Consider the following 55,514-nt stretch of genomic DNA (forward strand, 5'->3'; position numbering starts at 1 on the left):
GGACGGCGGCTGGAGAATCGCGTCGATGACGTAGATGGTGGCGTTCGCGGCCTTGATGTTGCCGCAGACGATGTTCGCCTTGCCGTTGACCTTGAACTCGGTGCCCGAGCCCGACGTGGTCAGCTTGCTGCCCTCCACGGTCGTGAACGAGCCGTGGGAGAGCTCGGCCGGGGTGATCTGCCGGTCCACCACGTGGTACGTCAGCACCTTCTTCAGCTTCCCCTGGTCGGCGAGGAGCGAGGCGAGCTGCGACACGGTCATCGCCTGGAAGGCCTGGTCGTCGGGGGCGAAGACGGTGATGCCGGGCTTCCCGTCGAGGGTGCCGTTCACATGGGCCCTGACCGCGGCGGAGACCAGGTGGCTGAGTTGCGGATACGCGGCCGCGGCCTCCACGACCTTGTCCTTGACCGTGCCGGTCTTCTGGGAGAGGGCCGCACAGCCGGGGCCGAACGTACCCGACGGGCCGGGAGACGCGTCCTGTGCGTGGCCCTGCGACGCCGTACCTGCCAGCGCCAGCGGGACGGCCACCAGGGCTGCCGCCGTGACATGTGCCGTGCGCCTGCGCATGCGAGTGAACCTCATCGCAACCTTCCTCCCGTGGAGGCGTGAACACTGCAGAGGTCTGGACTGCGGAATTCTTCGTTTCCGGGGATGGGACGGGGCGGCTGCTGCGCCATGGCCTCGGGGCATCGTCACCCGGCCACTCAGCGAGGGTAACCAGCGGCGGCCGATGACCGCATCTCGAAGCATCCCGTGACTAGGGGCGCTGGACCGTCCCGTCCTCCGAGATACGGGCGGCGTCCGGGCCGAAGTCCTCCTCCGACACACCGGAGACGAGGTCGATCGCCTCGCCGCCCGGCTCCGGCGTGCCGGGCGCCACGATCCGGGTCGGGCGCAGGTGCCCGGACACGTAGGTGCCGTCGGCGCCGAGGGTGACCTGCAGTACTCCGCTGGTCGAGAGGGCGCCGCCGAGTCCGAGCACTTTGTAGCCGGAGAAGTTCCCCAGGCTGTACGCGATCAGGCGGCCCTTGTAGAACTCCATGCCCCGCATCACGTGCGGGCCGCTGCCCACCACGAGGTCGGCGCCGGCGTCGATCACCGCACGGCCGAAGCGGTAGCTGTCGCCGCGGTCCTCACCGAGGAAGTACTCGGTGCCGGGTTCCACGTGGGTACGGTCCGAACCCTCCGCACCGGCGTGCATGGTGACGATCACGATGTCCGCCATCGCCGCGGCGCGGGCGGTGAGTCGCTTCGCCGCGGGGATGTCCGTGAGGTCGTTCGCCCCCCGGTCGGGAGCGAACCCGATCACCGCGACCCTGATGCCGTGCACCCGCTGGACGGTGATCTGGCCCAGGCGGCCGGTGAAGGGCAGGTCCGCGGAGCGCAGGGCGGCGAACGTGTCGCGCCGCCCCTCGGCCCCGAAGTCGTCGATGTGGTTGTTCGCCGTGTTCAGGACCGTGAACCCGGCCTTCCTGAGCAGGCGGGCGTAGGACGGCGGGGCGTGGAACGCGAAGCAGTTCGGGCCCTCGATGCGGTCGCACTTGCTGGAACCGCCGGTGGTGAGCGTGCCCTCCAGGTTCCCGAGCACCACGTCGCCGGTGAGCAGGTCCTCGACGGGGTCGAAGAACGAGGCGCCGTCATCCGGTGGCAGGTCGTCCGGCAGCGAGCCCATGACGATGTCTCCCACGGCGGAGATCCGCACGTCGCCGACGGGGTGCGGTGGCGCGGGCCGCCCGGACACGGTGGTCCCGGCCGTCCGCAGGGGGCTTTGGACGAGGCCGGCGGAGGCCGTCCCTCCGGAGCCGCCGTGCGATGCGAACGCCGCGACGACCACCAGGCCGGTCCCGACCACACCGAGGGCGAACAGGCGGTGACGGCGCACCGGCCGCCGCCGCTCGCGCCGCTGCCGGGGTCGCCGTTCGGCGGACCTGATCATTGGCTCATCGTACGAAGCGGACCCCCTTCCGGAACGGAGGTCACCGGTCGGCGTGTTCCGCACGCCCCGACGTTCCCGTTCGGCCGAGGGGGAACGTCCGAACGCCCTGGGAGGCAGCTCTCCGCGTTTCTCCCGTGTCCACGGCGCTTCCCGGCCCGGTGCGCGGGGCGCTTCCCGGCTTCGTGCGCGGGGCGCTTCCCGGCCCGGTGCCTGGGGAGCTTTCCGCCTGGTGCGCGGGGCCCGGACGGGCGCGCGGGTGTGGAAGGATCGGCCCTGTGAACGCGCATCCCCCGTCCGACGCGGGCACGGCAGGCGGCGAACTGCGGCGTGTTCTGGAGCGCTTCGACGTCGGCGTCGTGGTGCGCCGGATGGAGGACGGGTTCGGCCGGTTGCCGGCCTACACCGGGTTCGAATGGCCGGTGGACCGGACGGCCGTGGTGCGCTGGAACGTCGAACTCGTACTGCGCTGGATGGTCAACGGGATACCGCCGGACAGCTATCTCCGGTCCGAACTGCATGAGTTCCTGCGCGCCCGCGCGGCCGCCGGCCAGCCGATCGAGGACAGCATCCTGGTCTACCGCCGTGGTGCGCGGATGTTCTGGGAGGCACTGCTCGACCTGGCGGACGACGAGGACCGGGCGGTGCTCGTCGCGGAGTGGGGCACGGTCTGGGGCTGTCTGGAGGACTACCTCGACATGGTCGTGGACGTGTTCGCGCGAGCCTACGCCGACCAGCAGGACGCGCCGTCCACGGCCGGGGACCGGCGTGCCCGAGCCCTGTTCGACCGGTTGTGCGCGCGGCTGCCGGTCACCATCGAGGACCGCGACCGGGCCGCCCGGCTCGGGTTCGAGCTGGCGGAACCGTACCACCCCTTCACCGCCCGGCTGGCCGGGGCCACGGTCGCCGGACACGCCGAACTCGCGTCGCGGCTGCGCACGGCGGGGGCGCTCGCGTTCACCGAGGGGGTCCGGGTGACCGGGCTGACCCCGCCCGGGTTCGGCTGGGCGGCGTTCCTGGAAGACGGGCGGCTGATCCTGGCCCAGGACCCGCCGGTCGCCCGCGACCGGCTCGGCGCGGCGGCCGACGGCCTGCGCGCGCTGGTCGCGATCGCGGCCCGGTCCGGACGCCGGGGCCGGATCCGCGCCGACGACTACCTGCCCGAACTGCTGCTGGCCGACTCGCCGGAAGCCTCCGACCGGATCGTCCGGCGGGTCTTCGGCCCGCTGGAACGGGCCGAAGCCGTGGACCTGGCGGACACCCTGCGGTGTCTCGCCGTCCACGGCTTCGACAGCACGACGGCCGCGGCCGCGCTGCCGGTGCACCGCAACACGCTGCTGTACCGGGTGGGCCGGATCGAGAAGCTGACCGGTCTCTCGCTCAAGGACCAGCGGGACCGCACCCTCGTGCTGCTCGCCGTCACCTGGGAGAGCGTCGCCCCGGCCGTACGATCGGCCCCGGGGCGGCCGGACACGACCTAGGCAGCTCGGGCGATGCCGTGGATCCGGCGTGCCAGGCCGAGCTGCATGGCGCCGAGCATGATCAGCCACAGCCCGGCCAGGAAGGACAGCGTCAGCAGCGACAGCCCCGGCCAGACCAGCAGCGTCAGGCCGGCCAGGACGCCGAGCAGCCCGATGAAGATGTTCCACCCTCGTCCGGGCAGGCTCGGGCGGTCGACCGCCGCGAACACGGCGGTGAAACCGTCCACGATCCAGTAGACGCCGAGCAGCAGCCCCAGCGCGAGCACCGTGATCAGGACGTGCCGGATCGCGTACAGCCCGAGCAGCAGGCTCACCACGCCGAGGACCGCGGTGAGGGTGCGGGCGGTACCCGTCTCCGCCAGGCTCGCCGATCCCACCAGTCGGAAGACCCCGGTGGCGATCAGCTGGGCGCCGAGGACCACCGCGAGCACGACGAGGGTCGGACCGGGCCATGCCACGGCCGTGACGCCGATGACGATCGAGACCAGCCCGTAGAGCAGATGCCAGGTCCAGGAGGCGCCCAGGCGGGCGACGGGGCTCTTGTTCATGCCGCGAAGCTATCGGCGCTCCCGTTGGGCGATCTCCCAAAACCCCGCCGCCTCTTCGTGCCCTCGCACAGGACGGAAGGGGGTTGAATGGAGCGGACAGAACGCGCGTTCGGAGGGGAGCCCGTCGGAAGTCGCCGCCGGAGTACTGCCCGAGCGTCGCGTCAACTGTCCCGAAGACCTGTTGCAGTTGCCGATGCGGAGAGTGCGAGGACATGGCCGGTCCCGTCGACTGGGAAAGCTTCGCCGTGATGACCGGAGGCGCCAGCGGTGCCCTCACCGGCCTGTTGTTCGTCGCGGTGTCCCTCAACGCCAACCGGATCGCCAGGCATCCGGTCCTGCGCGCGATCGCGGCACAGACCCTCGTGCTGTTCCTGGCGCCGCTGGTCATGGCGACGCTTCTGCTGGCGCCCCGCCAGACCGACTGGGCCCTGGGCGCGGAGCTCATGACCGCCGGGCTGGCGGGGGGCCTGAGCCTGCTGGCCATCGGGCGTCGCCGACGCGGTCCGGCCACCGCCGACCAGCGGCTGACCGGCCTCTTCGACCGCCGTGACACCAGCATCGTCGTCATGCTGCTGTTCGTGGCCGCCGGAGCCGTCCAGGCGTCCGGCACGTCCGCCGGGCTCTACCTGCTGCTGCCGGCCTCGCTCGTGGCGTTCGTCAGCGGGGTGCTCAGCGCATGGAACTTCCTGCTCCCACCGCCGGACCTGTTGTAACGGCGCCACGCCGACGGCCCGGTTCCGGCACGCGCCGACAGCACCGGGACCGAAGGCGACCACGGCGCCGGCCACCCGCGTCCGCCGGTCGCCATCGGCGACACCGATGTACCGGCCGCGACGCACGTCCCTGCGCGCCGACGGCAACAGACGTGCCGTGGGCGTTCCTCGACATCGCCCTGACGACGGTCACGCGGGCGTTCGCCGACCATCGGGACCTTCCGTCCGCCGACGGCGACTCCCGGGCGGCGACACTGTTCGCCCGGATCTGCGCCCGGTCGGCGACGACCATCGAGGGCCTCGACCGGGCCGAACGGCTGGGCTTCGAACTCGTCGGCCCGCACTGCCCGTTCGTCGGGGCGATCGACGGCGGTTCGGCCGCCGCGCACGCGGGTCTGGCGGCGCGCATCCGGTCCGCGGGCGGGCTCGCCTGTACGGAAGGGCATCGCGTCGCCGGTCTGACCAGGCCGGACTTCGACTGGGCCGGCTTCCTCGCCGACAGCACGCTGATCCTCGCCGCCGAGCCGGCCACCGGCGACGCGGGACTCGCGGACGCGGTCGGCAACCTGCACGACCTGGTCGCCCTGGCGGGCCGGGCCGGACGCCGGGGGCGGATCCGCCCGGACGACTTCCTGACGGAGCTCATGCTCGCGAGCTCTCCGCGGCTGGCCGAGGACATCGTGCGGCGGGTACTCGGCCGGCTGGACGCCGAGGACCCCTCCGGGACGTTGTCGCTGACGCTGCGGTGCCTGGCCGCGCACGGCTTCAACCGGACGTCGGCAGCGGCAGCGCTCCCGGCCCACCGCAACACCCTGCTCTACCGCATCAACCGGATCGAGAAGCTGACCGGCCTCGACCTCGACCGTCACGCACATCGGGAGCTGGCCCGACTGGCCGTCGTCTGGAGGGACACGACGGGCGGCGACGCCCTGGCCCGGCCCGAGTGAGAGCCGGCGGTGGGGCGGGTGCGCCGAAGGGCCCGGTCCTCTGGACGGGTTCCGGTCGGCCGGTGTCGGCCGAACGCGACGCGCCTGGCGCCGCATGTGTCCGGCGCCGCCCGCACCCGGCGTTCTCGACCCCTCCTCCTCCGCACCCGCGGGGTTGGTGCCGTGCACAACAGCCGGTCCGATCCTTGGCCCCGTGCACAGCGCGAGCGGTGTGACGCTGGCGGCGGCAGGACAGAGCCGGCCGGGCGTCCGCCCGGACGGCCGCCGTAACGACGGAGGGATGCGGGCATGACTTCTGCACCGGACACGATCGTCTTGATCCACGGCCTGTGGATGACCCCCCTCGCCTGGGAGCACTGGGCGGCCCGGTACGAGGAGCGGGGCTTCACCGTGCTCACGCCCGGATACCCCGGGATCGAGGCGGGGGAGGCCGGGCTGGCGGCGCTCCGCCAGGACGCCTCGGCGATCGCCCGCGTCGGGGTACGCGAGGTGCTGGACCATCTCACCGAGGTCATCGAGGAGCTCGACGCCCCGCCGATCATCATGGGGCACTCGTTCGGCGGGACGTTCGCCCAGTTGCTGGTGGGCGCCGGGCTCGGGGCGGCCGGGGTGTCGATCGACGGCGCCGCGGTCAAGGGCGTGAACGCGATGCCGTTCTCGGAGCTCCGCTCGGTCCTGCCGGTCCTCAAGGACCCGGCGAACGCGCACCGGGCCGTTTCCCTGACGGCCGAGCAGTTCCACTACGCCTTCACCAACACCCTGGACGAGGACGCCTCCCGGCGGGCCTACGACCGCTACGCGGCGCCGACGCCGGCCCGCATCCTGTTCCAGGGCGGCCTCGCGGCCGTCACCCCGCATGCGACCACGACCTTCGACTTCGCCGACGGCGACCGGGCGCCGCTGCTGTTCGTCTCCGGCGGCAGCGACCACATCCTGCCCCCGGCCGTACAGCGGCAGAACTACGAGAAGAACGCCAAACACTCGACGGCGGTCACCGCCCACACCGTCTTCGCGGGCCGCGACCACTTCACCTGCGGCGAGCCCGGCTGGGAGGCCGTCGCCGACTTCGCCCTCGACTGGGCACTGGACCCGCGCGCCGGAGTCCTCGACGCCACGACCGACGCGACCCACTGACCGGACCCGACGACGACCCACTGACCGAATCCAACGACCCGCTGACCGGATCCGAAGAGACCGGCTGAGAACGGAGACACCCGACATGGCGAGAACGGTGGCCGACGGCCTGTGGGAGATGCTGGTCAGCGCCGGTGTGCGGCGCTGCTACGGGATCGTGGGCGACGCGCTGAACCCGGTGGTCGACGCGATGCGCCGCAACGGCCAGGTCGACTTCGTGCACGTGCGCAACGAGGAGTTCGGTGTCTTCGCCGCGGTCGCCGAGGCGAAACTGACGGGTCATCCGGTCGCCGTGTGCGGGACGGCCGGCCCCGGGGTGGCGCACCTGATCAACGGCATGCTGGACGCCCTCAAGGAGCAGGTGCCCGTCATCGTCCTGGCCGGCGACACCGAAACCGCCCTGATGGACAGCGAGACCATCGAGGAGCTGAACCCGTACCGGTTCTTCGCCTCCGCGTCGGTCTACGTGGGCCGGCTGGTCAACCCCGACCAGCTCCGCACCGTGGTGACCTCGGCGGTGACGGCCGCGGTGACCCGGGGCGGCCCCGCGGTCGTCGCACTGCCCGGTGACATCGCGGCGGCGCACGCGCCCAAGGACCGCTACGAGATCCGGCTGCCCCGCCCGGTCCAGGCCCCGGCCGGAGCACAGGACCTCACCGCCATGGCCGAGATGATCGACGAGGCGGACACGGTGGCGGTCTTCGGAGGCCAGGGCTGCGCCGGGGCCCACACCGAGGTGACGGCGCTGGCCGGAAAGCTGGGCGCGCCGGTCGGCTACTCCCTCAAGGGCAAGCAGTTCCTCGAACACGACAACGCCAACGCGGTCGGGATGACCGGCCTCCTCGGCTACGGCGGCTGCCACCACGCGCTCCAGCACGCGGACGTGCTCCTGATGCTCGGCACCGACTTCCCGTTCAGCGGTTTCCTGCCGCACGGCAGGACCCGTGTCATCCAGGTGGACCGGAACCCGGAACGGCTCGGCCGGCGAGTACCGGTGGACCTGGCCGTGACCGGCGACGTACAGGCCACCGTCGCCGCGCTGCTGCCACTGGTCGAGCCGAAACCCGACGGCGAGTTCCTCGCCCGCTGTGTGGAGGAGACCGAGCGGTTCCACCGCAGGATGCGGCACTTCGCGGAGAAGGGGCCGCGGATCAGGCCCATCAGGCCGGAGTACCTCGCCACCGTCCTCAGCGACCTCGCCGCCGACGACGCGCTGTTCTTCGCGGACACCGGCACCCCCGTCATCTGGGCGGCCCGGCACATCCGGTACGGACCGAGGCGGCGGCTGTTCGGATCGTTCTCCTGGGCGTCGATGGCGACCGCCTCGCCCGGCGCGTTCGGGGCCCAACTGGCCTTCCCCGGACGGCAGACGATCGCGCTCTGCGGCGACGGCGGGTTCACCATGCTCGCGCTCGGCGACCTGCTCACGGAGGTACAGCGCCGGCTGCCCGTCGTGCACATCGTGCTGAACAACAGCGGCCTGGACTTCGTCAAGATCGAGCAACAGGAGGCCGGTTTCGTCCCGTTCGGGACGGACTTCGCCAACCCGGACTTCGCCGCCGTCGCCGAGGCCATGGGCGCCAAGGGCATCCGCATCGAGGACCCCGGTGACGTGGCGGACGGCCTCGCGGCCGCGCTGGCCCACACCGGCGGCCCGGTCGTCGTAGACGTCCTCGTCGACCCCTACGCGCTCGCGGTCCCGGCCCACGTACCGGCCAGGACCGCCGCGGGGTTCACACTGAGCGCGGCGCGACAGATCCTCGCCGGCCGCCTGGACGACGTCATCGACACCGCCACGCACAACGCCCGGCTCATCTGACCGGCCGCCCCCCCCCGCAGACGGAGAAAGACACACAATGCCAGAAAGCCACAACTCCCCGCCAAATCCACCGAACTCGCCAAATCAACCGAACCCGCCGAACTCGCCGAACTCGGCGAACCCGCCGAACTCAGCGAACCCACCGGGTGCGGCGCCCACCTGGCGCGAGATCCACCACGGCGGCTCACCGGAGGCCGAAGAGGCTCACTTCCGCGAGCTGGCGGACGTCGTCGTCGGAATCCAGCGGACGAACAAGCGGAAATCCGGCTCACAGGTCTCCCGCCGCACGTTCCACGCGAAGATCGTCGTAGGAGTGGACAACGCCGAACTCGCCTTCCGTTCCGACCTGCCCGCCGACCTCTGTGCCGGGGACTTCACGGCCGGTGCCCGGCTGCCGGCCGTCGTCCGGCTGTCCAACGCCAGCGGCACCGTCCGGCCCGACGGCAGCCCCGACCTCCGCGGCGCGGCACTGAAGATCACCCTCCCCGGCGGCGGCGTGCACGACCTGCTCATGACCAGCTACCCGGTCTCCCACGCCCGTGACGCCACCCAGTTCGTCGAGATCGCCAGGATCGGGGCCGGCCCCAGACTCCTGGTCCTGCCCCGCATGCTGGCGAGACTCGGACCTTCGGAGACCGCACGCGTCCTGGGCAACCTCAGACGGGCCAACCGCCCCTCGCCCGGCCTGGCCCTGGAGTCCTACTGGAGCCGCGGCGCCATCCTGTGGGGCGAGACCGGCCCCGTCAGATTCCGCCTGAGCCCACTCGGTCCACTCGACGCTTCCGCCCCGGCCTCCGCCCCGCCGGTGGACTCGGCCGACGGCCTCCAGACCGACTTCGCCGACCGGCTGAGCGGCTCGGCGGTCCGGTTCGCCCTGCACATCCAGAAGTACGTCAACGAGAGGCTGACACCGATCGAGGACGGGGCGGTCGAATGGAAGGAAAGCGACTCGCCCTGGCTCGGCGTGGCCACCCTGACGATTCCCGCCCAGAACACCCTCGGCCCGAACGGCCGGGCCACCCGCGACCACATCGACACCCTCGCCTTCAACCCCTGGCACGCCCCACCCCAGTTCCGCCCCCTCGGCAACCTCAACCGCGCCCGCCACACGGTCTACACCTCCAGCGCCAAGGAGTGGCACGCCCGCTGACGGCCACGAAGAGCCCCAACCCGACGCCTGGCAAAGCTGGTTGAGGGCATGGCCCAGCCCGGACGACCCGCAGGACGCCGGGCCCGGCCGGTGACCGCAGCCGAGCGGGCCCCCACGGCACCACCGCCGCGGGACTCGTGCCGGCCCCCGACCGGCTCTGGACAACGCCTCCATGCGCGGAACCGCCGAAAGCGCCCTGCCCGGTCGGCCGTTGGCGCCGGACACTGCCGCAGCACAGCCCCCGGCAGGATTCGAACCTGCGACACCCGCATGAGGAGTTCGATCGAGCACCTCTCATACGGCCTTCGCGCTCCTACTGCTGTGGCACGCGTGATCGCTCAAGGCCGCCTGCGTTCGCCGTCGTTGATGTCAGATGGTGATGTCAGGTTGGGTGGCCAGGTTTGGCGTATCGAGGCCGAGCCGCTCACAGATGATGGCGACGACGCCGTGGTGCGCACGCCCGGCAGACGGTTCCCCGGGGTCTTGGTACGGGGTGACTCCTTCTACGTCCTCCGCAGGTCGGTCACGGGGAGTCGGCGGCCTCGATCATCCGGCCGTGGTGCTCGGTCGATGGTTCGCCGGGGGTTCGGCACCGATCGCTGCTGTCCGGGGCTGTTGGTGTCAGAGGACGGTGTCAGCTGCCATGCGCGGACTTGACAGGTTGGCCACTCGTCCAAGCAACCGTGCGGCACGGTCATGACGCCGGGCAGATCCGGGGCCCGCCTGGACCTCGGCCGACGAAAGTCCGCCACGACGGCGGGCGCGCCGACCGGCTACGCACGCGTATGCCTCGCTGCACCTCCGCCGGCCTCGGCCACGCTACCGGTCACGTCGACCGCGGCAAGCCGCGTCGGCCGGAGCGCAATGGTGAGACCTGGTGCGATGACCGCCTGCCGCCTGCCGCCTGCCGCCTGTCCAGGGGTGGTGCAGGGCGCCGACGTGATCGCAAACGGGTGAAGTTGTGACACGCCTGTTCGGAAATCGCACGTTATGTGGAATTTATGGAGCGTACATGCATCGATGAGTCCCGCTGAGCACAGGGACTCCCCTCGACGAAGTTAAGGAGACCCTAGTGGTCAAGCGCACGGTGAGGTTCGGCCTCGTGGCAGCGGTGACGGCGACGATGCTGGTCGGCTCGACCGGGTTCGCGACGGCTAAGAGCTCGGGAACGATGAACGTCGTCTATGGCCAGATCGTCACGATTCCCGTGTCGCCCGGCAACGGCTACGCCGGCGCACAGGCGGCATCGGCCACTTGTCCGGCCGGGCAGGTCCTCACGGGCGGCGGAGCTGAGGTGAAAGCCGGGAATTCGTATGTCCAGCGCTACAACCTCGCGGCAAGCAGGCCGATCGGCAACGAGACGTGGTGGGCTTACGGCACGAACAGTGACACCAACAACCCGGGTTCGCTCCAGGCCTTCGCGATCTGCGCGAAGGTGACCAACCTGGATGTGGTCCACACCCCCTGACGTGACGTACGAACGAAGGGGCGGCACTCCTCCGAGAACGCTGCCCCTTCGTTCGTCCAGGAATTCCTTGGCGTCGCCATGCAGGCGTTTCCTCGCGACGCCGACCGCCCCAGCTGCGACGCATTCTGCCCCCATGCCCTCGTGTGCCGCCCACTCCCGCCCGGAGGAGCGGAGCGACGTCGGGTGCTTCTCCTTGCAGGCCCAGCTGCGGGGGTGTTCGGTCACAGGTGGGGCGGATCGGCAGACGTGGTGCCGCCAGGCCTCGGTGTCGGTGGCAGTCGCTGGCGTGGCCGCGTGATACCTACCGATGATCAGTTCCCGGCGGCCCTCGCCGCTGCGCTGGCGCTCCCGTTCGACTATGACGACGGCAACGGTGTTGACTTCGAGCCTTTCCCGGCCTTCCTGTCCATCGAGGAGACCGCCGCCTGGTTCCGGGCCTGGACCGGCAACGCGGAGCTGGACGGCGACGACTTTCGTGTGTTCGGCCAGCATGGCGCGGGCGGATACGCAGCGTTCTGGCTCGTCCGCCCACACCGCCCGCTCGTCGACCAGCCCGTGGTCTTCCTCGGCTCCGAGGGCGAGACCGGTGCGGTGACGCGTGACCTGGGTGCCTTCTTGTGGCTGCTGGCGGGGGATACGGCCCCTGGGAAGCGGCCGCCTCAGACGAGCCCGACTGGCCCCCCCGCCACAACCGGGACCTGGCGGCTGTCGCCGAACGGTTCGCGGACCACGGCGACCAGCAGCGACAACGGCGCCACCTGGACCACGGCGGGAACCGCCACCAACCACTACGGCGGATCCTCCGACTCCCCGGTGTGGACCCGCGAGACCGACGGCAGCGTCCCCCGCGACGTCGCCGACCCCACCGGCGGGCTCGCCGCCACCACCTCAGGCAGCGACACGACCCTGCAACTCTGCGACATCCGCGGCGACGTCGCCGTCCAACTCGACCTCGCCACCACCACGGCCACCGCCTTCCACTACGACGAGAACGGCAACACCCAGGACGCCACCGGCACCCGCTACGGCTGGCTGGGCGCCAGCCGGCGAGCCTCCGACACCCCCAGCGGCCTCACCCTCATGGGCGCCCGCCTCTACACCCCTGCCACTGGGTGCTTCCTCTCCCAGGACCCCGTGGAGGACAGGGGCGCCAACGCCTACTCCTACTGCTCGGCGAACCCCGTCGACTGCAGCGACATCGGCGGCACCTGGGACTTCGACGGCGTCGAGGGACCGTCCACCAAGGCCGAACGCGACTGGTGCTACTGGCCGTCCCGGTAGCGGGTATGTACGGTCACGGCCTCCGACGCGCAGGCGGCGAAGTCCGAGGCGATCAAGGTCTTCGGAAGCATCGCCAACCGGAGTTTCGGTGACGCCTTCCAGCACATCCTGTGGATGGCGCTCATGGCCTGGGACGTCGGCGCTTCCATGGCCCGCGGCGAGGGCAGGCGCCACGAGGACTTCTCCCAGAACACCAAGAGCGCCCGGCACATGGCACTGACCAGCAACGACATCGGCATCAATATCGGCCTGCGCATGAAGAACTGCCACTATTCACGGCACGGCGGAAAATTCGCCACCAAGATTGTCCAGCTCTCCATGGAAGCCGCCTGCGACGACGCGGTGATCCTCAAGGTCGACAGCAGGCAAGCGAAGGTGTGTTACAGGTATGTCTGGTGACCCCAAGCTCAAGCTTGAACCTGGCCGGCCGTGGGCGCGGCGCAACCTCCGCCGTCTCATGGTGGCGGTCGTCGCCTTCGGCCTGGTGGCGGTGGCGGTCGGGGGAGCGCGGGCCTGGCAGCAGGGCAAAACGGACGACAGGACCCGGGCCCGCTTCGCCCAACTGGCCAAGGATCCGCTGCTGACCGCGCTCGGCACCCGCTTCGGGCGCCGCCACAACGGGCCCGTCCTGCTGCGTTGCCGACAGACCCCGGACGACGGCCCCCTGCCCCCGCAGTTCGAGGTCGCCTTCCCGGCGCCGCAGACCCCGGCGGCCCAGACCCAGGTGACCGCCGCCGCCCGCGGCGCCGGATGGAGCGTCCGCACCTGGGAACGCGGAACGGGCCGGTCACACGCGTACTACTTCGAACTCCGCAAGTCCTTCAGTACCTGGACGAGCGACTCCGACGCGGCCCTCGACCGAACCGGCCTCAGCCTGGACATGACCGCATCCGACGCAGGCCGCTGCGCCTGACCGCGCCCTGCCCGTAACACGGAGTGCCACGCTCGGGATGTGGCTTCCAAGGAGAGAAGGGCCCGGAGACCCGGGCCCTTCTCAAGCGGCACGCCGAAGCGTCAGCACGGCCGTCCTGCGGCAGATCGAAGAGGACGAGATGATCGCCCGCCGGTTCGCGGACACCGACGCCGCGATCCCGGCCACGGCTCTGCTGCACGATCGGGTGGAACGGAACCGTAGCGATCAAGTCGAGGGGCGAGTTCCCGTCCATGCTCGGGAGCTCGCAGTCGGTCATCCAGTGTGACCGGTCGTGGCTACCCCTTGCCCCGATTCCGCACGAGCTTGGCGTTCGCGCTGTGGGGTATTGGCGAGGCGGACCCTCGACGGTCGATCACCGGTGCAGGCCTCTGAATGGCCAGTGCCAGGGCATCGCTGTCATCGAACCCCGGGCGCGGCCCGCTGGCCGACTTGCCAGCCACTCTCGCCACACTGGCAAGGCGCCCCGACACAGCCCTGGCCCGCGAGCCACCGACACTCCAGATGGTTCACGGCACTCATGCTGACCTCTGACGCGGCAAACGTCTCCGCCCTGCAGCAGGCGGCATATCGCGTAGGCAGGCACGACCCTGCGGCCGGGCCGATTCGGCCGCTGCGCATCGGTCATCCCTGACGGGCGTCAGATCTCGTTCCCGCGCCGTTCCCATTGTCCCGGGAAACCGAGTCCACCGAACTGCATCGCGGCAAAACAGCAGGTCAAGCGTGCCCCCGGCAGGATTCGAACCTGCGACACCCGCTTTAGGAGTGGGATCGGCTCCTTGCCGGGGGGTGCCTGGCGCTGCCGCGCGATGCTGTTTCCCCTGGTCAGAACCGCACGGCGAGCCACTTGATCCGGCTCATGCCGCCCTGTACCGGGCAGTCCGCTCACGCATCGCTCACGCGTCGCCGACTGCCAAGCAGAGCGTGGTCAGACCTGGCCGAGGTCGATCTCCACCGGGAAGGGGGCCGCTACCTTGAGGACGCCGGTGAACACGTCGCCGTCCCGGTAGGTCTTCGTCGCGGGGTCGAGAACGTAGGTGTACACGAGAGGAACGCCTGTCGCGGCCTGCTCGATCCGCCAGTAGAAGCCGATGCCTGCCTTGGCGTACTGGTCGACCTTCACGATCCGGTCGGTGGTCTCCGAGCCCGGCGACACCACCTCCGCGACCAGGAGCACGTGCTCGGGGCGGGTCGGGGTGATGTCGATCGTGTCTGCGCGGTACACGACGACGTCCGTCCGGCGATTGGTGAGCGGGAGGTCCTGAAGCCGGACGTCGAAGTCGGTGTCGGCGTTCCACTCCGGGCCCGCGGCGGCATCCAGGGCGTTCGCCAGAATCCGCGCCAGTCGGTTGTGCCGCTTGGACGCGCTCGGACTCACGACGACCATCCCGTCCACGATCTCGATACCGGCGCACTGCTCCTCGGACCAGGACTCGTACACTTCCGCCGTGATCTGCTCATGCATCCACGCCGGGGCCACCATCTCGGCCGTCATGAAGCACCTCCCGGACGCTGTGCCGCGGGCCCGATCCCGCTGGACTCAGCGTACTGTCCGCCACCCGTCCGGCACGCTGCTCTCGCTCTGACAAACAAGAGCGGGGCGACCCGGCCTGGCTTCGGCCTGTTGCTGAAGTTCTTCGAGCTGAAGCCTCGTTTTCCTGGCCTGCTCGAAGAGGTCACGCCGGCCGCGGTGAAGTACGTCGCCGATCTGGTCAAGGTCCCGGCGACGGACTTTGAGAAGTACACGCTGGTCGGCCGGACTGCCGAATACCACCGCAAGCAGATCCGCAAGACGCTGAAGTTCCGGCCGTCGACGGTCGCGGACGAGAAGGCGCTGGCCGAGTGGCTGGCTGCGGAGGTCTGTCCGGTCGTGCTGATAGAGGACCGGCAGCGCAAGGCCCTGCTGGTGGAGTGCCGGGCGCGGAAGATCGAGCCGCCAGGTGGTTGCCTACTCGGGCCGAGGGCCGCCGGGCACGATCGGCGGCCCTCGGTTTCAAGGTGTTGTCCTGGCCGAATGACGGCCGGTGCGGTCAGGCGCCGCCGGTGTCGGTCGGTGTCGCCTCACCGAGCATGGCCAGGGTAAGCACATTGCCAGCGATGCCCCAGCCGCCGTCGGCGACCTCTTCGACCAGAACCATGGTGTTGTCCCGGGCGCGCTCGCCGTAGATCTCGACGTACAGCTCGGTGGTGCGGGTGACGATCTCCTCCTTCTGCTTCGGGGTGAGGGTCTTCTCGGGGACCTTGAAGTTCGCGAAAGGCACGGTTGGTTGTTCCTTCTCTCAGTGGGGCGCTACAAGGGGAGGTACAGGGAGCTGCCTGCGGTGAGCAGGCTGTCCAGTCCGATGCGGCGGAAGAAGTCGACGCGGACGCGGTGGGCGACCGCGGAGACGACTTCGCTGCCGTCTCGGCTGGGGTCTATGTGGCCACGCAGCGGCTGAGTGCCATGCGGCATCGCGACCAGTCGCGCGACGGCTTCAGCGACCTCGGCCCCATCGGCGTCCGGCAGGATGAGCGCCGCCAGACGCTTTCCCAGATCGTCCATCAGGGGCCGGTGACGGTTGGCCGTAGGCTCGGCACCATCACGGTCCGCCGGGGGCGTCGGCGTTGGTGAAGTGGTTGGTGCCCGGCGGTGAACGCGCCGGACACCACGATCGCGGTGTCGATGCCGAGCGGGAGCACCTCGGCGGTGTAGCTGACGGCCAGGGCGTCCATCGCTGCCTTGGCGGCGAAGTACGGGGCGGCGGGCAGCAGCCGCGGGAGCCGGAGCTGGAGCTGCCGATCCACACCCGCAGCCCCGAGCCCTGCTCGCATAGCTGCGGTAGGGCGGCGCGGTTGACGCGCCGCGCGCCGAGGACGTTCACGTCGTACACGTCCGCGAGTTGCTCGGCGGTGAACGCCTCGGCGGCGCCCGGGACCATGTGTCCGGCGTTGTGTACGACCGCGTCCAGCCGACCGCGCTCGGTGAGGATCCGGTCGACTGCGGCGTCGACGGAGTCCTGGGAGGTGACGTCCAGCTCGGCGGCGTGCACGGCGACCTGGTGGTCGATGCCGTAGCGCGCCAGTTCGGCCACCGCGGTCGCGTTACGGGTCGCGGTTGGCGGATGCCCGCGTACACGGTGTGACCGGCGAGGGCCAGAGCACGCATGGACCGCACACCCGATGCCGCTGAAGGCCCCGGTGACCGGGATGCCCTTCCCGGTGTCGTCGTTCCTCATGACGGGTCTTTCGTCATGACAGGGTCTTTCGTTGATCGATGGGGAGCTGCGGGCGGTTCAGATGATTCCGCCGTTGGCGCGGACGACCTGTCCGTTGATCCAGTGGCCGGCCGGGGAGGCCAGGAACGCGACGACCTCGGCGATGTCGGCCGGGGTACCGAGTCGCTCCAGCGGGGCCTGGGCGGCCAGACGGGCGATGGTCTGCTCGTCCTTGCCGTCCAGGAACAGGTCGGTGGCCGTGGGGCCGGGCGCGACGGCGTTGGCGGTGACGTCCCGGCCCCGCAGCTCCCGGGCCAGGATCAGCGTCAGGGCCTCGACCGCACCCTTGCTGGCGGAGTACGCGCCGTAGTTCGGGAAGGCCAGCCCCACCACGGAGGTGGAGAACGTCACAATCGCACCGCCGCGGCGCACCCGACGGGCGGCCTGCTGGGCGACGACGAGCGTGCCGCGAATGTTGGTGCGGTGGAGGTCGTCCAGGACGGCCAGGTCCAGCTCGGCGATCGGCGCCATGTGTGCCCGCCCGGCCGCGTGCACGACGACGTCGACACCGCCGAGCTCTGCCTCGGCCGCGTCGAACAGAGCCTCGACGGCGTGCTCGTCGGCGACGTCGGCGCGCACCGCGATCGCCCGGACACCACCGGTGACGGCCTCCTGCACGGCGGCTTCGGCCTCGTCCTGGTTGCCGGCATAGCCGACCACGACGGCGTACCCGTCGGCGGCCAACCGGCGGATGGCCTGGCGGCCGATGCCGCGCGAGCCACCGGTGACGACCGCGACACGGGGTGAGGCGGCGGGCTGGGCCGATGCAGCGGTCCCGTCGAGGGAAGTGGGATTGGGCATTACTGACTCCTGTGGTGGATGCGATCAGGCTGCGGTCTCGCCGACGCCCTGCTGCGTCCTCCACGATCGGCCGGGCCCCCACCCCTAGCCAGGGCTGCGTTTACCCAGGGGATGCCACCCCCTGGCTACGGCTCGGCGCGCGAGCGACCATGAAGCGGTGAACCTTCCAGAACTCGGCGCCTTCCTCAGGACACGCCGCGACCGCATCCGCCCCGCCGAGGTCGGTCTTCTCCAAGGCCCGCGCCGGCGCGTCCCCGGGCTGCGCCGAGAGGAGGTCGCCCAGTTGGCAGGGCTGTCGGCCGACTACTACACCGAGTTGGAACGCGGCAGCGCAAAGAACGGCGTGCAGCCCTCGGCCCAGACCCTGGCCGCCCTCGCCCGAGCCCTGCGCCTGAACGGCGACGAGCGCGACCACTTGTTTCACCTGGCCGAACGGCCGGTCCCCCCATCAGTACACGGACCGTCGGCACACGTACAGCCCGCGCTTCTCGGACTGTTGGACCGGCTGTCCAACACCCCCGCGCGCGTCATCACCGACCTGCACGAAACCCTGGTGGAAAACGACCTGGCCCGGAACCTGCTCGGCAAGTCCCCGGCACACCACGGCCCGACGGCAAGCTTCGTGTACCGCTGGTTCACCGATCCGCAGGCGCGCGAGAGGTACCCGTCCGAGGATCACCCGCACCACTCGCGGGTGTTCGTGGCCGACCTCCAGGCAGCGGCTGCCCGTCGCGACCGGGACGCGGAGGTCACCAAGATGGTCGTCGTACTGCGCCGCCGTAGTCAGGAGTTCGCAGCCCTCTGGGACACCCACGACGTCGCGGTGCGCCGCAAGGACCATAAGAAGATCGTCCACCCCACGCTCGGCATCATCGAACTCGACTGCTACAACCTGCTCAGTGAGGACGGACGCCAACGCCTGCTGTGGTTCACCGCGCCGCCCGGAAGCCGGGGAGCCGAGCAGTTGGAACTGTTGGCCGTGATAGGTACCCAGGACCTGAGCGTCACCGAGGGCACGGCACCGGAGGGGTTGTCCGTGGCGGAATCAGGAAGGCAGCGCTGACCCGCGCCTCCGAGGACGCCAGGGGCTGCCCGATCAAGACGTGGCGGCCCTCTCCCAGCACAGGTGGTTTCCGGCCCGGGACTCACGACGACGCACGTCCGCTCACGCAAACGGCCCCGGACGCGAAGCCCGAGGCCGAATAGATTCCCCTCCCTGAGGGAGAAAACCCAGGTCAGAGCGGTAACACGTTGTGCCCCCGGCAGGATTCGAACCTGCGACACCCGCTTGAGGAGTTGGGTTGCTCGCGGGACCGGCGAGTAGCCGGAGCGAGGTGCGTGCGGCAGCGTTCCGTCAGACCTTCTCGACTCGCACGGAGTGTCCCGAGAGGAGTTGATTCATGTCGTCGGTGTCGGACGTGAAGACGGTTGCCTCGGCTCCCCGCGCTGCTTCCCGCCCGGCCACAGCGGCCAGGATGGCGTCGATGGCGTACTTGTGCCCATGCAGGCCGGCTGCCTGCAGCATGTCACGCGCCATGGCGATTACTTGGTCGTCAGTGTGTACGACGCGGATCCGGGACAACGTCCAGTTCCAGAGTGCCTGTCTCGACGTTTCGCGAGGGTCCCATGCCTCCAAGGTCGTGAGCGCCGAGGTGACGATCGGGGTGTCGAGCCGCGGAGCTGTCTTGATCAGCGCAGCCATCTCCCGATCGCCCCGGACCGTCTTGGAGAGAGCCTCGGAGTCGAATACGAAGACGCGCTGTCGCGGCCGGTGCAGCTTTGCCTGGGCGGTGCGGCTCACGCAGCCTCGTCCGAATGCGATAGGTGCTCGTCATGCCAGTCGTCGATGGCGGCGATGCGGTCCAGTGCCGCTTGCTGCTCGTCGTCCGTCACGGCGCCGTGCTCTTCTTCAAGGCGTTCGGCCAACTCGCGCAGTCGGTCCATGGCGTCCTGATGAGCGGCGGCGGCCGCGATGTAGCCGGACACCCCGCGCGCGTCGACCCGCTCCTTGATCGACTCCACCAGCTCTTCCGGCACTGTGATGGTGATCTTTCGGGTTGCCATACTTCGAGTATGTCATGTTCTGTGTGTCGAGGCTTGCTCTCTGGAGGATTCGCCCCACAGCCCAGGAGGGCGCGAGCACTGCCTTCGAAGCGAAGCCGCAGCCCGGCGGCGCAGCGAAGCCCGGCCCGGAGCCCATGCCGGATGGCGCTGATCTGATGGGTGTATTCGGGAGACTAACTTCCCGCCCGCTCACGCAAACAGCCCAGGGTAACGAGCTCCAAGGCCGAACGCAACGCTGACCTGGGGAGAAACCCCAGGTCAGCGGCATGATGCATGGTGCCCCCGGCAGGATTCGAACCTGCGACACCCGCTTTAGGAGTTCGATTCCCGCCCGCCCCTGAGGCTGTCGTCGGCTGGTCCGGCGGTCGCGCGGGGGCGCTGCTGTGTGCTGCTGTCCGACCTCGTTGATGTCAGCCGTGGATGTCAGATGTCGGCCTCTGAACCACGGCTAACGACTGATCGGGATCTCATAGACGATCTCGCAGTGAGCGGCGGGCACGACGATGTCCGCCGTCTCCACGGGACGACCCTCGTCGCTGTAGTACGTCCGCCGGATGTGCGTCACGAGCGCGGCTTTCTGGATGCCGAGTAGAGAAGCCTCCTCGGCCGTCGCCTGCCTCGGCTCCGGCTGCTCCACGGCATGGCTGACGGTGACCCCGATCGCGGCCATGCGGTTCACGACCCCGGCACCCGCGTGGGGTCCGCCTTCGGGGAGGACCACGAGAGAGCCCGCGGTGAGGTCGTACGGCTCCCAACTCGTCGACAGCTGAACCGGCCTGGCGTCCGCCAGGAACTCGTACGTCGTCCGGACGCACAGCTCACCTTCGGCGATCCCGAGCCGCGCCGCGATCTCCGCCGGAGCCGGCACTTTGGCGTCCGTCCGACTCTCCCAATCGCCCTGCCTGCCGAGTGCCTTCATGTCCGCCCGGAACGGCGAACCGCTCGGCTGTTCCCGTGCCGACGACCGGACGACCCGCACCCGCTGCCGGGGCTCGGCGACGTACGTGCCCGAACCGGCCCGGCCCTCCAACACGCCCTGGGAGATCAGCAACTCCTGTGCCCGGCGGACCACGTTCTCGCCCACGCCGCACTCCTGGCCGATCTGGGCGCGGGAGGGCAGGCGGTCTCCCGGCTCCCAGACGTGCTCCACGATCCGCCGCCGGAGTTCGTCGGCGATGCGGAGATAGGGCGGCTGCTCAGGCATATGGAAAATCTAGTCCACTAGCTCTAATCTAGTTAACTAACTTCACTCAAAGTGATCGCTGGTGACGGAGGCTGCCCTGTGCCCGCTTCGGGAGTTAGCGCGGTGGCCCTCGCCGCCCGGCTGTCCGCCCTCGGGCTGCTCACGCGAGTGGAGGAACACCCCCGACACACGTCGGTCGAAGCGGAGGTACCGGAAGTGCTCTCCGCCGAGTCATGGCGGGAGGTCCTGGACGTGGTGGCCGACGCCGACCGTTTCGGCCTCCTCGCCACCAGTCTGAACGGCCGCACCCTCTGGGCGGTCGTACGCAAAGCGGTCCCCACGACGGGCGATGTCGGGGGACCGAGCCATCAGCGATAGGAGCTGAATAGCGTGCTTAACCGTATCCGCCGTGCCGTCTCGCTCACCAGGGCGCGGTACATCCCCAAGGGCAGGCACCGCCGCCCCTTAACCCCCGTTCGGCCGTCGGCCGCTTCCCTTGCGCCTGCAGATACGTCGACCGTCGTCCTGGGGCGGACTTCCGCCAGTGCAGAGCACGAACACTCGCTCACGGGTGAGGACAACGCGCTCGTCCGCCCATACCTGCTGGCCTGGGAGACGCGCATGCGGACGCGCGCGGTGGCCGTAGCTCCCCATCCGCCGGCCGCGGCCTGGTCGAGCCTCGCGGGGGTCCGCTGATGCCTCCTCGCCAACAGCCGTACATCACGGACACCTCGGTCTTCCCCTACCGGTCTACCGCCTGCTCGATCGGTACGCACCTCGCCTGCTCGGAGTCCTCTCCGGCCTCGGCGCCGGTCGACCTGCCGGTGATCTACGAGGCGTGCAGCTGCCCGTGCCACTCGGCGCCTGCGCAGGTGCAGCGGTGAGCGACCGGACTCCCGGAGGCGCGCTGGTCTCCAACATCGAGGTCACCGTGAACACCGTGCAGCGCGGCGACATCATCCAAGTCGGTGGCCAGGCCTGCCGGGTGAGCGACCTCTTCCAACTCCCGCAAGGCGCCAAGCAGATCCTGTTCGAGTCGGGAGAGCTGCTGACCATACACACGCGGACCCGGCTCGTTGCCGTGCGATTGCTGAGAAGGCGGTGACCGGGTCCGTGCCTTCTCGCCGACACGACATCGCCGACGACCTCCGGTCCCAGATCATGACCGGCCGAATCCAGCCCGGCGAACGCCTCCCCTCTGAAGCCGGCCTGGCCGACCAGTACAAGGTCAGCACGGCGACGCTGCGGAATGCTCTCGCGGTGCTCCAGGCGGAAGGCCTCGTCGAGAAGATCCACGGCAAGGGCAACTTCGTCCGTCGCCCCCTCCGCAAGATCATGTACGTCGGAGGCTGGGGAACGCTGGACCCGTGGACCGCCGCTGAGCCAGCCCTGAGCGTCACCGTTCGCACCGCCACAGTTCGGGCCCACGGGCATCTGACGACTCTGCTGAAGGTGCCGACGGGTAGCCCCCTCGCCGAGTTCTCCTGCGTCAGCCTCGAAGGGGAGTCACCGCATGGGCTGGCACGCATCTACGTGCCGCGCGACCTGGCACCGGCCGGAATGCTCGACGATGCGTCCTCGTGCCGAGAGGCGGTCACGAGATTTGCGGTCACCGGTCCACCGCCGGCCGCTGTCCGGGAGACGGTATGCGCTCGCCCCCCGACACCGGACGAAGCGTCCTCGCTCCGGATCGGCTCCGCTGGGGCAGTTCTGGCGATCACACGCATCGCGACCGACTCCGCTGGGCGGGTCGTCGAAGCCGCGCTCTTGGTCTTCCCGGGGGATCGCGTCGACGCAGTCTTCACCACCCACCACGTGATCGATGAGAGGCAGACGCAAGGATGACGGCACGAAACGAGCTGCGACTTCTTCCGTGGTCGGGCCCTGAGGGAAAACCCTGCTACCTGAGCACCGACGACCGGACCGGCTACATGTCCCGCCTCGCGGACAACATTGAAGCGGCCCAACTCGGCACGGCGGCTGAGCTGCTGGAACAGGCCTCCGAAGCCCTCAACGACCAGGACGCGGACCCGGAGGAGGTGCAACGGTTGGCGAAGGAACTGACCGGAGCCCTGCGGGATGTCCTCCGCGTCGCCACCAGCCGCGGCCACCTCCTGGCGGTGAGCGAACCGCACTGCATCTGAAGAAGCGGCCGCGAAACGGCGCCTGCCAATGACGGCCCTTCCACGTGGGGAGGGGAGCCCGAGCACCAACCTGGGCTCCCCTCCCCGTCGCGTGATGCCGGCCCCTGCTGACAGGCCGCGCACCGACGCACCCTTCCGCGACCGTCTGGACCTCAGCCAACGACAGTCAGCCACGACGGTGGGTGCGCCAACCGACCAGGCCGCGCGTGTGCCTCGCTGCACCCCCACCGGTCTCAGCCACGCTGCCGGGTGTCGTCCTTCGCCGGATAGGCGCAGTGGCACACGGCTCCGGAGGCTGCTTGGCTCCTGGGTAACGTTGCTGGTCAGAGCTTGACTGGAGCTCGGCAGACTGAGAGTAGTCCACAGGTAGTCCACGGCGACTGGTTACGACGTGGCTGGCGTGCTCGATCGTTGACACACGCGACGACAGCCAGGCTGGCGAACGCAGACGCCACCGTGGGGTCCGCTTGCTCCACCACTGTTGGATCCTGGCAGGTCTGCGGCACACCGCATGGTGGGTCAGGAAGTACGACTCCTTGAACAGCAGTCGTGGACAACCGTCGATTTCCTCAATACGCGCTCGTTCCCCGCGCTGCAGTGGAATGCTACGTCCATGCAGAAGGTGAGTGAAGCACTGGCGGACTGGGTGCCGCCGGGCCGGCCTATCTACGATCAGAGTTTGTACCCCCATCGGTACGCGATCGATTTCCTCATCGGAGTTGGCTGCTCTGTTATTCCTGAGGAAATTCGCTACCGGATCGACCGGGAAGTCATGTCTAAGCCAAATGTCAAGGGCAAGCAGCGGAAGAGGAGATACCCCGAGGCCTTTATGGCACGCTTGATGTTGAACGCTTGGCTAAAAGAGACCGGTGAAGATGAAGACACTGCGTACCGGGCATTGGCGGACAAGCATCTTGATGTGAACGGAATAGTTCAACCTTAGTATCCGTGCCACGCCATGTAGCTATTAAACGCGTTATTTAGACTGGGGGGATGTATTGCCTAGCGAAAAGATGGTAACGGCCCAAATAATCGCAGACGCGCTCGAAGATGCCGTACGGCGACAGCCAGCGGGCCAGTTGGCCTATGTGGCTGGCCAGGGTCGCTCGGAATTGCACTTTCGTGATATCGTGGCCAGTCAGCTTCACTTCACGCTGGAGACCTCCCGTCTGCTCGTAAAGACCGAGTGGGGAGGAATTATTTCGCCTGAATTTTTGGTCTGCTGGTCAGACATTGCCGTCTTGAAGTCGAACTATGATCCCCTTGCGGTCGTCGAATTTACCGTAGATACTACGGCAAATTTTGGAAGGAAGGGAATAAGCTCCAAGACGATAACAAAGATTAAGAAGGATGCGGCCAAGTCTGTCTCGCACGGCACGCAACCAGATGTCTTCGTAGTTCTCCTGCTGACCCACTTTGTTTTGACTTCACGTCGGAGACGAGCCGATAATTCACTCACTCGACTTGCCGGGCTGTCCTCGCTCACGAACTTGCATGAAGAGATTCGCGGCATCCGGCCTCGGTTGATGGATCTTGCGGGGGAGGACACAAACGTAGTGACTGGGGTGGTTTCGCTAGGAGAGGTTCGAGGTGTAGCCGTTGAACTGGGCTACGTCATTTTGGGGGAAATAGCGCGTGAGAAACTGGATCAGCTTGAAAGGCCTGTAAATAAAGATCAACCCAGATGGGTTCCTTGCCCTGATGGATCAAGGCTAAGAAAAATAGCTGCGGGCCATTATCGACTCGTCTCGCGCGAAGGGGAGGAGCTTGTGAATGTGTCTAAAATTGAGGGCCGATCATCAGTAACATGGCAAGCTCTGCTTCCCGGCGAACCAAAGGGCACTCGCCATAGTAAGTGGGCAGTGAGGGATATAGCCGTGAGTATGGCGCTGGGGCGCCAGGACCGGACCTGAAACCTGCTTTAGGAATTCGATTCAGCTGATGCCTGACTAGCTCTGGCGCGCAGGATGAACAGGTCGCTAGGGGTTGCGCTTAGCTGCCGTTCTTGATGTCGGTAAGCGGCGCCTTCGGTGCTCAGATAAGGGCTGAACCCGTGTACCCGCTAAGGTAAGATTTGAAGGCTCGGCGAATCTGAGATCGAACTTCCTGGACGCGGTCAGGAGCGCTGGGTGCCACGAGAGGCTCGTACTCGCGCTTGCGCGCGGACAAGTATCGCAGAACGTTTGGTGCACTCGTGTTGGAGACGAACAGTTCATGCTGTGCCCGAAGGTCCGCATGCAGCCCTTCGAAGTTGCGCGCAAGTTCAATTCCCAGGTGAGTGGTGTAATACTTGCATTCGATGGCGAGGAGGCATTTGTTGCCGCGCGGCGCGACGCTCTCGCGACGGCTCAGCACGGCCTCGTCCGCCTGAAGAACGACAACGTCGCACTCGTGGAGCACCCCAGAACCCCCTTGGACTCGCACACCCACATGTGCTTCCAAGGCTGGGGCACGGTCGAACTCGATCACGGCATGGGTGAATGGTTTTGCTTTCTGATAGAGCTGACCCGGGCCGGTGCGGAACAAGAGGTCCTGCACGGTGTTGCCGTGCACGTCCTCGTAGTGCACCTGCGCGCCCCACTTACTGGCGGTGCTGACCACCAGGGAGAACAAGAATCCCTCGTAAACGTCACAGGCGTCGGAAGCGGATGTGTACGAGAGGCTCTGAGCAGCGATCAGCCACTTCACCTGGTTGAGCAGGTCGTCGGTATTACTCATTCGCGGATGCCTTCCCGTAGGCGGTCGATGACTTGCGAGATTCCTCGACGGTGAAGCTCAGCACGTTCTCGTGAGAGCACCGTTTCCTGGGTAAGACGACGTCGATCCGTGTCAACTGGGACGAAAGTAACGCTAAACACGGGAGGCCGCCTATCGTCCCCTTCCCCGAGAAATGACAAGGTGCTTTCCTCTACCTCGGGCAGTTCCACGAACATTCGATGTAGCGCATCGAGGAGTAGCTCGACACGCTCCCGCGTTTCCATTGGGCGTGTTGAAATAACCACGCTGCCAGTACGCTGTCCAGCCCGGTACTGTCGCTGTGTGTAGTCGGATACGGTCGTGTATTCAGGCTCCTCAGAACCAATTCCGTCGCTGACGCTTTCTGGCTGCCGGGACTGTCGTCTCCGCTTAAGCAACCTCTCCTGCGGTACACCCGCGGCCGCAGAATCCTGTACAGCGTCCGTTAGCCACTCAAAGCCTGATGCGATAAGTACTTGATGCAACTGCTCTTCAAGCTGACGCAGTTCATCCTCGCGCATAGCCCCTCCCCTTAGATTCGGCCTGCTTAGACCGTTGGCTGGTTGCCCTCCGTGTGCCACTGTTGAGCACCCCAGGCGGCCCGGCGACGACTCAATTTCGTCCGGTGTACTCCCGTGTTCAGCTGACGGCGCTGCGACTTCGACGAGGCCGGCCTGATCCTCAGCCGACGACAGTCAGCCACGACGGCGGGTCAGCCAGCAGACTGGGCGCGCGTGTGTCTCCCTGCACCCCCACCGGCCTCAGCCACGCTATCGGTGTCGTCGACCAGAGCATGCCACGACGGCCGGCCCGCAAAAGCGACTCCGTGGCATCTACCCCTCAACGCTCTCAGCTTGGGAAGCTGCGGTCATTTGGGGCGGAACAGCGGATGACCTGGGCGAACGGGTGTAGTGCGACCCCGTCTGGCCCGGCTGCTTTCACCGCGGTTCCCTACCGTTCTCCGCTCGATCTGGTGCGCTTGTGGTGCGGCCGTGCGGTCCGTCGCCATCTGATCCGTAGCTCTGGCAGTGCTGTTCCCACTCATGCACCCGAGTTCTCAGCGACACAGACGTACGCGGGGGGTTGAGCACCGCCCTCGTTCGGAAAGTCCAGGACGCCCGGGTAGGTCATCCTGGTGCCCGGGTAGGACCCCTCACAGGATTGGGGACTGTCCGAGAAGACCGAAGTGCCGTCCGCTTGGATCGCCTGTCCGTCTGAGCCGACCAGGTACGCACCACACTGATAACCGGCCGCGTTCATCAGAAGGGTGGCGTCCCTTCCTGCACCGTCGCTGCTACCCGTCCACGCGAGACAGTAGGTCGACCCTGGGTCCCCACCGGTGGCGGGCTGCGAGATGACGTGAATGGCCTGGAGAGGCGCAGGGCCACCACACAGTCCCTCGATGTCTTCGACGTACCAGGGTGCGCCAGCCACACAGACATCGGCCTTCGGCTCACAGCTGGATGGACCGGAAGGCGTCTTGTAGGTCACCGGGACGCATGACGGCGCTGCAGCCACTGAGCGGGACGGTGCCGCACTCGACGGCGAGGCTTGCGCTGGCGGTGCTTGGGCGGTCTCGCTGTGTCCGCGGCCGGCCTCTGTGATGCTGCGTGTTGTTTGAGGGAGTGCGCTCCCATCCCTGTTGCCCGAGCCCGTCTGCTGATGCAGCACCAGAGCCAGGCAAACGCCTGCACCGGCTGCGATGGCTCCCACGGTCATCGTCGCCTTCCAAGGGAACCGCGGCGGTCGAGGGGGTGCGTCGTCGCGGATGACAGGGATGTTCTCCAGCGTGTCCCCGTTGTGGAAGGCAAGGACTTCGTCAGGGCGCGGTGGCCTCTGCGGCGGCGGTGTGCTCACGGTTCCCCCTGCTTGCTACGCGTGACGGTCACCGTAGGCCCCCTGCCTCACACGCGAGGCGAACTAGTTGGAAGTGCAACATTGTCGTGATTCATCTGAAGGGACGTCCCCAAGCTTGGGATGCGACGCGCAGAGCACCACCTGACCAGGAGCAGATGCACGCTTTCCAACTGTGGTGGTGGCCGCGGGGGCCTCGGACGGGGCCGTTCAGCTGCATTCATGGGCGGCCGGTCGTCCGGGCGGCTACCGCCTCCGGTCCTGTCTGAACGGCTGTGTACGGCGCTGAATAAGACGGCACCTGAGACGGACCGCGGCGCCTCTCAGCTTGGGAAGCTGCGGCTACTCGGGGTCTGCTGGAGCGCTGGCCTTGGCCACAGCACGGCTGTGGCCAAGGCGAGTGAGGCGCTCCCTGGGCAACACGTGTCGCGGAGGCTTCCTCGTTGCAGGCAGGTTGGTTTGGGACTCACGTTCACCAAGGCCCTGTAGGGGCAAGGGAAGTGCCAGCAGGATCGGCCAACTCGGGGAAAACACCGCTCCCATGAGCCTCGTAGACCTACGCTGGTTAACACACGAACCAGGGCGCCGTCTGGCCTGGAGCCCATGATCCACGAGAGGCACAACGATGCGGATCTCGCATGTACATGTCCAGAATTATCGCGGACTTCGAGATCTTCAGATTCCAGTCTCTCAATTTGGCTGCATCATCGGTGAGAATAACGCGGGAAAATCCTCCATCCTGCAAGCTCTCGACATCTTCTTCAGCGGCCCCTCCTTGAAGGATACAGATTTCTATGACGCGCACAGTCCATTGCGCATCGAGGTCGCCTTCGAAGAGATCAAAGACGAAGATCTTGCGAGGCTTGCGGAGGAACATAGAAGTCGAATTGAAAAGGTAGCCGAAGGTGGAAAGCTGACACTTTCGCGAGTCTACTCCGCTCCAGGTAAGGGCACCCTGAAGCAGGTTGACGATGTTCCGTCAGACATGCGCTACTGGCCTGCTTCTGCTCAGGAACTCGTGGCGGGTAAACGTGGAGACGAGCTGCGGCAAAGTGCCATTTTCGCATTTCCTGAGCTTCGCGAGAAGTTGTCGGCGAATCCGACGCAGAAGGCAGTGAAGGAAGCAATTTCCGAGCTGGCCGCCAACCTCTCGCCTGCCGAGCGGACCAAAGGCGATGTTGACCTCGTGACAGGAATGGACAAATCCATTCAAGCACTTCTCCCCGAGGTAATCTACATCCCGGCCGTGAAAGAACTATCTGACGATCTCAAAACATCTGAGAGCGCCTCTTTCGGTAAGCTGCTGGGGATCCTTTTTGAGCAGATCAAGCCTCGACTGACCGACGTCGACATCCTGTTTGGGCAGTTGCGCCGCTATCTGAATGCCGAAACCTTGCCTGACGGTCGAGTCAGTGACGAGCGGCTTGATGAAGTTCGCCAGATTGAGTCCTTGGTGCAAGGGAACTTGCAAGCGGCTTTTCCCGATACTGCAGTGAGTATTGAAATTCCTCCGCCTGACCTTCGGAGTGTCCTGTCGAATGCGACTATCACAGTTGACGACGGAGTCCGTGGGGCTTTCAAGAGTAAAGGTGACGGCCTCCGCAGGTCTGTGACGTTCGCCATTCTGCGATCCTACGCAGAGTTGCGAACCACCGTGCGCGGAGACTCAACAGGAGCCCGCCCTAGGCCCTACCTGCTCTTGTTCGAGGAGCCTGAACTCTTCCTGCACCCGCGCGCTCAGCGACAACTTTTCGAGGCGCTACGGATTTTCTCGCAAGACAATCATGTTCTCGTCAGCACTCATTCCACAGCATTCTATAGCCCTCAAGCGACGGGAACATTCGTTAAGATCGCGAAGAATCGAACCACAACTCCGCCGACCGCAGTTGCATATCCTGTAGACCTTTCTCATCTCAAGGCGAAGGATCAGTTCCAGATGATTCGCCAAGAGAACAACGATGCAGCCTTCTTCTCCGACAAGGTACTTCTCGTCGAAGGGGATAGTGATCATATCCTCATCCCGCATATCGCTCGAATGTTGAATCCTAATTGGGATTTCGATAAACAGTCAGTGGCTATCGCGCGCGTCAACGGAAAGGCCAGCATCGCCAGGTATCGTGAGTTCTTCGAGCGGTTCGGTGTCTCCGTAGCCGTCCTTGCAGATCTTGATGCCATCGCAGAGGGCTTTAATAAACTGGGTGCTGGTGCTAATTCGCTTGAGAAGCAGCGCCATCTCATGCAGTTGGTTGGGGAGGATATTTCCGCCAGCGGCGCGGAATCTGACGAAATTTCCAACAATCAAGCCCGCAGGATGCGCGATGCTCCTGCCATGAAAGAGCTCTGGAGGGATGCGAAGAAGTTTGGCGATCTTTTCATGGACGGGAAGTGTGAGTGGCCCGAACTGCAGAGGAAGGTTGACGACTTCTTCACCCGCGCTGTAACTCGCGACTTGCGAACAATTCTCGTCAAGTATCCGCCCTCTGGCGAGATTTCCGATGCGAAGGATGCACTCATCTCATCTTTGCGCAGCGAGAAGATTTACGTGCTTGAGCGGGGTGCAATTGAAGACTATTATCCCGAATCAATTTCAGGGGATAAGTTGACGGCGGCGCAAAGCTTTTGTGATGAGTATCGAACGGATAGTGCAATCAGATCCGCTATTGCGCAAGTTACTCCCGCTGACGAGTGTGAGTTTGACTTGATCTTCCGGAGTTTCTTCGAGGATTAAAGCCGCTCCCTGAGGCGGCCAACCGCTCCAGCCGTGACGCCCCACCGTTCTCTGACATCAGGAGACTGACTGCTGAGAGCGCGGCACGGACACCGGCCGGGCTGGAGCGGGACGCAGGCAGGAGCGCAGGCCCGGCCGGGGGCCGGGCCGCGCGCGGGGAGCGGAGCGAGCCGCCTTGATGATGGAGAGAAGGTCTTATCCCGCTGGGATGAGGTGCTTGCCGTCGTGGCTGCGGACGTGGGGGCCGTTGCCGTCCAAGGCGTCCAGAAGTCTGATGGCGAAGGCTTCGGACATGCGGTGGCTGACCTCGTCGGGGGTGAGCCAGGAGACGGCGGTGGATTCGCTGGAGGTGCGTTCGGTGCCGCCGGAGGGCTTGCAGCGGAAGACCAGGGCAACGATGCCTCGGGTCATGTTCTTGTAGACGCCGGTGAGTTCGTCGATCTCGACGTGGATGCCTGTCTCCTCCAGGACCTCGCGGGCGACGCCGGCCTCGGGGGTCTCGTCGAGTTCGAGGATGCCGCCGGGGAGCTCCCAGGTGCCGTTGTCGGCTCGGCGGATGGCCAGGAGGCGGCCGTCCTCGCGCACCACTACTCCGGCTACGGACACGGAGTGCAGGGGAGGGGTGCTCGCTTCCTGTGGTTGACTCATGTAGAGGAGCATAGGAGGCAGAGAAGGACTATGGGAACTGCGGCAGGAGGGGTCGGTTCCGGGCCTCGGTATGTGCAGATCGCGGAAGAGATCGTGCAGCAGATCCGCGCCGGGGTTCTGAAGCCCGGGGACATGGTGCCGAGTGAATCTGAGCTGGTGGACCGCTACGGCGTGTCCGGCGGGACGATCCGTAAGGCCATGGTCGAGGTGCGGGCGAGTGGACTCGTCGAGACCCGGCACGGCAAGGGGTCGATCGTGAAGAATCGGCCTCCTGTGCGGCATCGCTCCTCCGATCGCTTCCGGCGCTCGCTCCGGCAGGGAGGGCAGGCGGCTTACCTCGCGGAGTCCGCGCAGTCCGGGGCCACGGCCAAGGTGAGCGTCCTCTACATCGGGCCCATGGAGGCTCCCGAGGATGCCGCCCAACGGCTGGGTGTCCTCGCCGGTACGCAGGTGCTGGCTCGCCGGCGCCTGTACTTCCGTAACGGCACCCCGGTCGAGACCGCCACGTCCTACCTTCCTTGGGACGTCGTGAAGGACATCCCGGAGCTGTTCGCCGAGAACCCTGGCGGCGGTGGCATCTACGCCCGACTCGAAGATCACGGACATGAGTTCTCGGAGTTCGTCGAGACGTTGCAAGCGCGGTCGGCCTCCAAGGCGGAGGCTTCGGAGCTGGCGCTGAGTCCGGGTGCGCCGGTAGTCCACCTGATCCGGGAGGCCCGTACGGCTGCGGGTCTCGTGGTGGAGGTGTGCGACACGCTCATGGCCGCTGACCAGTTCGTTTTCGAGTACCGGATCCCTGCGGGCGACTGACACCCGCTCAACTCCTCACAGCCCGTCGCGAGTTCTTTTCCGCGGCGGGTTGACTCATGTACAGGAGTGAGGCACTCTTCTTCATGTCACTCATATACATGAGTGGCGGAGTTCAGCATCTATAGAGGAGTGGTTTCAGTGCGTCAGATTCCCGTCGACACCTCCGGCGCGGTCGTGATGGTCGCCAAGTCCCCGCAGGTCAAGGTCAAGGACCGCCGTACTGGTGAGATCGCCACCGACGCGGAGACCGGGGCGAGGCTGATGACGGTCGACGTGATGTTCGCTGCGAATGAGGAGGTGGAGATCCTTTCCATCACCGTCCCGGAGCCGGGTATCTCCGGTGAGCTGGCCATGGGTATGCCGGTCGCGCTCACGGGCCTGATCGCCCGCCCGTGGGAGAACGACTTCAACGGTCAGAGGCGGCACGGCATCGCGTTCCGCGCGGTCGCGGTGACCTCGCTCGCCAACGCCAACGCCGCAACAGGATCCAAGGCGGCCTGACATGACCGGTTTCACGGTCGCTCTGGTGCTGGTCGTCGCCGCCGTGGGTCTCCTGCGGTGGCGGCGCCCCGCCTGGTACTGGTTGACCTTCGGGGTCACGCTGGCCGTGGTGCGGGTCCTGATCCGGTACGGCTCCGTCATGGACGCGTGCGGGCTGACCGTCCCGCCGGCCCGATGGCGGCTCGCACTGGCCCGTGCCGCCAACCGGCCGATACCGGAGCCGCGTCCGCCGCGCATCCTGCGGCTGCGGCCGACCCGCACCGGTCTGGTCCTGCGGCTCAAGCTCCGCCCGGGACAGGACGCCTTCGACATCGCCGCCGCCTCGGACCGGCTTCGGCACTCGTTCTCGATGTACGGCGTGACCTCGCGTGAGCTGCGCTCCGGCGTCGTTGAGGTGCAGATGACCGGCTACGACGTGCTCAAGCGGGTGCAGATGCCTGCCGAGACCGACCCGCGGCCGATGCGGGTGCCGGTTGCCCTGCGGCAGGACGGCTCGGTGCACTATCGCGACTACCGGGCGATACCCCACGCCCTCACCCTCGGCGCCACGGAGTCCGGCAAGTCCGTCTACCAACGCAACCTGGTCGCCGGACTCGCACCGATGAACGTCGCCCTCGTCGGCATCGACTGCAAGCAGGGAGTCGAGCTGTTCCCGCTGGCCCGCCGGTTTTCCGCGCTGGCCGACAATCCCGAGACCGCCGCCGAACTGCTCGACGCGCTTGTGGCGCGGATGGGAGACGTCTATCAGCTCATCCGTGCCCAGCAGCGGATCACCTCCGACGTGCCGGACGCGGAGATCGCCGCCGACATCTGGGACCTGCCCGACGACCTGCGTCCGACTCCGGTCGTCGTCCTGGTCGACGAGGTTGCCGAACTCGCCCTGTACGCAAGCAAGGAGGAGGAGAAGCGGCGGGACCGCATCATCACCGCCCTGGCCCGCCTCGCCCAGCTCGGCCGCGCGGCCGGCATCTACCTGGAAATCTGCGGGCAGCGCTTCGGCTCTGAACTCGGCAAGGGCATCACCATGCTCCGCGCCCAGCTCACCGGCCGTACCGCTCACCGCGTCAACGACGAATCCTCCGCCAACATGGCCTTCGGCGACATCTCCCCGGACGCCGTCCTCGCCGCCATCCAGATCCCGGCGGAGATGCGCGGGCTCGCCATCGCAGGTGACTCCTCCGGAGGCTGGCACCGCATCCGTGCCCCGCACACCTCGCTCCGCCAGGCCGTGAACATCTGCAACCGGCACGCAGACCGGACACCGGACCTGCCCGAGCTGGCCCCCTTCCGGCCCGCCCTCCTCGGCTCCGACGTCGCGTCCGTGCCGCTGGTCAAGGTCTCCTCGGCCACCGCCTGATCTCTGCCGGATTCCCACGGTCGGCGTGACCGCCTTCGCGTCAAGTCCCTACCCCCGCCATGCCTGATGAAGGGAGAACCGCCATGTGCCCGGACTGCGAGGACTTCGCCCGGACCGTGCTCCTGCTCGGCCAACTCGCCCTGTACGCCGACATGGACGGCGCCGACCTCGACTTCGTGGAAGCCGTCAGCACGTCCCTGGCCGTCTCGCTGCCCGAGCCGCCGCCTGGCACCTTCCCGGACAGCTACGACCCCGACGGCCCTGCCTACCCGGGCGACGTCTGATGGGCGCCCGTCACGGTCTCCGTGTCGACGCGGTGCTGATTCAGGCCGTGATCGCCGGTGCCCTGTCCTTCGCCCACCTGCACGACCTGGCCGCCGCTGCCGGACAGAACGGCTGGAAGGCGTGGGCCTACCCGGTCAGTGTCGACCTGCTCCTCGTCGCGGCCTGGCGGCGCCTGCGCAGTGAGGGCCCGTCCCGGCTGGCCTGGTGCTGGTTCCTCATCGCCCTGTTCGCCTCGCTCGGCGCCAACATCGCCACCGCCGGGTTCCTCGACCTGGCCGACCCGCCTGGCCTGCTCCGCCTCGGCATCGCCGGATGGCCCGCACTCGCCTTCCTCGGCGGAACGCTCCTCGCTCACTCGTCGGCTGCGGAGCCGAAGTCGGAACCGGTTCCGCCGACACCCGTCCCGGACACCCCGGACGCCGATCCCCGGCTACCGGAAGCAGCCGTGCCCGAGCCTGACGCGGTCCCGGTCCCGTCCCTTGCTCCCGCCTCGACCACCGCCCCGCCGGTCCCTGCCGCTCTGGTCGACCACGCCCGCAAGATCGCCGACGAATACCGCGCCCGTACCGGCTCCCCGATCGACTCCGACACCCTGCGCTCCCGCCTCGGCGTCCCACCCCACCTCGCCGACGCCATCGCAGCCCACCTCGCCTGACCAGGAAGGAGACACCTCGATGCCTGCCCGCGACAACTTCCACTCCGTGATGCGCATCGGCCCCGTGCAGATCGGCACCCACCGCGACCGCAACGGTCGGACCGTGCACGCCGCCGTCTGCACCGCCGACCGCTGCGGCTGGTCCGCCGACTACTCCAGCCAGACCGCCGCTCAGCTCGCCGCCCGCACCCACCGCTGCCGCGTCCGCTAGGAGACACCGCCATGCAGGTCCCGCTCTGGTTCGCCCTCGCCGTCGTCGGCTACCTCGGCTGCAAGCTCATCCGCCCGCCGCTCTGGCTGGTCCTGGTGCTGCTCCTCGGTGGCTACCTCATCGCCGACACCCTGCTCGCCCCCGTCATCGACACCGCCATCAAGTAGGGAGACCCGACATGCTCCGCCCGAAGATCCCCACCATGCCCACCCCGACCGGACTCGTCTCCCCGCCCGCCGTCATCGAACCGACCGCCATCACCCCGAGCACCCCGGTCCCGCCACCGACGCCCGTCGCCCCGGCCCCGTCCCGCCCGGTCGTCCAGCTCACCCCCGGCACCACGCTCGCCCTCGTCGGGGCCGGCACGGCCGCGGTCCTGGTCGTCGGTGCCGTCCTGGTCTCGCTGCTCCTGGCGGTCGCCATCACGGGCGCCTCGGTCGCCGTCTGCGCGGTTGTCCTGCGCTCCCTGCTGGCCTCCGACGCCAAACGCCGCTGACCGGCCCCCGGGCGGCCTCGATACCGCCAAGCATCCGCCGCCCGGGAGCCGTCCCTACCGATCGATCTCGCAACCGGAAGGAACCCCCAGCATGGCCCACCGGGCCTCACCCGCGACACAGAAGACGCACCCGCCCGCCCCAGCGTTCGACCCGACCACCCTCCGGGACATCCTCCGCGTGGCCTCGGCCTCCGACTACGCCCGCTGGGAAGACCAGATCCGCCGCACCGGCGGCTGCTCCGACCCCATCCACCTCACCGGCTGGACCCTCACCAAGGACAAGACCACCGGCGAGACCCTGCACCACTACTCCACCGAGAACGAACCGGGCGGACGCCTCCGCCTCGCCTGCGGCAACCGCCGCGCATCCCGCTGCCCCTCCTGCGCCTGGACCTACGCGGGCGACACCTACCACTTGATCCGCGCTGGCCTCGCCGGAGACGACCGCCGAGACATCCCCGCGGCTGTCCGCGACCACCCGCGCGTCTTCGCCACCCTCACCGCACCCTCCTTCGGCCCGGTCCACAACCGCCCTGACCACGGAACCTGCCGCTGCGGCACCCCACATACCCCCGACGCCCCCGAACTGGGCACAGCCCTCGACCCGGACACCTACGACTACGCGGGCGCCGTTCTCTTCAACAACCACGCCGGACAGCTCTGGCAGCGCTTCACCACCCGCCTCCGCCGCGAACTCGCCGCCCGCGCCGGCCTGCCCCGCCGCGAACTCGCCGACCACCTCCGCCTCTCGTACGGCAAGGTCGCCGAGTTCCAAAAGCGCGGCGCCCTTCACTTCCACGCCGTGGTACGCCTCGACGGCCCCGACGGACCCGGCACACCGCCGCCCGCCTGGGCCACGGTCGACCTCCTCACCGGTGCGATAAGCGCCGCCGCCGCGCACTCGTACACGTCCGTCTCGGTCCCGGCTGCCGACGACCAACCCGCCCGAACGTTCCGATGGGGACGACAGCTCGACGTGCGCCCGGTCAAGGCCTTCGGTGACGGTTCAGACATCACCGAACAGGCCGTTGCCTCCTACGTGGCCAAGTACGCCACCAAAGCCGCTGAGAACACCGGCACCCTGGACCGCCGCATCGGCGAACTCTCCGAACTCGACCGCCACCAAGTCCCCGACCACACCCGGCGACTCATCACCGCGTGCCGTGACCTGGACAGCCTCTATCCGGACCGACGCCTGTGGGCCTGGGCACACATGCTCGGATTCCGCGGGCACTTCTCGTCCAAGTCGCGTACTTACTCGACCACCCTCGGCGCTCTCCGCCAGGAACGTGCCGACTACCGGGCCGCACAAGAGGCTTCCGTCCTCGGCCTCGACGACCGCGAGCCGGACACCGTCCTCGTCCTGACCGACTGGCAGTACGCCGGCCACGGCCACACCCCCGGCGAAGCCGCCCTTGCCGCCACCATCGCCCGCGGCCTTCAGACCAATCGCGAGACCGCCCGCGAGGCCCGGCGCGACAGCTTCACCGAGGAGGGATCCGCAGCATGACCACGGCCACCGTCACCGCCGAACTCCTGACCGTGCCGCAGGTCATGGCACGGCTCAAGCTCGGGCGTTCCAAGGTCTACGACCTGATCCGGTCGCACCGTCTCGTCTCCATCAAGATCGACGGTGCCCGCCGCATCCCCGCCCACGCCGTCACGGACTTCGTCCTCGGCCAGATCGAGGAGGCTGCCTGATGGCCACTCAGCGCAAGCGCAACCCGAACGGCGCCGGCACCATCACCAAGCGCAAGGACGGCCGCTATCAGTGCGCCGTCTACGTGCTCCAGCCGGACGGCACGCGCGCCCGCAAGTTCGCCTACGGCAAGACGTGGGCCGAGTGTGACGCCAAGCGCCGCGAGCTGCTGGACAAGGTGGACCAGGGCGTACCCGTGCCCACCAAGTCGGCCAAGCTCTCGGAGTGGCTGCCGTACTGGCTGGACAACGTCATCAAGCCCCGGCGGAAGCTCAGCACCTTCGACAAGTACGAGTCACAGGTCCGTCTCTACCTGGTGCCGCTGCTTGGCCCCAAGCGCCTTGAATCCCTCGGCGTCGCCGACGTCCGCCGGTTCCTCGTCCGTCTGGAGAAGGAGGCCACCGCTGCAACTGCCAAGGAATCGCACCGAGTTCTCCGCTCGGCGCTGACCTCCGCCTGCCGCGAGGAACTCATCACGCGCAACGTCGCCAAGCTCGTCGAGCCGCCCCGCACGGACACGCCCGAGCTGCACCCCTGGACCCTCGACGAGACGCTCGACTTCCTCGCCGCCTCCCGTAAGGACCCGCTCTACGCGGCCTTCGTCCTCGCCATTGCCATGGGCCTCCGCCGAGGTGAGATCGTCGGTCTCCGCTGGTCCGACCTCGACCTCGACGCCCGCGTTCTCTACGTCCGCCACCAGGTCCAGCGTCGCCGTGGCGTCCTCTACGACGACGATCCGAAGAGCCGCCGTCGTCGAGCCGTCCCGCTCCCCGCCCTCTGCATCGCACCCCTGCGCTGGCACCGCATGCGGCAAGTGGAGACCCGCGCGAAAGCGGGGGAGAAGTGGAAGGGCTCTGACTACGTCTTCGCCACCCGTACCGGCCGCCCCGTCGAGCCGCGCAACCTCTACCGCTCCTTCACCCGCGTCGCCCAGTCCGCCGGCCTCCGCGTCATCCGGCTGCACGACGCCCGCCACGGCACAGCCACCCTCCTCACGGCGGCCGGAGTCGCGCCCCGCGTGGTGATGGAGATCCTCGGGCACTCTCAGATCAGCATCACCATGGACGTCTATACCCACGTCGTCCAGGACACGCAGCGCGAAGCCATGAGCCACATGGACCGGCTGCTGAGGAACAGGAAGAGGCGCCCCGGTCGTGCGTGACCGCCCGCGTTGATGTCAAAAGTGGATGTCAAAGGCCCCGGACCATGATCGGTCCGGGGCCTTTTGCCTGGTGCCCCCGGCAGGATTCGAACCTGCGACACCCGCTTTAGGAGAGCGGTGCTCTATCCCCTGAGCTACGAAGGCCGGGGCTTGTGGGGACCTTGGTGAAAATCCAGTGAGTGGATCTTCGGCCTTGGTGTGCAAGCCCGCTGGTCAGTGGTGGTGTGCGGGGTGCTCGCGGGGGTTTCCCTGGCGGGCATCCAGCGTGACCTGGCCGCTGACGTGAACAGCGTAGCGGATCGGGGCGGAGTGGGGCGTCGAGCCCGGTGGAAGCCGGGGAGTGACAGTGCTTATATAAGTGCTGTTAGGGTTTGGTGCGTGAGTGACTCGCGTGCGGCCGATCCTTCGCGGCAGAGCCTTTGGCGGCCTCTGCGGTTGCTCCAGGCGGCGCTGGACGCGGACATCGCCCGGATCCACTCCGGGCAGCGGGTCGACGGGCTCAAGCCCAGCTTCGTCATGGAGTTGTTGCGGCTGCATGCCTGTGGGCCGATGACCATCGCGGAGCTCGCCGAGTCGGTGCAGCGGACGCATTCGGCGCTCAGTCAGAAGGTCGCCGCGATGCGTGAGGCCGGCTGGGTCGAGACCGTCGTGGGCGACGACGCGCGTACCAGGAAAGTGACGCTCACCGAGAAGGCGCGTCGCGTCGTCGGCCGGCTGGCGGCGGAGTGGCGGGCCACCGAAGCCGCCCTCGCCGAACTGGAGGATGAGATCCCGTATCCGCTCTCCCGGGTCGTCAGCGACATCGAGCAGGCGCTTGAGCGCAAGAGCTTCCATGGCCGGGTCGCCGAGAGGCTGGCCGAGGCCGAGGCCGAGGATCACGCGTGAGTGCGCGAGTGGGGCGCACGCTGATCGACGTGACCCCGTTACGGTCCTCGCCCGCGTTCCGGCGGTTGTGGATCGGCCAGACCCTGTCCGGTTTCGGCGGTCAGATGACACTCGTCGCCGTGATGTTCCAGGTCTGGCAGACGACGCGGAGCACCACCTGGACAGGCGCCGTCGGACTGGCGCAGGCGATCCCCCTCGTGGCGCTCGGACTCCTCGCCGGATCGCTCGTCGACCGGGTGGACCGCCGGAAGTTCTTCCTGCTCATGACCGCGGGGCAGGCCCTGTGCTCGCTCCTCCTGGCACTGCAGGGCTTCCTCGGAAACGTTCCCGTCGCCGCCGTGCTGGGGCTGGTCGCGCTCCAGTCCGCCTTCGGCGCGGGCGGCGGACCGGCCTCGCGCACCTTCGTTCCGCACCTGCTGCCCAAGCATCAGCTGGCCGCCGGCCTGGCGCTGCGGCGCATCTCCTTCCAGGGCGCCATGCTGCTCGGTCCCGCACTGAGCGGACTGCTCGTGGGCGGGCTGGGGGTCGGCGCCTGTTATCTGGTCGACGCCCTGACCTTCGGCGCCGCGCTCTACGGTGCGTACGGCCTGCCCTCGCTGAACCCCGGGGACGAGCCCGCGCGGCCCGGCCTGCGCGGAGTGCTCGACGGCCTGGCCTTCCTGGGCCGTACCCCCGTCATCCGCGGGGCCCTGCTCACGGACCTGGCCACCACCGTGCTGTCGATGCCCGTCAGCCTGTTCCCCCTGGTCAACGCCGAACGGTTCGGCGGCGACCCCCGCACCCTCGGACTGTTCCTCACGGCCGTCGCCGTCGGCGGTGTCGTCGCCTCGCTCTTCTCCGGGACCTTCACCCGCTTCCCCCGCCCCGGCCTGGTCATGCTCGGCGGATCCGCCGCCTGGGGCGTGTCGTTGGCGCTCTTCGGCATCTCGCCCGACCCCTGGGCCGGGCTGGCCTTCCTCGTGGTGGCCGGTGCCGCCGACACCGTCTCCGTCGTCTCCCGGAGCACTGTCGTCCAACTGCACACACCCCAGGAACTGCTCGGCCGCGTCGGCGCCGCCGAACAGATCGTCGGGCAGGCCGGACCCGACATCGGAAACCTGCGCGGCGGCCTTGTCGCGGCCGCCACCTCCGGAACCGCCGCCCTCGTCAGCGGTGGCCTGTTCTGCCTCGCCGCCGTCGCCGTGGTGGGCGCCGGTACGGCGGACCTGCGCGGTTCCGCCGCCACCCCGCCTGCCCGTCCGGCCTCATCCTGAACCGCCTCGTCCTCAACCGCCGTCCCCTGAACGGGCGGTGGCCTCGGCGCGGAACGTGACCGAGGTGCCCGAGAAGCGGGCGACGAGGCCGCCCTGCGCTGCGGTGACCGAGCGCAGGTGCAGGCCGTCGGGGATGTTCCGGAGCCGCACGGGCTGCTCGAAGGCCCGGTCGAGCACCGCTTCCGCCGCCCCCGCCAGGAGGCCGCCCGTGACCTTGAAGTTCTTGAACGCGACGCGGTTGCCGGTGTCTGCCGAGACGGTCGCCGTCGTGGTCACGCTGTTGCCGAGGGGGAGCGCTACGGCCGCCGTGAGCTGGTCGGAGCGGCCGCCCCGGGAAACCTCCAGGCCGAGGGCGTCGGAGAGGTCCGGGTAGGTCAGGCGCGCGGTCGCCTCGGCCGACCGGGCCCGTGCCTGCCTGTCGTCGTCGGACTTCGTCAACCCCGCCAGGTGCAGGGAGAGTTCACTCACCGGCAGCGAGCCGGCCGAGTCGTCGGCGGGGATGTCGCGGGCGGTGATGTCCACGTCCCGCAGGCTGCCGGAGGCGATCTGGGTCAGGACCGGGAAACCGTGCACGTGGACCTCGGGCGCCGAGGAGGTGCGCATGCCCTGCTGGAACGCCTTCGCCGCGCGCGACTCCACCCGCGCGGCCGTGAAGCGGTCGACGCCGACGGCGACGAGAGCCAGGAGAAGCGGGAGTGCGAGGGCGATCACGACCGGGCGGCGGGCTTTCCGGGGCACGGCGACGGGCGGTACGTGGTGCGGGTGCGGGTGCGGGTGCGGGTCCGGGGCGTGAGGGGTGTGAGCGGTGTGAGCGCTGCGAGGGGCGTACGGCTCGTGTGTCCCGTACGGCTCGTGTGTGCCGGACGGCTCCTGTGGCTCGTACGGCTCGTGTGGCTGGGGCGGGTGCATGGGGAGGGCTCCTTCAGTGGAGGCGTTGGACCGTGATCGCGGCGAGGTCGCTGGCGACGCCCGCGACGATCAGGGCGGTGGTGGCGGCTGTGGTGCCGTCGGCGGCCCAGCCGCCCGAGTTGGCGGTGTCCAGGAGGGACAGCAGGTATGCCTCCAGGGCCCGGGTGAGCGGGCCGGGCCCGAGGGTGGTGTGGAAGACGCCCTGCCGCCGGCCCCGGACGAGGATCCCGGCGACCGCGCTGCGAACCGGTGCGAGCAGCTCGTCCACCCGGTGGGCGTCTAGGTCCTGGTGGGCGAGGTTCACGAGGACGCGGTAACGGTCGGCAGCCGGCCACAGCGTGAGGACGAGGCGGGCCAGGTCGGTCGCCGCGTCCGACGTCGGGACGCGGGCGGCCTCGCTCGCGAGCCGGACCGCCTCGGCGGCGTCCGCGGCGAGCCCCTCGACGAGTGCGGCGCGGCCCGCGAAGTGGACGTAGACGGTTCGCCGTGCCACCCCGGCGGCCTCGGCGATGTCCGCGAGCGTGCAGTCGGGATTGCGGCCGAGTTCGCGCCGGGCCGCTTCCAGGATGCGGGCGCGAGTACGGGCGACACGGGCGACACGGGCGGTACGGGCGGTACGGGCGTCGGCGGCAGCGCCGGTTCCGGGTCCGGTTCCGGTGAGGTGTGGATCGTGGCCGCGGGGCGGGAGTCGGGCGGGTCGGCTGGTCACGTCGGTCTCTCCGGGCTGGGGGCGGGGGAGGCTCCTCGATAGTTGCACACGGGTGAGTAATAAAATAGCCTGCACATCGATGGGCAATTAAGACGCCCTCTCGTACCCCACGTCCCTGGGAGACCCCCGTGCCGTTTCTTGCCAACACCCCCGTCGAGAAGATGAGCGAGCCGTATCCACGGCGTTGGTGGGCCCTGGTCGTGCTGTGCCTGAGCCTGTTGATCGTCGTCATGGCGAACACGTCGCTGATCGTGGCGGCACCGGACATGACCACGGACCTCGGCCTGTCCAGCAGCGACCTGCAATGGGTGATCGACGGCTACACCGTCCCCTACGCCGCGCTGATGCTGGTGCTCGGCTCGATCGGCGACAAGTACAGCCGCCGCGGCGCCCTGGTCCTGGGCCTGCTGGTCTTCGCCGGCGGCTCGGTCATGGGCAGCCAGGTCCACCACACCGACCTGGTCATCGCCGCCCGCGCGATCATGGGCGTGGGCGCCGCCGTGGTGATGCCGGCCACGCTGTCACTGCTCGTCGCGGTCTTCCCGAGGAACGAGCGCGCCAAGGCCATCACCGCCTGGACCGCCACCTCCGGCCTGGCCATCGCGGTCGGCCCGCTGGTGGCCGGCTGGCTCCTGGAGGACCACGCCTGGGGGTCCACCTTCCTCATCAACGTCCCGATAGCCGTCGTCGCCGTCCTCGGCGCCCTCACCCTCGTGCCGCCGTCCAGGGCGGACGGGCTCGGCCGGATCGACTACGTCGGCGGACTGCTGTCGATCGTCTCGGTGGGCAGCCTGGTCTACGCGACCATCGAGGGCCCGCACTTCGGCTGGGGCCGGGGCCCGGTCACCGCGGCCGTCGTGGCGGGTGCCGGCCTGGTGGCGTTCGTGGGCTGGGAACTGCGGCACCCGCACCCCATGCTGAACGTCCGCAGGTTCGGTCTGCGGCCCTTCTCCGGGTCGATGCTCGCGGTGCTGTTCTTCTTCTTCGGTACGTTCGGCGCGATCTACTACGCCACCCAGTTCCTGCAGTTCGTCCTCGGCTACAGCGCGCTGGAGACCGGCGTACGGCTGCTGCCGCTGGCCGGAGCCGTCTTCGCGGGCGCCGCGATCACCGGGCGGCTGACGCCCAAGCTGGGCATGAAGCCCATGGTGGTGACCGGCATGGCGATCGGAACAGCGGCCGTCTTCCTGCTCACGCGGATCGACAAGGGTTCGGGCTACACCGACTTCCTGCCGACGATGATGATGCTCGGCTTCGCGATCGGCCTCAGTGTCTCCCCGGCGACCGACACGATCATGGGCTCCTTCCCCGAGTCGGAGCTGGGCGTCGGCGGCGGTGCCAACGACACCGCGCTGGAGCTCGGCGGCTCCCTGGGCATCGCGATCCTCGGCTCGCTGCTCGGCACCGCCTACCGGGACAAGCTGACCGGCCTGGTCGGCAGCCGTCTCCCGGCCGCCGCGCTGGACACCGCCAAGGACTCGGTGGGCGGCGGGATCGTCGTCGCCGGGCAGGTCGCGAAGAACCCGGCCGCCGGAGGCCCGCAGCAGGCCCAGGCCCTGCTCGACGCCGTCCACGAGTCCTTCGCCCACGGCGTCGCGCGGACCAGCCTGATCGGCGGGATCATCATGGCCGCCGGGACGATGATCGTCCTCGCGGTACTGCCCGGACTGCGGGGCGAGACCAGGGCGCAGGAGGAGGCCGAGGAGCCGCAACGGGAGCGGACGGCCGTCGCCTGAGCCGCACCACGCCACATCGCATCACGCCGCATCACGCCGCACCACGTCGCATCGCATCACGCCGCATCACGTGGGACCGCATCACGCCGCATCACGTGGGACCGCATCACGCCGCATCACGTGGGACCGCATCACGCCGCATCACACCCCGGACGGACCGTGCCTGAGCGGCGCACGGTCCCGGCCGGTGCTGGGAGGGACGCCCGGCACCGGCACTTTCTTCTGCTTCCGGCCGAGTTCAGGAGAGCGGGACGTGGGTGAAGCGGGACGCGATGTGCAGGTCGTCCTGGACCTGGGCCGCCGTGGCGTGCAGGGCGGGCAGCACCTCGCTCACGCACTCCGCCAGGGTGCGGCGGGCCGCGTGGGTGGCCACGTTCAGGGCGGCGACCGGGTGGCCCGTCCGGTCCCGTACCGGTACCGCGATCGAGCGCAGGCCCGACTCCAGCTCCTCGTCCGCCAGGGCGTAGCCGTCCGGTCCGGTGAGACCCAGCAGGGCCCGGCCGAGCGCGGTACGGCCTGCCGGCAGCCGGGTGCCCACCGTGACGTCCACGGTCAGGACCCGGCTCGCGGCTGCCACCGCGACGTACTGGATCTCCGCCGGATCGGCCCCCGGCACCCGTACCGCCAGCGCCGTCGGCTCGTGCAGTCGGTCCGCCAGAGCGCGCAGCCGGGGGTCCGCGAGGCGGGCGAGGGTGGTGCGGGACAGCGGCGGGTAGCCCAGGGACAGCACCCTGGGAGTGAGGGCGAAGTCGCGTCCGTCCGCGGTCACCAGGCCCAGGTGCGCGTAGGTGATCAGAGCCCGCCGGGCCGTCGCCCGGGTCAGGCCGGTGGCCTTCGCCACGTCCGTCAGGGTCAGCGCGGAGCGGCCCTCGCCGAAGGCCGTCAGCACCGTCAGGCCCCGGGCCAGCGACTCCACGAAGTCGCGGCCGAGTTCGTGCTTGGAGGCCGTGGTCCACACGGCGAGGCCGGAGGGCGGCGGGCCCGGCTCCGCGGGCCGGGCCGCGGCCTCGCGCAGCTCCGTCTCCATCGCCGCCACCGCCGTGCGCAGCCGGGGGAGCAGGGTCTCGCGCAGGTCCGCCGCCGTGTGCCGGCTGGTGTGGCTGACCACGCTCGCCACACACGCGACCCGTCCGGTGCCCGGGTCGCGCACCGGTACGGAGACCGCGACCAGGCCCGGTTCGACCAGCTGGTCGTCCAGTGCCCAGCCGGTGTGCCGGGTCCGCTCGGCCCGCGCCTCGAAGTCGTCGGCGGCGGCCGGGCTCCGGGGCGGTACGGCCGGGAAGCCGGCGTCCGTCGGGTCCGCCGCGCGCCGCGCCCGCCAGGCCACCCACTCCCGCTCCGTCCACTCGGCCGCGAACAGCGGGCCGGGGGCGGTGCGTTCGGCCGGCAGCAGGTCGCCGATGCGGAAGCTGACGGACATCGCGCGGCGGCGGGTCGCCTGGTGGATGAACCGGATGCCGTCGCGGTCGGCGACCGCGAGGGACACCGACTCGTCCAGTTCGTCGGCGAGGGCGTCGGCGTGCGTGTCGAGCAACGCCGGCAGGCGGAGGGCGGCCAGGTAGGCGTTGCCCAGCTCCATCACCCGGGGGGTGAGCACCGACTCCCGGCCGTCCGGGCGGACGTAACCCATGCGGGAGAGGGTCGCGGTGATGCGGTCCACCGTGGAACGGGCGAGTCCGGTACGCCGTTCCAGCGCGCTCGCGCTCAGCGTCCCGCCCGCCTCGGTCAGCGCCGCCAGCACCGCCACGCCCCGGATCAGGGGCGTCACCGCCTCGGCGGGCGGCTCGTGCGCCGCGGGGGAGGGGGACAAGGGGGCGGTCATCGACTCTCCGGCTCCGGTACGAGGGTTTCCACGATCACCGTAAACCGTGCCCCACCTGCCCGGCGCCGCCTCCGGCAACCCGCACCCGTCCGGGCAGCGCCCCGTCAGGCGCGCGGGGAACCACGCGACCGGCCCCCACCTACCTGCACCCGCCCCACGACCTGCACCCGCCCCCAGCCCCACGACCTGCACCCGCCCCACGACCTGCACCCGCCCCACGACCCGCACCCACACCGCCCGACCGCCCCCACACCATCCGACCGCCCCCACGACCCCCTACCCCCGTGTCACCCGCACCCGGTAGTTCCCCTCCGCGTCCACCCCCGTCACCTGTACCTCGATCCCGTGTCCCGGGTCCTTGAAGCTCTCGCCCGGACCGAACGGGGCGTCGGAGAGTTCCGCCTGGACGTTGGGGCTGTGGGTGCAGCCGCCGCTGTCGCGGTGGGCGTCGTACACCTTGATCGGCCCGCGGCCGGTGTCGACGTTCGCGTCGACCTTGTAGACGAGGACACCGGGACGGCAGATCTCCTCGTCGTTGCCGCCCTTGGTGCGCACCTCCAGGGCATAGCCGGTGCGGGCGTCGACGGGGACGAAGACGAGCTTGGGTCCGCCGGCCCGGGAGAGCGGGGTCAGCGTGTACTCGGTGCCGCCCCGGGCCGTCGCGCAGCTGACCTGGTCGGCGTCCAGCCAGCCCAGCTTCCACTTGTGCCAGCCGAGGAAGTCGTTGTCGGCGCCCCAGTCCTCGCTCATGATGTCCCAGTGCCCGACCGCGCCCCCGCCCTCCTGGGTGTAGAGGTCGGGCAGGCCGAAGACATGGCCGTTCTCGTGGGGGAGGACCCGGTAGCCGGTGCGGGCGAAGGAGCCGGAGCCGTCGTCCTGGCGGGAGTAGACGAAGGAGGCGTTGGCGACCGGCGTGCCGTCGGCGACCGGGGCGTCGCCGTTGCCGGCGAAGGTCACCGACAGCACGGTGTCCAGGGCGGAGGGCCCGGCGTTCGGGGTGACCAGCACGTTCAGGAGGTCGTACGACCGGAAGTCCACGTCCGGGTCGGCGGCGGCCACGATGTCCTGGACCAGCTGCCGGTAACCGGGGTCGAAGGGCGCGCCGCGCTCTATCCCGTACGCGCTGAACGCCCTGGGCATCCGCAGCCAGTGGTCGATCGGGGCGGCGGCCTGGTAGTCGAGCTTGCCGTAGGAGGCGGTGCGGAACCAGTCCTGGGTCTGCGGGAAGAACTCGCGGTAGCGGTCGAGCGCGCTGCCCTGGCCGGGCGCGTCGGGGAAGTCGACCATCAGGGTGAGGGCGTGCACGGTGCCGGTGGAGCGGGAGTAGCCGCCCGGGGTGGGGACGCCCTCGGTCATCTGGATGTCGCGGCCGCCGCTGATCATGCAGGGGCCGTAGACGGAGGAGCGGGCCAGCGCGATCGGACCGGCGCCGGCCGGTGTGGGGGCCGCCGTGAGGTGCCCGGCGCCCGCCGAGGTGCCGACCGCGAGGATCAGCGCGGCGACGGCGGCGAGGCAGACCGCACGGCGGGGGCGTATGCGACGGCCCGGCCGTATCCGGCGGACCGGCGCCGACCGTTGCGTGGACGCCGACCGTTGCGTCGGCGCCGTTCGTTGCGTCGACGGCGTAAGACGCGCGGGTGGCATGCGGCGCACGGGTGGCGTGCGGCGCGCCGGTGGCGTGCGGCGCGCCGGTGGCATGCGGCGCGCCGATGGCGTACGACGTGCCGACGACGTTCGACGTGCCGACGACGTTCGACGGTGCGGTGCGGTCCGGCGGCTGGTGAGGCCTGCGAGCCTCAGGAGGCCCATGAGGCTCAGGGGTGTTCGGCGGCGGGGCTGCGGCTGCATGCATGGGCCTTTCGCGCCACGGCAGCCGCCGGTCTCCGGCTGCACCCTTTCGATCACCCTGTGTCGAGGGGGCGGCGGGCGCGCGCTGGAGAGGCCGATCGTGGGATGTCCCGCCCCGCCCGAGCCGTACGGCATCAGATGGCGTGACTCAGGTCACATGAAGTTCGCGGAGGGTGCGGAAATAACCGGGGACCGGTTCCCCGTTTAGACCTGTGTCCGCGCGAAACGGGGAGCGCCTCCCCGGATCGCGGAAATCCGGAGACCAGGAGTGCGCCGTGCAGACCGCGATCGCCGTCCCCGCCGTGCGCAAGGCGCCCAGGCCCCGCGCCGACGCCCTGCGCAACCGGGAGCGGATCGTCACCGCCGCCCGCGAGATGTTCACCGAGTACGGCCCCGACGTGCCGCTCGACGACATCGCCCGCCGGGCCGGCGTCGGCAATGCCACGGTGTACCGCAACTTCCCCGACCGTGACGCGCTGGTCCGCGAGGTCGTCTGTTCCGTGATGGACCGGACGTCGGAAGCGGCCGAGCTGGCGCTCGCGGAGAGCGGGGACGCCTTCGAGGCGCTGGAACGCTTCGTGCACACGTCCGCCGACGAGCGGGTCAGCGCGCTGTGCCCGATGGTCGCCAGCACCTTCGACCAGAACCACCCCGACCTGGAAGCGGCGCGGGAGCGGTGCGAGCAGCTCATCGGGCAGCTCATGGACCGCGCCAAGGCGGCCGGACAGCTCCGTCCGGACGTGGGCGTCGGCGATGTGATGATCGCCGCGGCCCAGCTCAGCCGGCCCCCGGCCGGCACCGGCTGCCTGGTCAACGACCGCTTCGTCCACCGCCACCTGCAGCTGTTCCTGGACGGGCTGCGGGCGCCGGCCCGCTCCGTCCTGCCGGGCACGGCCGTGACCATGGAGGACCTGCGCCAGGCCTGACCCACCCGACCCTGCCGACCCAGCCGCGTATCGCCGATCAGGCCGATCAGGCCGATCCAACCGTTCCGACCGTTCCGGCCGTTCCGGCCGATCAGGCCGATTAGTCCGGGGCCGTTCGCCGGTCCCTCACCACAGGCATCACTTTTTCCGTCACGAAGTAACGAAGTGGGTACCCCCATGTCAGAAACAGCCGCCAAGGCTACCGGCGCACCGGCACAGTCCGGTGATGCCAACCGCTGGAAGGCGCTCGTCTTCATCGCGCTCGCCCAGCTGATGGTCGTCCTAGACGCCACCATCGTGAACATCGCACTGCCCTCCGCCCAGACCGACCTGGGCATCTCCGACGGCAACCGGCAGTGGGTCGTCACCGCCTACGCCCTCGCCTTCGGCGGACTCCTCCTCTTCGGCGGCCGGATCGCCGACCTGTGGGGCCGCAAGCGGGCCTTCGTCATAGGCCTGACCGGCTTCGCCGCCGCCTCCGCGCTCGGCGGCGCCGCGACCAGCGGCGCGATGATGTTCGGCGCCCGCGCCCTCCAGGGCGTCTTCGGCGCCATGCTCGCCCCGGCCGCGCTCTCCCTGCTCGCCGTGATGTTCACGGACGCCAAGGAGCGCGCCAAGGCGTTCGGCATCTACGGCGCGATCGCCGGTGGCGGCGGCGCCGTCGGCTTCATCCTCGGCGGTGTGCTCACCGAGTACCTGGACTGGCGCTGGACGTTCTTCGTGAACATCCCGTTCGCCGTCGTCGCCGCGCTCGGCGCGTACTTCGTCATCCGGGAGCCGGAGGGCGGCCGCAACCGCAACCCGCTCGACATCCCCGGCGTCCTCCTGTCCACCCTCGGCCTGGTCTCGCTGGTGTACGGCTTCACCCGCGCCGAGACCGACGGCTGGGGCGACGCCACCACCGTCGGCCTGTTCGTCGCCTCCGCGGTGCTGCTGATCGCGTTCGTCGTCACCGAGATGCGGATCAAGGCCCCGCTGCTGCCGCTGCGCGTGGTTCTCGACCGCAACCGCGGCGGTATCTACCTCTCCCTCGGCATCGCGGTCATCGCGATGTTCGGCACCTTCCTCTTCCTCACCTACTACCTCCAGGTCATCAAGGGCTTCTCGCCGATCAAGACCGGCTTCGCCTTCCTGCCGATGATCGCGGGCATGATGGTCGGCTCGACCCAGATCGGCGCCCGGCTGATGACCCGGGTCCCGGCCCGGACCCTGATGGGCCCCGGCTTCCTGGTCGCCGCGGCCGGCATGCTGGTCATGACCCAGATGGAGATCGGCTCGTCGTACGCCTCGACGATCCTGCCGGCGATGCTGCTGCTCGGTCTCGGCATGGGTACGGCGTTCATGCCGGCCATGTCCCTGGCCACGCTCGGCGTCGAGCCCCGGGACGCCGGTGTCGCCTCCGCGATGGTCAACACCTCGCAGCAGGTCGGCGGCGCCATCGGTACGGCCCTGCTGAACACGATCGCCGCCTCCGCGACGACGGCGTACATCAAGGACCACATCGCGACCGCGACCTCCAAGTCGCAGCAGCAGCTGGTCCAGATGGAGGGCGCGGTGCACGGCTACGCCAACGCGATCTGGGTCGCCGTCGGCATGCTGGTGCTGGCCGCGGTCATCGTGGTGGCCCTGGTCAACGCCGGCAAGCCGGACACCACGACGGTGGCCTCCGGCGAGGGCGCCGAGGACGAGGTGGCGGTCCCGGTGGTCGCCCACTGAGCCGCTGAGCAACTCCCCGGGTACCCGCAACGCGGACCTGTTCCTGCGCTCCTCAGCGGAGCCAGGGCAGGTCCGCGCCCGCTTCGTTGGGCTGCAGGCCCTCGGCGACGATCTGCATGATCTCGCCGAGGGCCTGCTGCTGTTCCGGGCTCAGCCGCTCGAACAACGCCTGCCGTACGGCGGTCACATGGCCCGGTGCGGTGCGCCGCAGCACCTCGGCGCCCTCGTCGGTCAGGACGGCGAACTGGCCCCGCTTGTCGGAGGGGCAGTCCTCCCGCCGTACCCAGCCGTTCTTCTCCAGGCGGGCGACGGCGTGCGAGAGCCGGGACCGGGTGATCTTCGACTTCATCGCCAGCTCGGTCATCCGCAGCCGCTGCTCGGGCGACTCGGCGAGCCCGACGAGCAGGCCGTAGTAGATGTGCGGCATCCCCGCGTCACGCTGGAGCTGACGGTCCAGATGGTCCTCCAGCAGGGTCGTGGCGTGCAGATACGAGCGCCAGACACGCTGCTCGTGGTCGTCGAGCCAGCGGCTCTGCGCGGTGGCGGATTCGGATGCCGTGTTCATGGATCCCACTGTAAGAGGCCTCTCCTTGAAGATTAAACAAGTGGGGCGTAAGGTGGTGTGCAGAAAGCTTGAGAGTTAAAACATAAGAACCGACCGTGAGAACTGTGAGAACCGTGGAGGCCGGGAAGGCCCGGCACTCGGAGGGAGCCGCCGCGATGTCCGCCGCCGTACAGGAGCGTATGCCCGCCCTCTACCTGAGTCATGGCGCGCCGCCGCTCGCCGACGACCCCGTCTGGCCCGGCGAGCTCGCGGCCTGGAGCGCGGGTCTGCCCCGCCCCAAGGCGATCCTGATGGTCTCCGCCCACTGGGAGGAGGCCCCGCTCGCCCTCGGTGCCGTACAGACCGTCCCCCTCGTCTACGACTTCTGGGGCTTCCCGGAGCACTACTACCAGGTGCGGTACGCGGCCCCGGGCGCGCCCGAGCTCGCCGAGTCCGTGCGCAAGCTGCTGCGCGCCCCCGGCACCCCGGTGCAGGACATCCCGGACCGCGGCCTCGACCACGGTGCCTACGTGCCCCTGGTGGAGATGTTCCCGGCCGCGGACATTCCTGTCCTCCAGATCTCCATGCCCACCCTCGACCCGGTCCGTCTGATGGAGATCGGCCGCCGGCTCGCCCCGCTGCGCGACGAGGGCGTGCTGATCGTCGGCTCCGGCTTCTTCACCCACAACCTCGCCGCCCTGCGCCACCTCGGCAGCGGCGTGCCGACCTGGTCCTCCGAGTTCGACGACTGGGGGCACCGGGCGCTGGAGAACCGCGACTGGGACGCCCTTCTCGACTTCCTCGACAAGGCCCCGGCCGGCCGTTACGCCCACCCGCGCACCGAGCACTTCGCCCCGCTCTTCGTCACCATGGGCGCGGCCGAGGCGGGCGGCGAACTGGACGCGCAGAAGTCGGTGATCGACGGGTTCTGGATGGGGATGGCGAAGCGGTCGGTGCAGTTCGGCTGACGGAGCGCGGGGCCGGGCGGGGTCGGCGGGGGACCGGTCGGGGTCGGCGTGGGACCGGTCGGTGGCCCGTGGTGGCCGGTGGGTGGCCTACAGCGGCCGCTCGTACCAGGCCACGTCCCAGTAGCGGCCGAACTTGCGGCCCACCTCGCGGTACGTGCCGACGTACCGGAAGCCGAAGCGCTCGTGCAGCCGGGTGGACGCCTCGTTCGGCTGCGCGATGCCCGCGTAGGCGCGGTGCAGGTCCTCGCCCGCGAGAGCCTCGAAGAGCGCCGTGTACAGGAGCGTGCCGATCCCGCGCCGGCCGGCCTCCGGCGCGACGTACACCGTGGTCTCCACGGAGGTCGAGTAGGCCGGTTTCACGCGGTAGGGGCTGGATGTGGCGTAGCCGAGAATCTCCTGTGAGTCCGCCGCGGTGGCAACCATCAGGCGGTATGGGCCGTCTTCCGGGTGGGAGAGCAGCCACGGACGACGCTCTTCCGGCGTGAAGACCACCGTGTCGAATGTGATGGACGTCTCACGAACGTAGTGGTTGTAGATCTCCGTGAGGGCTTCGAGGTCTCCCTCGGCTCCTGGCCTGACCTGCACCTCTGTACGTTCTGACGGCACTGCGCCTCCTCACGTGGTCGGACAGGGTACTGCATGATCAGAAAATCCGGGGGGTGGCGTGGGAATTCTGTCCGGATTCCAGTCGTTGTTTCCTTCGGATGCCGGGCACTCGGCCAGAGTCCCAGGAGTTCCAGGAGTGGAGTTCCGGGGCACCGCAGGCGGAGCGCCGGGCATCCACCGAAGGACCGAGAAGAACCGACAGGACCACCCGCCCGCCCACCATCGCAAGGGAGCACGCATGGCAACCCGTGCCGTCGCCCGTCGTCAGTCCGCCGCCACCGGCGAGACGGCCGACTCGGCAAGCAGTGTTCGCGCCCGCGGCGTTCGCGGCCACGGCGCCGAGATCGCCGACCGCGATCTGGTCGGCATGTACCTCGACGAGATCGCGCGCACACCGCTCCTCGACGCCGCCAAGGAAGTCGAGTTGTCCCAGACCATAGAGGCGGGCGTGTTCGCGCAGCAGGTCCTCGACGGCGAGGAGGAGTCGGCGTCGGACGCCACCCGTGCGGAGCTGGAGGCGCTCGTCGCCGCCGGGGAGCGGGCGAAGGACGTCTTCATCCGCTCCAACCTCCGCCTGGTCGTGGCCGTCGCCCGGCGCTACCCGAGGAGCGGTCTGCCCCTCCTCGACCTGATCCAGGAGGGCAACGCCGGTCTGGTGCGCGCCGTCGAGAAGTTCGACTACCGCAAGGGCTTCAAGTTCTCGACGTACGCCACCTGGTGGATCCGCCAGGCGATCACCCGCTCCATCGCCGACCAGTCCCGGACCATCCGGCTCCCCGTCCACCTGGTGGAGGAGCTCGGCCGGATCCGGCGCGTCCAGCGGGAGTTCAACCGGGAGCACGGCCGCGAGCCGGAGCCCGCGGAGATCGCCGCCGAGCTCGACTCCACGCCGGAGCGCGTCATCGACGTCCTGGACTGGGCCCGTGACCCGGTCTCGCTGAACATGTCGGTGGACGACGAGGGCGAGACCCAGTTCGGCGACCTGCTGGAGGACACCTCGGCGGTCAGTCCCGAGCAGTCGGTCCTGACCCTGCTGCGCAGCGAGGAACTGGACGACCTGATCGGCCGCCTGGACCAGCGCACGGCCTCCATCATCAAGATGCGGTACGGCATCGAGGACGGTCGTGAGCGCACGCTGACCGAGGTCGGCAAGGAGCACGGCCTGACCCGCGAGCGCATCCGCCAGATCGAGAAGCACGCGCTGCTGGAGCTGAAGAAGCTGGCCCGCTCCACAGGGTTCGAGCCGGCGGCGTAAGGGAGTTGTACGGGGACCGGGGCCGCACGGGGCCGCACCGGAGTGGGGCTCGCGTGCCGAGCGCGCGCGACACCCCACTCACGCGGGACGCGTACGCCGGGTGGCGGAAGACGGCGCAAACATGGCGCGGTACCGCCGCTTCAAGGTTCCGCGTGTAGGGAACAACCATCCCGGGCCGGGGAGTCGAGGACCACGGCGGACCGGCGCCGCCCCCTGCCCCTCACACACGACGCCTGCTCCCGTACCCCGTCGACAAGCCACGTCCCGACGCACCATCCCCCCGGCGCCGGGACTCTCCCAGAGCCGGGCTCCGGCGCCCATCCCCCCCCGGGCGCCGGAGCCCGGCTCCACACCCTCCACGCGGGCCGTGAAAAGCCGAGACGGTGGTTCACCCCGTACCTGAACCACGGGGTGAACCACCGGATGGCAGATTCTGCCACAGCGGCATAGCCTGCCGAGGTGAGCAGCCCCAGCACCGTCGGCGACACCCCCGCGCAGGACTTCGCGCCCCTCTCCCTCACGGAACGGCGCAAGGCGGAGACCCGCATGGAGATCGCCCGGGCGGCCGCGGGCCTCTTCATGCGGCAGGGCCTGCGGGCCACGCGAGCCGAGGACATCGCCCACGCCGCGGGCATCGCCCCCCGCACGTTCTACCGCTACTTCGCCACGAAGGAGGAGGCGGTCGCCCCGCTCTACGCGGCGGGCGCCCAGTGCTGGACGGAGGCGGTGCGATCGGCCCCCGCGGCCCTCTCCGTCCCCGAGGCCCTGGAACACGCCGTCCGCCACACCCTGACGCCGGGCGCGGGGGTCTCCGCCGCCTCCTGGGAATGGGTCCGCACCCTGATCCACCTGGCCGACACGAGCCCGGCCCTGCGCAAGGTCTGGGCGGAGGTGTGCCAGTCCTCGGACCGCCTCCTGACCTCGATCCTGGCGGAACGCACCGCCACCACCATCGACGCCGCCGCCCCGCCCGCCCGTCTCCGCTTCACCGCGGCGGTGGCCGGCGCGGCGGTACGCGCGGCCGTCGAGTCCTGGGCGGCAGGCACAGCCGCCGCCACGGGCCCGGCGGGCCCAGCGACCCTGGCCCTCCAGAACCTGCAAGCGCTACGGGGGTTCGCATGGGACCCCGTGACCGACAAAGACTGACGGACCACCGCCCAGCCACCCAGCCGCGGGCAGGCCCAGCCACCCCGCTGCGGGCAGGCCCAGCTACTTAGCTGCGGGCAGGCGTGCCGCAGGGCGGCACGGGTGGGCGCAGCGGCACCCGGCAAGCGCCGGCAAGCGTCCCCACCCCCCGGCCCCACCCTCCGGTCCCTCCCCCTCACACACCCCCCGCCCGGCTCAGCCGACCCCCCAACTCCTTGACACACGCCACCAGTTCCGCAGGCTCCCGCACCGCGAACTCGCACCCCACCATCGCCAGCCGCACCGCCAGCCACTCCACCGGATCTCCGCTCTCCCCGCGCAGCACACACCGCCCGTCCTCCTCCACCGACGTCCCCAGCCACCCCGGCAGCCGGGCCGCCAGCTCCGCCACCGTCCCGGCGAACGCGACCGTGAACTCGTACGTCTCCCTGCGCCGTTGGATGGACCGCCGCAGGTATTCCGCCGCGCTCCCCGTCGGCATCTCCCGCGGGGCGAACCGGGCCCCGGTGGCGAACGGCTCGCTCACCCGGTCGACCCGGAACGTCCGCCAGTCGTCGCGGTCGAGGTCGTACGCCACGAGGTACCAGCGCCGCCCCGTCGACACCAGCCGGTACGGCTCGGCCTGCCGCCGCGTCTCGCTCCCGTCCGCCGCCCGGTAGGCGAACCGCAACCGCTCCTGCCCCGCGACCGCCGACGCCATCACGGTCAGCGTCTCGGGCGCGATGAGCGCCCCGTCCCCCATGGTCAGCGGTGTGGTCGCGGCCTGGAGCGTGGTCACCCGGTGCCGCAGCCGGGCCGGCAGCACCTGCTCCAGCTTCGCCAGCGCCCGCACCGACGCCTCGTCGACGCCCTCCACGGCGTGTCCGGCCCCGGCCCGCAGCCCGACCGCGATGGCGACGGCCTCCTCGTCGTCGAGCAGCAGCGGCGGCATCGCCTTCCCGGCGACCAGCCGGTACCCCCCGTCGGCCCCCTTGCTCGCCTCGACGGGATACCCAAGCTCCCGCAGCCGGTCGATGTCGCGCCGCACGGTACGCCGGGACACCCCGAGCCGGTCGGCCAGCTCACCCCCCGGCCACTCGCGGGGCGTCTGAAGCAGAGACAGGAGCTGGAGCAGCCGGGCCGGGGTGTCTGTCGTCATACGGGAGAGGATGCCGTACAAGTAGGACAGGATCTGTCCTAATCGGTTCCTAGAGTGACG

Annotated in this window: 58 protein-coding genes, 1 tRNA gene and 1 pseudogene; 39 read left to right on the top strand and 21 right to left on the bottom strand. The window is 69.2% G+C overall.

Annotated features, from left to right (window positions below):
• Positions 1 to 582, bottom strand: a 582-nt coding sequence (locus IEZ11_RS21545) for a fasciclin domain-containing protein (protein ID WP_189264448.1), incomplete at its 3' end; no start/stop codon positions are given.
• Between the two features lie 175 nt (positions 583 to 757).
• Positions 758 to 1,936 (bottom strand): CapA family protein, encoded by a 1,179-nt coding sequence (locus tag IEZ11_RS21550; protein ID WP_189264449.1) that lies wholly within the window; start codon positions 1,934 to 1,936, stop codon positions 758 to 760.
• A gap of 275 nt (positions 1,937 to 2,211) precedes the next feature.
• Between IEZ11_RS21550 and IEZ11_RS21555 the strand changes: the two genes are divergently transcribed.
• Positions 2,212 to 3,414: a PucR family transcriptional regulator gene (locus IEZ11_RS21555; protein ID WP_189264450.1), complete on the top strand. Its 1,203-nt coding sequence runs from the start codon at positions 2,212 to 2,214 to the stop codon at positions 3,412 to 3,414.
• Here IEZ11_RS21555 and IEZ11_RS21560 read toward each other — a convergent pair.
• Positions 3,411 to 3,962, bottom strand: coding sequence for an HdeD family acid-resistance protein (locus IEZ11_RS21560; protein ID WP_189264451.1), 552 nt, complete (start codon positions 3,960 to 3,962; stop codon positions 3,411 to 3,413). The genes IEZ11_RS21555 and IEZ11_RS21560 overlap by 4 nt on opposite strands.
• A 212-nt stretch (positions 3,963 to 4,174) precedes the next feature.
• Between IEZ11_RS21560 and IEZ11_RS21565 the strand changes: the two genes are divergently transcribed.
• The 10 genes and pseudogenes from IEZ11_RS21565 to IEZ11_RS21610 all read left to right on the top strand — a co-directional run bounded on the left by IEZ11_RS21565 (position 4,175) and on the right by IEZ11_RS21610 (position 13,387).
• Complete coding sequence (locus IEZ11_RS21565; RefSeq protein ID WP_189264452.1) at positions 4,175 to 4,675, top strand: hypothetical protein; 501 nt, start codon at positions 4,175 to 4,177, stop codon at positions 4,673 to 4,675.
• Positions 4,676 to 4,827: 152 nt separating this feature from the next.
• The gene (locus tag IEZ11_RS21570) at positions 4,828 to 5,622 is read left to right on the top strand and encodes a PucR family transcriptional regulator (protein ID WP_229713272.1); all 795 of its coding nucleotides are present in this window, start codon (positions 4,828 to 4,830) and stop codon (positions 5,620 to 5,622) included.
• Positions 5,623 to 5,910: 288 nt separating this feature from the next.
• Positions 5,911 to 6,756: an alpha/beta hydrolase gene (locus IEZ11_RS21575; protein ID WP_189264454.1), complete on the top strand. Its 846-nt coding sequence runs from the start codon at positions 5,911 to 5,913 to the stop codon at positions 6,754 to 6,756.
• 85 nt (positions 6,757 to 6,841) lie between these two features.
• Positions 6,842 to 8,575 (top strand): thiamine pyrophosphate-dependent enzyme, encoded by a 1,734-nt coding sequence (locus IEZ11_RS21580; protein WP_189264455.1) that lies wholly within the window; start codon positions 6,842 to 6,844, stop codon positions 8,573 to 8,575.
• Between the two features lie 313 nt (positions 8,576 to 8,888).
• Positions 8,889 to 9,725, top strand: coding sequence for a catalase family protein (locus IEZ11_RS21585; RefSeq protein ID WP_189264456.1), 837 nt, complete (start codon positions 8,889 to 8,891; stop codon positions 9,723 to 9,725).
• A 366-nt stretch (positions 9,726 to 10,091) separates the two neighbouring features.
• On the top strand, positions 10,092 to 10,382 hold the full coding sequence (locus IEZ11_RS52455; RefSeq protein WP_373294952.1) for a DUF6959 family protein: 291 nt from the start codon (positions 10,092 to 10,094) through the stop codon (positions 10,380 to 10,382).
• Between the two features lie 415 nt (positions 10,383 to 10,797).
• The gene (locus IEZ11_RS21590) at positions 10,798 to 11,193 is read left to right on the top strand and encodes a hypothetical protein (protein ID WP_189264457.1); all 396 of its coding nucleotides are present in this window, start codon (positions 10,798 to 10,800) and stop codon (positions 11,191 to 11,193) included.
• A 294-nt stretch (positions 11,194 to 11,487) separates the two neighbouring features.
• A complete protein-coding gene (locus IEZ11_RS52460) occupies positions 11,488 to 12,474 on the top strand; it encodes an RHS repeat-associated core domain-containing protein (protein WP_229713273.1) in 987 nt (328 codons plus the stop codon).
• 24 nt (positions 12,475 to 12,498) lie between these two features.
• A pseudogene (locus IEZ11_RS21605) lies at positions 12,499 to 12,873 on the top strand (DUF6973 domain-containing protein); the annotation flags it as partial.
• Positions 12,863 to 13,387 (top strand): hypothetical protein, encoded by a 525-nt coding sequence (locus IEZ11_RS21610; protein ID WP_189264460.1) that lies wholly within the window; start codon positions 12,863 to 12,865, stop codon positions 13,385 to 13,387. The pseudogene IEZ11_RS21605 and the gene IEZ11_RS21610, both read left to right, overlap by 11 nt.
• Positions 13,388 to 14,333: 946 nt before the next feature.
• Here the strand turns inward: IEZ11_RS21610 and IEZ11_RS21615 are convergent.
• A complete protein-coding gene (locus tag IEZ11_RS21615; protein WP_189264461.1) occupies positions 14,334 to 14,900 on the bottom strand; it encodes a Uma2 family endonuclease in 567 nt (188 codons plus the stop codon).
• Here IEZ11_RS21615 and IEZ11_RS21620 point away from each other — a divergent pair.
• The gene (locus IEZ11_RS21620) at positions 14,865 to 15,488 is read left to right on the top strand and encodes a DUF4158 domain-containing protein (protein WP_189264462.1); all 624 of its coding nucleotides are present in this window, start codon (positions 14,865 to 14,867) and stop codon (positions 15,486 to 15,488) included. The genes IEZ11_RS21615 and IEZ11_RS21620 overlap by 36 nt on opposite strands.
• Here the strand turns inward: IEZ11_RS21620 and IEZ11_RS21625 are convergent.
• From IEZ11_RS21625 to IEZ11_RS21635, 4 genes are read right to left on the bottom strand one after another with little or no spacing between them, the layout of a single operon-like run.
• Positions 15,436 to 15,666 carry a tautomerase family protein gene (locus tag IEZ11_RS21625; protein WP_189264463.1) on the bottom strand — a complete coding sequence of 77 codons (231 nt, stop codon included), beginning with the start codon at positions 15,664 to 15,666 and terminating at the stop codon, positions 15,436 to 15,438. The genes IEZ11_RS21620 and IEZ11_RS21625 overlap by 53 nt on opposite strands.
• Positions 15,667 to 15,695: 29 nt before the next feature.
• Entirely contained in the window at positions 15,696 to 15,947 is a 252-nt protein-coding gene (locus tag IEZ11_RS50990; protein ID WP_229713275.1) for a hypothetical protein, read from the bottom strand.
• 37 nt (positions 15,948 to 15,984) lie between these two features.
• A complete protein-coding gene (locus tag IEZ11_RS50995) occupies positions 15,985 to 16,620 on the bottom strand; it encodes an SDR family NAD(P)-dependent oxidoreductase (protein WP_229713276.1) in 636 nt (211 codons plus the stop codon).
• A gap of 57 nt (positions 16,621 to 16,677) precedes the next feature.
• Positions 16,678 to 17,460: an SDR family oxidoreductase gene (locus IEZ11_RS21635; protein WP_189264464.1), complete on the bottom strand. Its 783-nt coding sequence runs from the start codon at positions 17,458 to 17,460 to the stop codon at positions 16,678 to 16,680.
• A 157-nt stretch (positions 17,461 to 17,617) separates the two neighbouring features.
• Here IEZ11_RS21635 and IEZ11_RS21640 point away from each other — a divergent pair, with 157 nt between their 5' ends.
• Positions 17,618 to 18,523, top strand: coding sequence for a helix-turn-helix transcriptional regulator (locus tag IEZ11_RS21640; protein ID WP_189264465.1), 906 nt, complete (start codon positions 17,618 to 17,620; stop codon positions 18,521 to 18,523).
• A gap of 291 nt (positions 18,524 to 18,814) precedes the next feature.
• On the opposite strand, the gene IEZ11_RS21645 is transcribed toward IEZ11_RS21640, so the two are convergent.
• The 3 genes from IEZ11_RS21645 to IEZ11_RS21655 form a co-directional block, all read right to left on the bottom strand.
• Entirely contained in the window at positions 18,815 to 19,261 is a 447-nt protein-coding gene (locus IEZ11_RS21645; RefSeq protein ID WP_189264466.1) for a hypothetical protein, read from the bottom strand.
• Positions 19,258 to 19,524 (bottom strand): hypothetical protein, encoded by a 267-nt coding sequence (locus IEZ11_RS21650; RefSeq protein WP_189264467.1) that lies wholly within the window; start codon positions 19,522 to 19,524, stop codon positions 19,258 to 19,260. Before IEZ11_RS21650 ends, IEZ11_RS21645 begins: the two co-directional genes overlap by 4 nt.
• Positions 19,525 to 19,972: 448 nt before the next feature.
• Entirely contained in the window at positions 19,973 to 20,728 is a 756-nt protein-coding gene (locus tag IEZ11_RS21655; protein WP_189264468.1) for a GntR family transcriptional regulator, read from the bottom strand.
• A gap of 78 nt (positions 20,729 to 20,806) precedes the next feature.
• Between IEZ11_RS21655 and IEZ11_RS21660 the strand changes: the two genes are divergently transcribed.
• From IEZ11_RS21660 to IEZ11_RS21685, 6 genes are all read left to right on the top strand, one after another.
• Positions 20,807 to 21,085 (top strand): hypothetical protein, encoded by a 279-nt coding sequence (locus IEZ11_RS21660; RefSeq protein WP_189264469.1) that lies wholly within the window; start codon positions 20,807 to 20,809, stop codon positions 21,083 to 21,085.
• A gap of 502 nt (positions 21,086 to 21,587) precedes the next feature.
• Entirely contained in the window at positions 21,588 to 21,812 is a 225-nt protein-coding gene (locus IEZ11_RS21665; RefSeq protein WP_189264470.1) for a hypothetical protein, read from the top strand.
• Positions 21,809 to 22,552, top strand: a complete 744-nt coding sequence (locus IEZ11_RS21670; protein ID WP_189264471.1) for a GntR family transcriptional regulator — start codon at positions 21,809 to 21,811, stop codon at positions 22,550 to 22,552. Before IEZ11_RS21665 ends, IEZ11_RS21670 begins: the two co-directional genes overlap by 4 nt.
• Positions 22,549 to 22,851 carry a hypothetical protein gene (locus tag IEZ11_RS21675; RefSeq protein WP_189264472.1) on the top strand — a complete coding sequence of 101 codons (303 nt, stop codon included), beginning with the start codon at positions 22,549 to 22,551 and terminating at the stop codon, positions 22,849 to 22,851. Before IEZ11_RS21670 ends, IEZ11_RS21675 begins: the two co-directional genes overlap by 4 nt.
• 511 nt (positions 22,852 to 23,362) lie before the next feature.
• Positions 23,363 to 23,794, top strand: coding sequence for a hypothetical protein (locus tag IEZ11_RS21680; protein WP_189264473.1), 432 nt, complete (start codon positions 23,363 to 23,365; stop codon positions 23,792 to 23,794).
• Positions 23,795 to 23,981: 187 nt separating this feature from the next.
• A complete protein-coding gene (locus tag IEZ11_RS21685; protein ID WP_189264474.1) occupies positions 23,982 to 24,764 on the top strand; it encodes a hypothetical protein in 783 nt (260 codons plus the stop codon).
• Between the two features lie 121 nt (positions 24,765 to 24,885).
• Here the strand turns inward: IEZ11_RS21685 and IEZ11_RS21690 are convergent, their stop codons facing one another.
• Positions 24,886 to 25,569, bottom strand: coding sequence for a hypothetical protein (locus tag IEZ11_RS21690; RefSeq protein ID WP_189264475.1), 684 nt, complete (start codon positions 25,567 to 25,569; stop codon positions 24,886 to 24,888).
• Between the two features lie 2,497 nt (positions 25,570 to 28,066).
• Here IEZ11_RS21690 and IEZ11_RS21695 point away from each other — a divergent pair.
• Positions 28,067 to 30,169: an ATP-dependent nuclease gene (locus IEZ11_RS21695; RefSeq protein ID WP_189264476.1), complete on the top strand. Its 2,103-nt coding sequence runs from the start codon at positions 28,067 to 28,069 to the stop codon at positions 30,167 to 30,169.
• Positions 30,170 to 30,364: 195 nt separating this feature from the next.
• Here IEZ11_RS21695 and IEZ11_RS21700 read toward each other — a convergent pair whose 3' ends face one another.
• Entirely contained in the window at positions 30,365 to 30,829 is a 465-nt protein-coding gene (locus IEZ11_RS21700; protein ID WP_189264477.1) for an NUDIX hydrolase, read from the bottom strand.
• A gap of 18 nt (positions 30,830 to 30,847) precedes the next feature.
• Here IEZ11_RS21700 and IEZ11_RS21705 point away from each other — a divergent pair, with 18 nt between their 5' ends.
• The 11 genes from IEZ11_RS21705 to IEZ11_RS21755 all read left to right on the top strand — a co-directional run bounded on the left by IEZ11_RS21705 (position 30,848) and on the right by IEZ11_RS21755 (position 37,993).
• Positions 30,848 to 31,627, top strand: a complete 780-nt coding sequence (locus IEZ11_RS21705; protein ID WP_189264600.1) for a GntR family transcriptional regulator — start codon at positions 30,848 to 30,850, stop codon at positions 31,625 to 31,627.
• 138 nt (positions 31,628 to 31,765) lie between these two features.
• Positions 31,766 to 32,128: an SCO3933 family regulatory protein gene (locus IEZ11_RS21710; RefSeq protein ID WP_189264478.1), complete on the top strand. Its 363-nt coding sequence runs from the start codon at positions 31,766 to 31,768 to the stop codon at positions 32,126 to 32,128.
• Position 32,129: 1 nt separating this feature from the next.
• Positions 32,130 to 33,485 (top strand): FtsK/SpoIIIE domain-containing protein, encoded by a 1,356-nt coding sequence (locus tag IEZ11_RS21715; RefSeq protein WP_189264479.1) that lies wholly within the window; start codon positions 32,130 to 32,132, stop codon positions 33,483 to 33,485.
• A gap of 83 nt (positions 33,486 to 33,568) precedes the next feature.
• Positions 33,569 to 33,769: a hypothetical protein gene (locus IEZ11_RS21720; protein ID WP_189264480.1), complete on the top strand. Its 201-nt coding sequence runs from the start codon at positions 33,569 to 33,571 to the stop codon at positions 33,767 to 33,769.
• Positions 33,769 to 34,425, top strand: a complete 657-nt coding sequence (locus IEZ11_RS21725; RefSeq protein ID WP_189264481.1) for a DUF2637 domain-containing protein — start codon at positions 33,769 to 33,771, stop codon at positions 34,423 to 34,425. The genes IEZ11_RS21720 and IEZ11_RS21725 overlap by 1 nt, the downstream gene beginning before the upstream one ends.
• Positions 34,426 to 34,444: 19 nt before the next feature.
• Positions 34,445 to 34,636: a mobile element transfer protein gene (locus tag IEZ11_RS21730; RefSeq protein ID WP_055530619.1), complete on the top strand. Its 192-nt coding sequence runs from the start codon at positions 34,445 to 34,447 to the stop codon at positions 34,634 to 34,636.
• Between the two features lie 11 nt (positions 34,637 to 34,647).
• Entirely contained in the window at positions 34,648 to 34,803 is a 156-nt protein-coding gene (locus tag IEZ11_RS21735) for a hypothetical protein (protein ID WP_189264482.1), read from the top strand.
• 11 nt (positions 34,804 to 34,814) lie between these two features.
• A complete protein-coding gene (locus IEZ11_RS21740) occupies positions 34,815 to 35,132 on the top strand; it encodes a SpdD-like protein (protein ID WP_189264483.1) in 318 nt (105 codons plus the stop codon).
• A 91-nt stretch (positions 35,133 to 35,223) separates the two neighbouring features.
• Positions 35,224 to 36,642, top strand: a complete 1,419-nt coding sequence (gene repSA / locus IEZ11_RS21745; RefSeq protein WP_189264484.1) for a replication initiator protein RepSA — start codon at positions 35,224 to 35,226, stop codon at positions 36,640 to 36,642.
• A complete protein-coding gene (locus tag IEZ11_RS21750) occupies positions 36,639 to 36,833 on the top strand; it encodes a helix-turn-helix domain-containing protein (protein WP_189264485.1) in 195 nt (64 codons plus the stop codon). The genes repSA and IEZ11_RS21750 overlap by 4 nt, the downstream gene beginning before the upstream one ends.
• Positions 36,833 to 37,993 carry a tyrosine-type recombinase/integrase gene (locus tag IEZ11_RS21755; protein ID WP_189264486.1) on the top strand — a complete coding sequence of 387 codons (1,161 nt, stop codon included), beginning with the start codon at positions 36,833 to 36,835 and terminating at the stop codon, positions 37,991 to 37,993. The genes IEZ11_RS21750 and IEZ11_RS21755 overlap by 1 nt, the downstream gene beginning before the upstream one ends.
• A 68-nt stretch (positions 37,994 to 38,061) precedes the next feature.
• Here the strand turns inward: IEZ11_RS21755 and IEZ11_RS21760 are convergent.
• Positions 38,062 to 38,137: transfer RNA gene (locus tag IEZ11_RS21760), tRNA-Arg, on the bottom strand.
• 234 nt (positions 38,138 to 38,371) lie between these two features.
• Here IEZ11_RS21760 and IEZ11_RS21765 point away from each other — a divergent pair.
• Both IEZ11_RS21765 and IEZ11_RS21770 read left to right on the top strand, forming a co-directional pair.
• Positions 38,372 to 38,878, top strand: a complete 507-nt coding sequence (locus IEZ11_RS21765) for a MarR family winged helix-turn-helix transcriptional regulator (protein ID WP_189264487.1) — start codon at positions 38,372 to 38,374, stop codon at positions 38,876 to 38,878.
• Positions 38,875 to 40,131, top strand: coding sequence for an MFS transporter (locus tag IEZ11_RS21770; protein ID WP_229713277.1), 1,257 nt, complete (start codon positions 38,875 to 38,877; stop codon positions 40,129 to 40,131). The genes IEZ11_RS21765 and IEZ11_RS21770 overlap by 4 nt, the downstream gene beginning before the upstream one ends.
• A gap of 12 nt (positions 40,132 to 40,143) precedes the next feature.
• On the opposite strand, the gene IEZ11_RS21775 is transcribed toward IEZ11_RS21770, so the two are convergent.
• Both IEZ11_RS21775 and IEZ11_RS21780 read right to left on the bottom strand, forming a co-directional pair.
• Entirely contained in the window at positions 40,144 to 41,040 is an 897-nt protein-coding gene (locus IEZ11_RS21775) for an LmeA family phospholipid-binding protein (RefSeq protein WP_189264488.1), read from the bottom strand.
• A gap of 13 nt (positions 41,041 to 41,053) precedes the next feature.
• The gene (locus tag IEZ11_RS21780) at positions 41,054 to 41,749 is read right to left on the bottom strand and encodes a TetR/AcrR family transcriptional regulator (protein WP_189264489.1); all 696 of its coding nucleotides are present in this window, start codon (positions 41,747 to 41,749) and stop codon (positions 41,054 to 41,056) included.
• 128 nt (positions 41,750 to 41,877) lie between these two features.
• Between IEZ11_RS21780 and IEZ11_RS21785 the strand changes: the two genes are divergently transcribed.
• On the top strand, positions 41,878 to 43,485 hold the full coding sequence (locus IEZ11_RS21785; RefSeq protein ID WP_189264490.1) for an MFS transporter: 1,608 nt from the start codon (positions 41,878 to 41,880) through the stop codon (positions 43,483 to 43,485).
• 238 nt (positions 43,486 to 43,723) lie between these two features.
• Here IEZ11_RS21785 and IEZ11_RS21790 read toward each other — a convergent pair whose 3' ends face one another.
• A complete protein-coding gene (locus IEZ11_RS21790) occupies positions 43,724 to 45,307 on the bottom strand; it encodes an IclR family transcriptional regulator domain-containing protein (RefSeq protein WP_189264491.1) in 1,584 nt (527 codons plus the stop codon).
• 276 nt (positions 45,308 to 45,583) lie between these two features.
• Positions 45,584 to 46,861 (bottom strand): M6 family metalloprotease domain-containing protein, encoded by a 1,278-nt coding sequence (locus tag IEZ11_RS21795; protein ID WP_373294953.1) that lies wholly within the window; start codon positions 46,859 to 46,861, stop codon positions 45,584 to 45,586.
• Positions 46,862 to 47,430: 569 nt separating this feature from the next.
• Between IEZ11_RS21795 and IEZ11_RS21800 the strand changes: the two genes are divergently transcribed.
• Together IEZ11_RS21800 and IEZ11_RS21805 are read left to right on the top strand one after the other, a co-directional pair.
• Positions 47,431 to 48,081, top strand: a complete 651-nt coding sequence (locus tag IEZ11_RS21800) for a TetR/AcrR family transcriptional regulator (RefSeq protein WP_189264493.1) — start codon at positions 47,431 to 47,433, stop codon at positions 48,079 to 48,081.
• A gap of 177 nt (positions 48,082 to 48,258) precedes the next feature.
• Positions 48,259 to 49,797 carry an MFS transporter gene (locus IEZ11_RS21805; RefSeq protein ID WP_189264494.1) on the top strand — a complete coding sequence of 513 codons (1,539 nt, stop codon included), beginning with the start codon at positions 48,259 to 48,261 and terminating at the stop codon, positions 49,795 to 49,797.
• A gap of 52 nt (positions 49,798 to 49,849) precedes the next feature.
• Here the strand turns inward: IEZ11_RS21805 and IEZ11_RS21810 are convergent, their stop codons facing one another.
• On the bottom strand, positions 49,850 to 50,362 hold the full coding sequence (locus IEZ11_RS21810; RefSeq protein ID WP_189264495.1) for a MarR family winged helix-turn-helix transcriptional regulator: 513 nt from the start codon (positions 50,360 to 50,362) through the stop codon (positions 49,850 to 49,852).
• A 155-nt stretch (positions 50,363 to 50,517) separates the two neighbouring features.
• On the opposite strand from IEZ11_RS21810, the gene IEZ11_RS21815 reads away from it, so the two are divergent.
• On the top strand, positions 50,518 to 51,309 hold the full coding sequence (locus IEZ11_RS21815; RefSeq protein ID WP_189264602.1) for a dioxygenase family protein: 792 nt from the start codon (positions 50,518 to 50,520) through the stop codon (positions 51,307 to 51,309).
• Positions 51,310 to 51,396: 87 nt separating this feature from the next.
• Here IEZ11_RS21815 and IEZ11_RS21820 read toward each other — a convergent pair whose 3' ends face one another.
• Positions 51,397 to 51,915: a GNAT family N-acetyltransferase gene (locus IEZ11_RS21820; RefSeq protein ID WP_189264496.1), complete on the bottom strand. Its 519-nt coding sequence runs from the start codon at positions 51,913 to 51,915 to the stop codon at positions 51,397 to 51,399.
• A gap of 238 nt (positions 51,916 to 52,153) precedes the next feature.
• Here IEZ11_RS21820 and IEZ11_RS21825 point away from each other — a divergent pair, with 238 nt between their 5' ends.
• Both IEZ11_RS21825 and IEZ11_RS21830 read left to right on the top strand, forming a co-directional pair.
• Positions 52,154 to 53,170 carry a sigma-70 family RNA polymerase sigma factor gene (locus IEZ11_RS21825; RefSeq protein WP_189264497.1) on the top strand — a complete coding sequence of 339 codons (1,017 nt, stop codon included), beginning with the start codon at positions 52,154 to 52,156 and terminating at the stop codon, positions 53,168 to 53,170.
• Positions 53,171 to 53,716: 546 nt separating this feature from the next.
• Entirely contained in the window at positions 53,717 to 54,316 is a 600-nt protein-coding gene (locus tag IEZ11_RS21830; RefSeq protein ID WP_189264603.1) for a TetR/AcrR family transcriptional regulator, read from the top strand.
• 175 nt (positions 54,317 to 54,491) lie between these two features.
• Here the strand turns inward: IEZ11_RS21830 and IEZ11_RS21835 are convergent, their stop codons facing one another.
• The gene (locus IEZ11_RS21835) at positions 54,492 to 55,454 is read right to left on the bottom strand and encodes a helix-turn-helix transcriptional regulator (protein WP_189264498.1); all 963 of its coding nucleotides are present in this window, start codon (positions 55,452 to 55,454) and stop codon (positions 54,492 to 54,494) included.
• Between the last annotated feature and the right edge of the window lie 60 nt (positions 55,455 to 55,514).

The organism is Streptomyces fuscichromogenes (genome assembly GCF_014645815.1).
In the GTDB taxonomy this organism is placed as follows: domain Bacteria; phylum Actinomycetota; class Actinomycetes; order Streptomycetales; family Streptomycetaceae; genus Streptomyces; species Streptomyces fuscichromogenes.

Coding starts and splice junctions, on each gene's coding strand:
- IEZ11_RS21610 (WP_189264460.1), top strand. CDS start 12,863: ATGTCTGGTGACCCCAAGCTCAAGCTTGAACCTGGCCGGCCGTGGGCG.
- repSA (WP_189264484.1), top strand. CDS start 35,224: ATGGCCCACCGGGCCTCACCCGCGACACAGAAGACGCACCCGCCCGCC.
- IEZ11_RS21730 (WP_055530619.1), top strand. CDS start 34,445: ATGCCTGCCCGCGACAACTTCCACTCCGTGATGCGCATCGGCCCCGTG.
- IEZ11_RS21735 (WP_189264482.1), top strand. CDS start 34,648: ATGCAGGTCCCGCTCTGGTTCGCCCTCGCCGTCGTCGGCTACCTCGGC.
- IEZ11_RS21825 (WP_189264497.1), top strand. CDS start 52,154: ATGGCAACCCGTGCCGTCGCCCGTCGTCAGTCCGCCGCCACCGGCGAG.
- IEZ11_RS50990 (WP_229713275.1), bottom strand. CDS start 15,947: ATGGACGATCTGGGAAAGCGTCTGGCGGCGCTCATCCTGCCGGACGCC.
- IEZ11_RS21705 (WP_189264600.1), top strand. CDS start 30,848: ATGGGAACTGCGGCAGGAGGGGTCGGTTCCGGGCCTCGGTATGTGCAG.
- IEZ11_RS21615 (WP_189264461.1), bottom strand. CDS start 14,900: ATGACGGCCGAGATGGTGGCCCCGGCGTGGATGCATGAGCAGATCACG.
- IEZ11_RS21550 (WP_189264449.1), bottom strand. CDS start 1,936: ATGATCAGGTCCGCCGAACGGCGACCCCGGCAGCGGCGCGAGCGGCGG.
- IEZ11_RS21715 (WP_189264479.1), top strand. CDS start 32,130: ATGACCGGTTTCACGGTCGCTCTGGTGCTGGTCGTCGCCGCCGTGGGT.
- IEZ11_RS21755 (WP_189264486.1), top strand. CDS start 36,833: ATGGCCACTCAGCGCAAGCGCAACCCGAACGGCGCCGGCACCATCACC.
- IEZ11_RS21750 (WP_189264485.1), top strand. CDS start 36,639: ATGACCACGGCCACCGTCACCGCCGAACTCCTGACCGTGCCGCAGGTC.
- IEZ11_RS50995 (WP_229713276.1), bottom strand. CDS start 16,620: ATGAGGAACGACGACACCGGGAAGGGCATCCCGGTCACCGGGGCCTTC.
- IEZ11_RS21575 (WP_189264454.1), top strand. CDS start 5,911: ATGACTTCTGCACCGGACACGATCGTCTTGATCCACGGCCTGTGGATG.
- IEZ11_RS21650 (WP_189264467.1), bottom strand. CDS start 19,524: ATGGCAACCCGAAAGATCACCATCACAGTGCCGGAAGAGCTGGTGGAG.
- IEZ11_RS21565 (WP_189264452.1), top strand. CDS start 4,175: ATGGCCGGTCCCGTCGACTGGGAAAGCTTCGCCGTGATGACCGGAGGC.
- IEZ11_RS21805 (WP_189264494.1), top strand. CDS start 48,259: ATGTCAGAAACAGCCGCCAAGGCTACCGGCGCACCGGCACAGTCCGGT.
- IEZ11_RS52455 (WP_373294952.1), top strand. CDS start 10,092: ATGTCAGATGGTGATGTCAGGTTGGGTGGCCAGGTTTGGCGTATCGAG.
- IEZ11_RS21695 (WP_189264476.1), top strand. CDS start 28,067: ATGCGGATCTCGCATGTACATGTCCAGAATTATCGCGGACTTCGAGAT.
- IEZ11_RS21690 (WP_189264475.1), bottom strand. CDS start 25,569: ATGAGTAATACCGACGACCTGCTCAACCAGGTGAAGTGGCTGATCGCT.
- IEZ11_RS21700 (WP_189264477.1), bottom strand. CDS start 30,829: ATGCTCCTCTACATGAGTCAACCACAGGAAGCGAGCACCCCTCCCCTG.
- IEZ11_RS21830 (WP_189264603.1), top strand. CDS start 53,717: ATGGAGATCGCCCGGGCGGCCGCGGGCCTCTTCATGCGGCAGGGCCTG.
- IEZ11_RS21835 (WP_189264498.1), bottom strand. CDS start 55,454: ATGACGACAGACACCCCGGCCCGGCTGCTCCAGCTCCTGTCTCTGCTT.
- IEZ11_RS21815 (WP_189264602.1), top strand. CDS start 50,518: ATGTCCGCCGCCGTACAGGAGCGTATGCCCGCCCTCTACCTGAGTCAT.
- IEZ11_RS21580 (WP_189264455.1), top strand. CDS start 6,842: ATGGCGAGAACGGTGGCCGACGGCCTGTGGGAGATGCTGGTCAGCGCC.
- IEZ11_RS21810 (WP_189264495.1), bottom strand. CDS start 50,362: ATGAACACGGCATCCGAATCCGCCACCGCGCAGAGCCGCTGGCTCGAC.
- IEZ11_RS21655 (WP_189264468.1), bottom strand. CDS start 20,728: ATGCCTGAGCAGCCGCCCTATCTCCGCATCGCCGACGAACTCCGGCGG.
- IEZ11_RS21740 (WP_189264483.1), top strand. CDS start 34,815: ATGCTCCGCCCGAAGATCCCCACCATGCCCACCCCGACCGGACTCGTC.
- IEZ11_RS21680 (WP_189264473.1), top strand. CDS start 23,363: ATGGTGGGTCAGGAAGTACGACTCCTTGAACAGCAGTCGTGGACAACC.
- IEZ11_RS21775 (WP_189264488.1), bottom strand. CDS start 41,040: ATGCACCCGCCCCAGCCACACGAGCCGTACGAGCCACAGGAGCCGTCC.
- IEZ11_RS21635 (WP_189264464.1), bottom strand. CDS start 17,460: ATGCCCAATCCCACTTCCCTCGACGGGACCGCTGCATCGGCCCAGCCC.
- IEZ11_RS21620 (WP_189264462.1), top strand. CDS start 14,865: ATGCATCCACGCCGGGGCCACCATCTCGGCCGTCATGAAGCACCTCCC.
- IEZ11_RS21720 (WP_189264480.1), top strand. CDS start 33,569: ATGTGCCCGGACTGCGAGGACTTCGCCCGGACCGTGCTCCTGCTCGGC.
- IEZ11_RS21790 (WP_189264491.1), bottom strand. CDS start 45,307: ATGACCGCCCCCTTGTCCCCCTCCCCCGCGGCGCACGAGCCGCCCGCC.
- IEZ11_RS21560 (WP_189264451.1), bottom strand. CDS start 3,962: ATGAACAAGAGCCCCGTCGCCCGCCTGGGCGCCTCCTGGACCTGGCAT.
- IEZ11_RS21675 (WP_189264472.1), top strand. CDS start 22,549: ATGACGGCACGAAACGAGCTGCGACTTCTTCCGTGGTCGGGCCCTGAG.
- IEZ11_RS21725 (WP_189264481.1), top strand. CDS start 33,769: ATGGGCGCCCGTCACGGTCTCCGTGTCGACGCGGTGCTGATTCAGGCC.